Here is a 57,671-nt window from a genome sequence, read left to right as displayed (position 1 = left end):
CTGGAACTGCGTCCGGAGGTGCCGGCCGGCTCACCGGAGTCGCCGCGCGTCTACGACAACTCCGACCGTCGCCCGCTCTCGGCCGTCGGCGGCGGCAAGGACTCGATCGTGAGCTTGGAGGCGCTGCGCCGCGCCGAACTGGACCCGGTGCCGTTCTCGGTGAACCCGAACCACGTGATCGTCGCGGTGAACGAGGCGTCCGGGCTGACCGCGCTCGCCGCCCGTCGGCGGATCGACCCGGTGCTGTTCGACCTCAATGCCAGCGGGGCGTTGAACGGCCACATCCCGGTCACCGCCATCAACTCCCTGATCGCGGTGGCGACCGCTGTGCTGCACGGGCTGGGCCCGGTGGTGATGTCCAACGAGCGCTCGGCGTCCGACCCGAACCTGATCTGGAACGGTCACGAGATCAACCACCAGTGGTCCAAGGGCGTGGAGGCCGAGGGGTTGCTGCGGGGGGCGCTGGCGGAGCACGCCGGGCTCACCGAGCCGTACTTCTCCCTACTGCGGTCGCTGTCGGAGCTGCACATCGCCCGGCTGTTCGCCGAGTTCACCCGGTACGACGACGTGGTGACCAGCTGCAACGCCGCCTTCAAGCTGCGTGACGCGTCCGAGCGCTGGTGCCGCAACTGCCCGAAGTGCCGGTTCGTCTTCCTGGCCATGGCGCCGTTCATGCCCCGGGAGCGGGTCACCCACATCTTCGGCGGGGACCTGCTCGCCGACCCGGACCAGATTCCCGGCTACCGGGAGCTGCTGGGCGTGGACGGGCACAAGCCGTTCGAGTGCGTGGGCGAGGTCGAGGAGTCGGTGGTGGCCCTCGGCCTGCTCGCCGAGCAGGACCAGTGGCGCGACGCCCCGGTGATCAAGGCCCTGGTGGAGGCGGTCCCCGCCACAGCCTGGTCCGCAGTGGCGCACACGGACGTCTTCACCCCCGGCGGCCCCAACCACATCCCCCCAACCTACGCAAAAGCCCTAACCGCCCTCTCCTAACCCACCCCCCCAACCCACCCCCCCACCCACCCCCACCCGGCCTCCGCGCGGGCGCTCCGCCCCACTCCGCCTGCTCCCGGTGATCAAGAGGTTTGCGTCAGGAAAGACGGCTTTCCTGACGCGAACCTCTTGATCAACAGGGCTGAGAGGGGGTGGGGGTGGGGTGGGGGGTGGGGTGGGGGTCTGGGTTAGGGGGCGCGGACTGCTTCTAGGGCTAGGAGGGCCACGTGGAGGGAGAGGCTGGCCTCTACCGAGTCGAGGTCCACGTCGAGGATGCGGGCTATCCGGGCGAGGCGTTCGTAGAAGGCCGGTCGGGACAGGTGCGCGGCCGCCGCGCCGGCGGATTTGTTGCGCCCCTGCTCCAGGTACGCGCGCAGGGTGTCGAGGAGCCGCTCCCGGGGGTGCTGGGCGTCGTACTCCAGGAGCGGGCCGAGTTCCCGCTCGACGAAGGTCTGGAGTCGGGGCTCGTCACGCAGCAGGTGCAGCAGGCCGGCCAGACCCACGTGCGGCAGCCGGAAGACGGGCAGGTCACGCCGGTCCCGGCGGGCGGCCTCGGCGATCTGCCGCGCCTCCACCAGCGACCGCCGGGCCTCGCGCAGGCTGCTCACCCCGGACCCGGCGGCCACGAAGACCCCGACCGGGGCGTTGGACACGGCCCGGCCTGTGGCGCCCTCGAGGCGTACCCGACGAAGGGCCTCGGCGAACGCGGACAGCGCGCGGTCCTCGGCGGCCGGGTCGGTCAGGGCCAGCAGCGCGCCCACCGAGTTGTCGTCGACGGCGCTGGTCAGTGCCGTCAATTTGGCCTCCCGCAGCGCCTGGCCGACGGCCTCGGAGAGGTCGCGTAGCCGGGCCTGGCCGGCTTCGGGGCCGCCGTCCGCGGCAGAATCGTCGGTTCGGTGGCGGACCAGCACGCCGACGAGGTGCCGACGGTCCAGCGTCACACCGAGCGCCTTGGCGCGCAGCGCCACCTCGTCGACCGGCCGGGAGTGGTCGAGCAGGGCGGTGAGCAGGGTGCGGTGCAGCTGTCGTTCCAGCCCTTCGGCGTCGCGGCGGATCAACCGGCCCAGCGCGAGGGTGGACGCGGCCCGCTCGACGAGGATGCTCAGCCGATTGGGGGGAGCGTCGGTGGGCGCGTCGCCGCTCGCCGGCCAGCGCAGCAGCAGCCGTCCCCAATCCTGGCCCCGCGCGCCGACGACGGTCACCAGCCAGCCACTGTCCGGGTCGTACGCGGTCCGGCCGGCGGGCCGGATGCGCCGGGAGTGCTGCTCCCAGCCGTCCAGCAGCAGCTCCGCGCTCTCCCCCGCCGGGTCGTATCCGAGGACCTGCCGGGACAGGTTCTCCAGCACGACCGGGCAGCCGGACAACTCGGCGGCCTGCCGGATCACCTCGGCGGCCTCGGCGCCCTCGACGGAGAGGTCGGTGAACCGCTGGTGGATCTCCTCGGCGGCCCGCAGCTCGGTGAGCTGCGCGTCGACGATCAGCGCGTGCACGGCCTCGGTGATCCGCACGAACGGGGTGGCCCGGCGTAGCTCGACCAGGGGTAGGCCGCGCCGTTCGGCGGCGGCGGTCATCACCCGGGGTACGCCGCTGACGTAGCGGCGGCCCAGTTCGACGACGAGTCCGGAGACGCCCACGTCGGCGAGGTCGCCGATGAACGCGCGCAGTCCCGCGTCGTCGGCCGGCAGGCCGATGCCGGTGGTGAGCACCAGTTCGCCGCCGCCGAGGAGGGTGGCGATGTCGGGGACCTCGGCGACGTGCACCCAGCGGACCGGCCGGTCCAGCCCGGCGTCCCCGGCGACCACCCGCGGGGCGCCGTGGCGGACCGGGTCCAGGGCCAGGACCTCACGCACGGTAGGGAACACGGCCGACACGCTACCGTGCGTGACCCCGGACCTCGGCCTGCCGGTACCGGTCAGTCGACGCCGAACTCCATGGCGGCGCGGTCGAGCGCCTCGTCCGCGGCGGTGGCGACGCCTCGGGAGGCGATGGCTTCCGCGCCGCCCTCCGGCATCGCGCCGATCAGTCCGGTGGAGGCTGCCTGTGCGGCCCCGATCATCCGCTCGCTTCCCGCGCCACCGACCATGCCGAGGGAGGCGTACTGCTCCAGCTTCGCCCGCGAGTCGGCGATGTCGAGGTTGCGCATGGTGAGCTGGCCGATCCGGTCCGACGGGCCGAACGCCGAGTCCTCGGTGCGCTCCATCGACAGCTTGTCCGGGTGGTAGCTGAACGCGGGGCCGGTGGTGTCGAGGATCGAGTAGTCCTCGCCCCGGCGCAGCCGCAGGGTCACCTCACCGGTGACGGCCGTGCCGACCCAGCGCTGCAACGACTCGCGCAGCATCAGCGCCTGCGGGTCCAGCCAGCGACCCTCGTACATGAGGCGGCCGAGGCGGCGACCCTCGCTGTGGTAGTTGGCCAGGGTGTCCTCGTTGTGGATGGCGTTGACCAGCCGCTCGTACGCGGTGTGCAGCAGCGCCATCCCGGGCGCCTCGTAGATGCCCCGGCTCTTGGCCTCGATGATCCGGTTCTCGATCTGGTCGGACATGCCCAGGCCGTGCCGGCCGCCGATGGCGTTGGCCTCCAGCACCAGGTCGACGGCGCTGCCGAACTCCTTGCCGTTGATCGTCACCGGGCGGCCCTGGTCGAAGCCGATCGTGACGTCCTCGGTGGGGATCTCCACCGACGGGTCCCAGAACCGGACGCCCATGATCGGGCTGACCGTCTCGATGCCGGTGTCGAGGTGCTCCAGGGTCTTCGCCTCGTGCGTGGCGCCCCAGATGTTGGCGTCGGTGGAGTACGCCTTCTCGGTGCTGTCCCGGTACGGCAGGCCGCGCTCGATCAGCCACTCGGACATCTCCTTGCGCCCACCCAGCTCGGTGACGAAGTCGGTGTCGAGCCACGGCTTGTAGATGCGCAGCATCGGGTTGGCCAGCAGGCCGTAGCGGTAGAACCGCTCGATGTCGTTGCCCTTGAAGGTCGAGCCGTCGCCCCAGATCTGGACGTCGTCGGCGATCATCGCGCGGACCAGCAGGGTGCCGGTCACCGCCCGACCCAGCGGGGTGGTGTTGAAGTAGGAGCGTCCGCCCGAGCGGATGTGGAAGGCGCCGCAGGTCAGCGCGGCGAGGCCCTCCTCGACCAGGGCGGCGCGGCAGTCGACGAGTCGGGCGACCTCGGCGCCGTAGCTGAGCGCACGGCCGGGGACCGAGCCGATGTCGGGCTCGTCGTACTGGCCGATGTCGGCGGTGTACGCGCAGGGGACGGCGCCCTTGTCGCGCATCCACGCGACCGCGACCGAGGTGTCGAGGCCGCCGGAGAAGGCGATGCCGACACGTTCGCCGATGGGCAGGGAGGTGAGAACCTTAGACACGGGGAAGATTATTCAACAAGACGCATGATCATGCAAGCGGATCGTCGCGTCCCAGTTCCCAGAACGCCACGGCCGCCGCCGCGGCGACGTTCAACGAGTCCACTCCACGCCGCATCGGCAGGACCACCCGCACGTCGCTGGCCGCCTGCGCCGCCGCCGTCAGGCCGGGCCCCTCGGCGCCCAGCAGCAGCGCCGCCCGCTCGCGCTGCGCCGGGGTCAACCGCTGCATGGGTACGGCGTCCGGCGCGGGCGTCATGGCGAGAACGGTGAACCCCGCCTCCCGTACCTCGTCGAGACCGGCCGGCCAGCGGTCGAGCTTGGCGTACGGCAACGCGAAGACCTCCCCCATGCTCACCCGCACGCTGCGCCGGTAGAGCGGGTCGGCGCAGGACGGCGACAGCAGCACCGCGTCGATACCCAACGCGGCGGCCCCCCGGAAGATCGCGCCCAGGTTCGTGTGGTTGTTGACGTCCTCGAGGATCACCACCCGGCGCGCGCCGGCGAGCACCTCGGCCGCCGTCGGCAGCGAGCGGCGGTGGAACGACGCCAGCACCCCCCGGTGTACGTGGAAGCCGGTGGCCCGTTGCAGCACGTCCTGGGTGGCGGCGTAGACGGGCGCGTCGCCGGTGTCCAGGTCGGCGAGCTGGTCGACGCGCTTGGCGTCGACCAGGTACGACCGGGCCGGATAGCCGGCCCGCAGCGCCCGGCGCAGCACCAGCTCGCCTTCGGCGATGAACAGGCCGTGCGGAGGCTCCCAGCGGGTGCGCAGCTCGACGTCGGTGAGCGCGCGGTAGTCGGCGATCCGGTCGTCGTCAGGGTCGGTGATCTGGTGGACGGGCACCCGACGATTCTGCCGGACGGCCGGCGGCCGTCCCGACGTCCGCCCGGCGGGGGTGTTTTGTCCGGTCGAGAAGGGGAACGACCGGTGGGGTACCGGACGCCACGGGAAGGACCAGCCAGGTGAGCGCAGAGCACACGGCAGCGGCCGAAGGGGGCACCCTGCCCCGCCGTCCGACCGTCGCGGACCACATCGTCTCCCGCCTGTTCAGCTGGGGCGTACGCCGGTACTTCGGCTATCCGGGAGACGGCATCAACGGCATCACCTCCGCCCTGCAACGCACCAACGAACGCGCCCAGTTCGTCCAGGTGCGGCACGAGGAGACCGCCGGGTTCGCCGCGTCCGCGCACGTCAAGTACGGCGGCGGCCCACTCGGCTGCGCGCTGGTGACCAGCGGCCCCGGCGCCATCCACCTGCTCAACGGCCTGTACGACGCCAAGCTCGACCACCAACCCGTGGTCGCCCTGCTCGGGCACACGGCGGTCACCGCCGAGGGCGGCGGCTACTACCAGGAGGTCGACCTGCTGGCCCTCTACAAGGACGTGGCGGCGGCCTTCCTGGCCCAGCTCGACCACCCCGCGCAGGTCCGCCACCTCGTCGACCGGGCGTGCCGCACGGCGCTGTCCCGTCGGACGGTGACCGCGCTGGTGCTCCCCTCCGACATCCAGGACGAGCCGGCCGTCGTGGATCCCCCGCACGCGCACGGTTACTACCACACCAGCAACGTGCCGAGCAGTACGCCGACCGTCCCGCCGACGGCCGACCTGCGCCGCGCCGCCGAGGTGCTGCGCGGCGGCGAACGGGTGGCCATGCTGGTCGGTCAGGGCGCGCTCGGGGCCGAGGCCGAGGTACGCGAGATCGCCCACCGGCTCGGCGCCGGGGTCGCCACCGCGCTGCTCGGCTTCACCGTCGTCGACCATCGCGAGCCGTGGGTGACCGGCGCGATCGGGCTGCTCGGGACCCGGCCGAGTTGGCAGCTCATGACCGGCTGCGACCGGCTGCTGATCGTGGGCAGCAACATGCCGTACTCGGAGTTCTACCCGCCGCCCGGCCAGGCCCGCGCGGTGCAGATCGACCTGGACGGCACGCAGCTCGGCCTGCGGTACCCGACCGAGGTGAACCTGACCGGCGACGCCCGCCCCACCCTGCGGGCGCTGCTGGACGAGCTGGGCCCCGGCCCCGGGCCGACCGCCTGGCGGGCGGAGATCGCCGAGGCCACCTCGGCGTGGCGACGCGCCCAGCGCGACCTGGCCGGGCAGCGCGCCGACCCGGTCAACCCGCAACTGCTGTTCAGCACCCTCAGCGATCGGCTCCCCGACGACGCGATGCTCGCCGTGGACTGCGGCACGGCGACCGCCTGGTACGCCCGGCACGTGCAGGTCCGGCCCGGGATGCTGGCCAGTCTCTCCGGCACGCTGCTGTCCATGGGCGGCGCGATGCCGTACGCGCTGAGCGCGAAGTTCGCCCACCCGGACCGGCCGCTGATCGCGATGATCGGCGACGGGGCCATGCAGATGAACGGCGTCAACGAGCTGATCACGGTGGCGAAGTACTGGCGCGGCTGGGCCGACCCACGGTTCGTGGTGCTGGTGCTCAACAACCGGGACCTGGCGTTCGTCAGCTGGGAGCAGCGCTCCTCGGAGGGGACGCCGATGTTCCCGGACAGCCAACAGCTCCCGGACATCGGCTACCACCAGTGGGCCGAGGTGCTCGGGTTGCATGGTGAGCTGGTCGACTCGCCGGATCAGATCCCGGGCGTATGGGACCGGGCGCTCGCCGCCGACCGTCCGGTGGTCATCAACGCGCTGGTCGACCCGGCCGAGCTGATGCTGCCGCCACACTTCACCGCCGAGCAGGCCCGCAAGACCGCCGCGGCGGTGCTACGCGGCGACACCGACTGGGCCGGCATCATCCGCCGCGGCCTGCCCGCGACGATCGCCAGCTACCGCCCCCGCCGCCGGGAACGCTGACCCACCCCCTCCCCCTCCCCCTTCCCCTAGCCCTCCCCCCGCGATCTTGCACTTTCGGTGGGGACAAAGCGCCATAGGGGCGGCGAATCGGCAACCGAAAGTGCAAGATCGCCGGGGATGGTGGGTGGGACGGGGTGCGGGCGAGGCGTCGCTAGTCGCGGTCCCCGTCGCGGCTAGCGCTGACCGGGCCGGACAGGGCTTCCCGCGCGGCTTGGAGGATCTCCGCCGACAGGGGCGTCTGGCCCGTCGCACGGGCCAGCGTGAGCGCACCGACCATCGTCGCGAGATCGACAAGCGCCACCCGACGGGCGTCGGGCCCGTCTCGGCCGGGCGCATCCTCGATGTCAGTCAATCGCCTGATGGTCTCCTGGACACCCTCCGCGTACGACGTCCGGAGCGGGCTGTCGGCGGGTGACCGGGCGGCGTCAGCGGCCAGCGCGGTATTGGCACATCCCGTGCCGGGTGTGTCGCGATGCTCGGGTGACAGGTAGTGCCGCAGCAGCGCGTTCCGCGCTTCCGACCGGTCGGGGAAATCGTCGGAGAGTTGGTCCAGCAGGGCCAGGAGTTCGCCGAAGGCCGTCGCGGCGGCGATGCCCAACAACTCGTCCTTCGAGCTGAAGTGCTTGTAGAACCCGCCGTGGGTCAGCCCGGCGGCACCCATGAGGTCCTGCACGCTCATGCCCGCCGCGCCGCGTTCACGGAGCAGCCTCGACGTGGCGGCCACCACTTCCTCGCGGTGCCTCGCCGCTTCCGCACGGGACGTCCTGCCCATCGCGCCCCCCCTCTCACCAGTCGACCCCCCAACTATAGAGGACGACCCTAATCCAAAACTTGCCGCAGCTGCGCGCCTCGGTTAGATTATGGGCGTCATCCAAAATTCGAGGACTGGAGGTCCCCATGAGCACCTACCTGATCAACCACCTGCGCATCCCTGGCGGCATCCCGAACGAGGCGGGGCTGTCGTACCTGGAGCAGGTCGAGGCCACCGTGCACCCGTACGGCGGCAAGTGGCTCGCCCAGGGCGACGTGGACGTGGTCGAGGGAGCTTGGCCCGGCTCCGTCGTCCTGATGGAGTTCCCCAGCCGCGCCGACGCCGAGAAGTGGTACAACTCGCCCGAGTACCAGGCGATCCTGCCGCTTCGGATGAACAACGCGATCTCGGACATCATCCTGGTCGACAGCCTGGCCTCGGACTTCACCGTCGCCGGTTTCGCCCAGCAGGTGCGCGCAGCGATCTCGGCAGCCGCTACCAACCGCTGAGGCCGCGCCCGGTCACGTCGCCGCCCGAGGTCACCGCCAAGCTCGGCGGTGACCTCGGGCGTGACCGAGGCCAGCCAGCGGGCGTGTGGAAAGAGCACGGCGGCCCGGCCCGAGGTGAGCCAGGCCGCCGCTGGATCCGGGGTCAGCCCCGACGGTCGAGCCAGCGTTGCAGGGCCGAGAGCGGGTCCTGGTCCGGGGTGGGCTGCTGGCGTTCGGGGACGGCCGGGCGCTCCACCGGGCGGCGGGGCTCGCCGGCCAACTCCTTGCTGGGGGCGGTGAACGCCTTCTCCGGCTGGCCCTTCACGGCGGTGGCGATGACCCGCGCGACCGCGTCGATCACCTTGCTCTGCACCGCCGAACCCACCGAGTCGGCCGGGTCGTCAGGGTTGGCCGCGATGCCCGCGACGGCCACCTGCGGGGTGAAGCCGACGAACGTCTCGGTGGCGTTCTCCTCCGAGCTGCCCGTCTTACCGGCCACCGGACGGCCGTCGAGAATGTCGTTCACACCGGTGGCGGTGCCGCCGTTGCACTGCCCGTACGGCGACTGCTGGCCCACGGGGCAGCGGGCCGCGTCGGTCGCGGCGCGCGCCACGTCGGCGTCGAGGACCTTTTTGCAGGACGGCTCACCGACCGGCACCTTCGTGCCCTTCGCGTCGGTCACCGAGACCACCGGCACCGGCGTGCAGTAGGTGCCCTCGGCGGCCACCGTGGCGTACGCGTTGGCCAGGTCGAGGGGGGTGGTGGCAGCCACGCCGAGGGTGAACGATCCCCAGTTCGCCGCGTTGTTCTTGGCGAAGGCGGCGTCGGTGTCGGCGCGGAACGTGATGCCGAGCCGCTGCGCCATCTCGACCACCTTGTCCTGGCCCACCTGCTCGGCCAGCCACACGAAGTACGTGTTCACCGAACGGCCGAAGCCGTCCCACATCATCCGGTACCCGTCCATCCACGCCGGGTTGGCGTTCGCCGGGCACCACTTGCCGTCACAACTGCCCGGCCCCTCGGCCGGGTACCGGGTGGGCAGCTTGGCGGGGGCGTCGAACCCGGTGGAGAGGGTACGGCCCGACTCCAGCGCCGCGAGCATGGTGAACAGCTTGAACGTCGAGCCCGCCTGGTACCCGTCCACGCTGGCCCCACCGGAGATCAGCGGGTTGACGGTGTTGGGGTAGTTGCCCTGCCCGGCCGGGTTGTCGGCGAGGCTGTAGTGCCGGTTGACCGCCATGGCGAGCACCCGCCCCGTGCCCGGCTGGACGGCCGCGATCGGCAGGGCGCGCTTGTTGTCGTACCCGTAGACCTTGGTGGCCTGCTGCTGCGCGGTGGCCTGGATCTTCGGGTCGAGCGACGTGACGACGGTGTAGCCGCCCGCGCGCAGGGCCTGCTCGCGCTCGGCGGGGGTGGCGCCGAACGCCGGCTGGGTCAGCCACCACTGGCGCAGGTAGTCGCAGAAGTAGCCCCAGTCGTCGTGGCCCTGGGCGACGGCGGTGCAGCCGTTGGGCTGGGCGGTGGGGTGCAGAGCCAGCGGCTCGACCTTGGCCTGGGCGGCCTGCGCGGCGGTGATCGCCCCGGTGGCGACCATCGAGTCCAGCACGTACGACCGGCGGGCGAGGGCCTGGTCCTTGTCGCCGCTGATCGGGCTGTACGCGTCCGGGGACTGCACCAGACCGGCGAGCAGGGCCGACTCGGCGAGGGTCAACTGCGCCGGGGGCTTGCCGAAGTAGCGCTGGCTGGCCGCCGCGATCCCGTAGGCGCCGGAGCCGAAGTAGGCGATGTTCAGGTACCGGCCGAGGATCTCGTCCTTGCCGAGGCTCTTGTCCAGCGCGCCCGCGTACCGAATCTCCTGGATCTTCCGACCGACGGTGGGGTCGGTCGCGGCGGCCCGCTCCTCGGCGGTGCGGGTGGGGTCGGTCTTGAGGACGTTACGGACGTACTGCATGGTCAGCGTCGAGCCGCCCTGCTCGGTGCCACCGCCCTTGACGTTTGCGACCAGCGCCCGGGCCAGGCCGCGCAGGTCCGCGCCACCGTGGTCGTAGAACCGCCGGTCCTCGGCCGCCACGATCGCCTGCCGCATCACCGGGGCGACGTCCGCCAACGCGACGTCCGTCCGGTTCACGTCGTAGAACGTGGTGAGCAGCGTCTTGCCGTCGTTGGCGTAGAGGTAGGAGCGCTGCGGCGTCGCCGGGGTGCGCAGCGCGTCGGGCAGCGCGGCGTACGAACTGAGCGCGGCGCGCGCGGTGAACCCGACCAGCAAGTTGCCCGGCAGCGCCGCGGCGGCCAGGACCAACCCGGCCAGCAGGCCGGTGAGCAGCACGGTGAACAGCCGCGACAGCGGCGAGCGGGGGGCGGCCATGCAACCCAGGATTGCCACAAATAACGCCAACCGACCACCCCCTGTAGCCAACCTCACCCCAACTCCCCCACCCCACCCCACCCCACCCCCGCCCACCCCCACTGCCACCCGGTGATCAAGAGGTTTGCGTCAGGTAAGGGCCGATTCTTGACGCGAACCTCTTGATCACCGAGGCGAGGCGAGGTGGGGCGAGGTGGGTGGGCGCGGGTTGGGGGTTGGGGGTTGGGGGGGTTAGGGGGTTGGGGGGGTGGAGAGGCTGGCGTTGGCGGCGTCGTCGGCGGTTTGGCGGGGCATCAGGCGGCCGCTGCGGTAGCCGATGCCGATGCCGGCGATCAGCACGAAGATCGCGCCGAACGTCTGGAGCGACCCGATCAGGGCGCCGCCGAGGCCGAGCAGCGGCGCGGCGATGATCAGCATGACCCCGTCGCCGAGGCTGAAGGTGCCCGAGCGGGCCACCGCCCACCCGGTGAGGAACCACCCCGCGCTGTAGAAGGTCGCGCCGAGCAGCACCAGCGACCGCGCGGTGGTGCCGAAGACCGGCGTCTGCTCCTCGAACCCGGCGAACGGCAGCATCAGCACCGTGCCGGCGATGCTGACCAGCAGCCCGGCGGCGGCCACCCGCCGGCTGCGGGTCGCGGCCAGCAGGCCGGTGAGGGCCAGCAGCGCGAGCAGGCCGAGCCAGACCGCCGCCACCCAGCCGATCAGGTACACCGCCTGGCCGTCCGCCGGATACGGGTCGTTGCCCACCCCGCCGTCGCTGGCCATCGCCACCGCGCCGTAGAGGATGGCGTACGCGGGCAGCAGCCACACCGCGGCCCGCGCGAACCGGCGTACCGACCAGGCCCAACTGGCGTTCGTGGCGGGCGCGAGCGGGCTGGGCTCGCCGACGAATGGCAGTACGCCGAAGCCGCCGCCGCTGCGCCGGGAGCCCAGTGGCGCGACCGGATCGTGCGCGCCGGGTACGGGGGCCGAGGACCACATCCGATTCGCCGGATCCTTCATGCGTCACCTCGCTCGTCCACGAGCGGTGCGGGACGCGCCGGGGCGCCCCGATTGCCTGGTCACCACCCGTCCTAGGACCGATCGTGGCAGGCGTCGGAGCGCCCCATGAGCCTTTCTCGCATTTACCTCCGGCGTCCGGACCCCGGCCCGGCACCGCCCGGCCAGCCGCACCCACTCGACGCCGCCGGACGCGCTTTACCCGGCGCTCGACGCCGCCGGACGCGCTTACCCGGCACTCGACGCCGCCGGACGCGCTTTACCCGGCGCTCGGTGCCGCGCGGCGGCCCGCACCGCGCGGCCCGGGTGCCGGGTCAGCCGCGCTCGCGCTGGTCCGTCGGGTCGTTGACCAGACTGTCCGGGGTGACCGGCTCCGGCGCGGGCAGGCCCTGCGGCTTGTTGCCGCCGGTGGCCTGCGCCTCGGCGACGCGTACCTCGTCGTGGATCTGCTGGGCGGCGGCGGCAGCAGCCTGCGCCGCCGCCGCGGCCTCGCGCTCGACCTGGCTCGCGTGGTCGGCGGCCTCCGGCGCGGGCACGTCACCCACCATCTGGCTCAGCCCACCGAGCGCGCCACCCATGCCCTCCAGCGCCTTGGTCAGCTCGGCCGGCACGATCCAGACCTTGTTGGCGCTGCCCTGTGCGATCTGCGGCAGCGCCTGCAGGTACTGGTAGGCGAGGACCTTCTGGCTCGGGTTCGCCTGGTGGATCGCGTCGAACACCGTCCGGATCGCCTTCGCCTGGCCCTCGGCCTGCAGGATCCGGGCCTGCCGGTCACCGTCAGCCCGCAGCACCGCGGACTGCTTCTCGCCCTCGGCGGTGAGGATCTGCGACTGCTTGTGCCCCTCGGCCGTGAGGATCGCGGCGCGGCGGTCCCGCTCGGCGCGCATCTGCTTCTCCATCGAGTCGCGGATGCTGGCCGGCGGCTCGATCGCCTTGATCTCGACCCGGGTCACCTTGATGCCCCAGCGGCCGGTCGTCTCGTCCAGCACCCCGGAGAGGTGCCGGTTGATCTCGTCGCGGCTGGTCAGCGCCCGCTCCAGATCGAGCGAGCCGATCACGTTGCGCAGCGTGGTCACCGTCAACTGCTCGATCGCCTGGAGGAAGCTGGAGATCTCGTACGTCGCCCGGACCGGGTCGACCACCTTGAAGTAGAGGACCGTGTCGATCGAGACCACCAGGTTGTCCGAGGTGATCACCGGCTGCGGCGGGAAGCTGACCACCTGCTCGCGCATGTCGACCTTGGTACGGACCGCGTCGATGAACGGCACCAGCAGGTTGAGACCGGGGCTGAGGGTGCGCTTGTACTTGCCGAGCCGTTCCACCACGTCATGGCGCTGCTGCGGCACGATCCGCACCGCCTTGGCCAGCGTTATCACGGCGATCAGCGCCACCGCGATCACCAGCACCCCGAATATCGTCATCCCGTTCACCCTCTCGCTTCCGGCAGCTCGCCGGCGGAAGAAACGTCGTCCTGCCACACCAGGGCGGTCGCGCCCCGGACCTTTATCACCCGAACCCGTTGACCGGGCTCGAAAGTCTGCGTCGTGTCGTACGCCCGGGCCGTCCACAACTCACCGTCGATCTTGACGAGCCCGTGGTCGGCGTCCACCCGCTCCAGCACCAGCGCCGTGGAGCCCTCGATGGCCTCCACGCCGAACGGCTGTTCGCCGCTCTCCAGCGCCGACCGGCCGTGCCGCTTGATCACCGGTCGGACCACGACCAGGCTCAGCGCGGACACCACCGCGAAGACCAGCGCCTGCACGGCAACCGGCGCGCCCAGGGCCGCAGCGCCCGCGGCGGCGAACGCCCCGGCCCCGAACATGATCAGAAACAGGGTCGTCGTGAAGATCTCGGCGACCGCCAGCACCACACCCAGAACGATCCACACCACCGCGTCCACACCACGATCGTGACACGCAAATGCTCGCGCGGCTCCCCCGCGAAGATCAGTAGGCTCGGCGAGGCCCATCCAGCGGCGGCCCGACCCGAGGAGATGCGTTGACCCTGCTACCCGAGACCGCCCGACAGATCGACGCGCGGGTCGCCCAGGCGCAGGCCGACGGCCACGTCCCGTCGCTGGTGCTGGGCGTGGTCCGCGACGGCGCGCTGGCGCACCTGGCCGTCGCCGGCGAGCACCCCCGCCCGGACGTCGACCTGCAGTACCGGGTGGGCTCGATCAGCAAGACGATGACCGCCACCCTGATCATGCAGTTGCGCGACGCCGGCCGACTGGGTCTCGACGACCGGCTGGAGCAGCACCTGCCGGGCACCGGCCTCGGCGCGCTCACCCTGCGCCAACTCCTCGGGCACGCCAGCGGGATCCAGCGCGAACCCGAGGGCGACTGGTGGGAGCGCAACGAAGGCGTCGACCTACCGACCCTGCTCGCCGGGGTCACCGCCGACAAGATCGCTTACTCCCCGCACAGCACGTACCACTACTCCAACCTGGCGTACGGGCTGCTCGGCGGGGTGCTCGAACGACTCACCGGGACGCCCTGGGCAGACCTGCTCGACCAGCGGATCCTCACCCCGCTGGGCCTGCGCCGCACCACCTACGCGGCCACCGAGCCGTACGCCCGCGGTTACGTCGTCCACCCCTGGCACCACACGTTGCGCGAGGAGCCGCGCACCGACACCGGCGCGATGGCCCCGGCCGGGCAGCTCTGGTCGACGATCGAGGACCTGGGCCGCTGGGCCGCGTTCCTGGCCGACCCCGACCCGTCGGTGCTGGCCGCCGAGACGCTGACCGAGATGTGCGCCCCCGTGGTGATCAGCGACCTCGACTCCTGGACCGGCGGGCACGGCCTGGGGCTGGAGCTCTACCGCGACGGCGAGCGCGTGTACGTCGGGCACGGCGGCTCGATGCCCGGGTACGTGGCCGCCCTCGTGGTGCACCGGCCCAGCCGTACCGCCGTGATCGGCTTCGCCAACTCGTACGGCTTCCCGATCACCACACTCGGCCGTCGGCTGTTGACCACCGTGCTGGATGCCGAACCGGCGCTCAGCCAGCCATGGCGGCCCGCCACCACCGCGCCCGCTGCCGACGTGGCCGAGCTGACCGGTCGCTGGTGGTGGATGGGCACCTCGCTGGACCTGAGCTGGGATGCGGGTGAGCTGGTGGCTCACGTACGCGGCGAGCGGGTGAGCCGGTTCACCGCCGAGGGGACGGACCGCTGGCGGGGACGCTCCGGTCCGGAGAACGGCGAGATCCTGTCGGTGCTGCGCGACGACGACGGACGGGCGACGGCGATCGACATCGCCACATTCGTCTTCACGCGCAGCCCGGACGAGGCCCCCTGACCCGCCGTCCGACCTTGAGCGCCCGGCCTTGAGCGCCCGGCCTCGAGCGCCCGGTCGGCGGTCACGGCGGACCAGGCGGTCAGGCCGGCTCGGTGACGAAGTCGATCAGGCGCTCCATGGCGTTGATCAACGGAGTCTCGACGTCGGCGAAGCTGTTCACCCGGGACAGGATGTGCCGCCACATGTCGGCCGGCTCCGTCACCCCGAGAGCCGCGCAGACGCCCTCCTTCCACGGCCGCCCCGTGGGCACCACCGGCCAGGCCGCGATGCCCAGCGCCGCCGGCTTCACCGCCTGCCACACGTCGACGTACGGATGCCCGGTCACCAGCACGTACGGCGAGGTCACCCGGGCCACGATGCGGCTCTCCTTGCTGCCCGGCACCAGGTGGTCGACGAGCACGCCCAGTCGTCGGGTCGGACCGGGGGCGAAGTCCCGCACCGCCGCGTCCAGGTCGTCGATACCGTCCAGCGGCTCCACGACCACACCCTCGACGCGCAGGTCGTCGCCCCAGATGCGCTCGACCAGCGCGGCGTCGTGGATGCCCTCGACCCAGATCCGGCTGGCCTTGGCGACCTGGGCGCGGACGTTGTCCACCGCCACCGAACCGGACGCGGTCCGCCGGCGGGCCGCCGGCACCACAGCGCGGGTCGGGCGGCGCAGCGTCACCGGGCGGCCGTCGAGCAGGAACGCCGCCGGCAGCAGCGGGAAGTTACGCCGTTTACCGTGCCGGTCCTCCAACACCACCGCGCCGGCCTCGAAACCCACCACCGCGCCGCAGAAGCCGGAGTCGGCGTCCTCCACCACGAGATCCACTTCGGCGTCCACCTCGGGGGTGACCTTCCGTCGCCGCCAGTCCCCCGCCAGCACGTCCTCGCCGTATCGCCCCGCCATGGAGATCACGCTAACCCGCCCTCCCCCCACCCCCTCCCCGCGACACACCGCCACGCCCCGTTCCCACCCCGCCCCGCCCCAACCCGCCCCGCCCCACCCGCCGCGCCCCCGCCGCGCCGCGCCCCGCCCCGCCCCGCCCCGCCCCGCCGATCATGGAGTTGTGGTGGCGCACGAAGCCCTATCAACCGTCAGCAATCAGGCACCGCAACTCCATGATCGACGAGATCGGGGGTGGGTTGGGGGCGGGGTGGGGGTGGGTTGGGGCAGGGCGGTAGTGGACGGGGCGAAGGGGGCAGTTCGGGGCAGGCAGGGCGGCCGGAGCGGCAGCCGAGACAGGGCCACCGATCACCACGTACCCTTTCGGCATGTCCACCCCCGCAACGGGCGCGGCCACGCTTGCGCCGCGCCGGTCGAGCCGGTTCGTTGCCTGGGTGCGCGCGTGGCGCGCCGGGTTGGTGCCGTACGACGAGGTCGCCGACGCGATCGCCGGTGACGAGGAGCATCTCGTCGCGGACGCCCCGGGCACCTGGACCGACGTGCCGCTGGGTGCCGCGCTGCCCACCCTGGCCAAGCTGTCGCCCGACGAGATCCGGCTGGTGCTGCCCGCGCCGGGCGACCCGAGGGGTCTGCCCGGCCCCGGCGACTTCGCCGGAGCGGCGCTGGTGGCGGGCGAGGCGGTGGTGGCCGGTGGGCTGGGCCTGATCCCGCAGGTACGCAGCCACACCTCCGGCTCCGGGGACTGTTTCGAGACGGTGTTGTGGCGGGTCTACCCGCTGCCGGCCGACGCGCCGGCCGCCTCGCTGTCGCTGCCCGGGGCCGCCGAGGCCGAGGCCGAGTTGGCCGCCGCGCTGGCCGAGACGACCGCCGTGCTGACCCGGCTCGACGTGGCCCAGTGGCGGCCCGAGCTGGCCGGCGCGCTGGCCGCGCTGCGCCGCCCCGACGGCACCACCGACCTGCCACCGGGATTCGACCCGCGGGCCCGTCGGCTGTTCGCCCGGGCTGCGGTGCTCGACCGGGTGCTGGCGTTGGCCGGGCACGCCGCCCCGGGCGGCGCGATCAACAACTACGAGGCCCAGCAGCGCGACGCCGCGCTCCGCCCGCTCACCGCAGCCTGCCGCCAAGCCCTGGTGGCCGCCTGCAACGCCCCCCTACGCCCGTAACGCCCCCGCGCGCCACGCCCCCGCGCCGCGCCGCGCCGCGCCGACTCACCACGTCGATCTTGCACTTTCTGCTGCGACCTAAAGGGCGTCACGCCCCATATCGGCGACAGTAAGTGCAAGATCGACGAGAGCGGGGCGCGCGGGCGGGGTCACACCTCGTCGATCAGGTCCGCGACCGAGTTGACGATGCGGGACGGGCGGTACGGGTAGCGCTCGGCCTCGGTACGGCTGCTGATGCCGGTGAGCACCAGGATGGTCTCCAGCCCGGCCTCCAGGCCGCAGAGGACGTCGGTGTCCATCCGGTCGCCGATCATCGCGGTGGTCTCCGAGTGCGCGTTGATCGTGTTCAGCGCCGATCGCATCATCATCGGGTTGGGCTTGCCGACGAAGTACGGCTCCACCCCCGTCGCCTTGGAGATCATGGCGGCGACCGAGCCGGCGGCCGGCAACGCCCCCTCGACGGACGGGCCGGTCACGTCCGGGTTGGTGCAGATGAACCGGGCCCCGTCGTTGATCAGCCGGATCGCCTTGGTGATCGCCTCGAAGCTGTAGGTGCGGGTCTCACCGAGCACCACGTAGTCCGGGGCGAAGTCGGTGAGCACGTACCCGACGGCGTGCAGCGCGGTGGTCAACCCGGCCTCGCCGATGACGTACGCGGTGCCGCCCGGCCGCTGGTCGGCGAGGAACTGGCCGGTGGCCAGCGCTGAGGACCAGATCGACTCCTCCGGCACGTCCAGCCCCATCCGGCTCAACCGGGCCGTCAGGTCCCGCGGCGTGTAGATCGAGTTGTTGGTCAGCACCAGGAACGGCTTGCCGGAGGCGCGCAGCCGGTTGACGAACTCCGGCGCTCCGGGCACCGGCTGGCCCTCGTGCACCAGCACGCCGTCCATGTCGGTGAGCCAGCTCTGCACGGGCTTGCGGTCATGCATCGGTGCCCCCAGCAGGCGTCGGTCGGCGGGTCGGTACACAGCAGACGGTGGGACAGGTGTCCCACCTGGGCAGGTCCCCGAGGTGGCGGCGCAGCTGCGCGCCGTCCGGATCGGTGCGCTCGGTGACCAACTCCCGGACCATGGTCACGAAGCGCGGGTCGGTGCCCGGGGTGCCGGCCCGGACGAAGTCGAGGCCGAGCTGCTTGGCGGTCTCCAGGGCCTCGGTGTCCAGGTCCCACACGACTTCCAGATGGTCCGAGACGAACCCGATCGGGCTGACCACCACGCCGGTGACACCGCCCTCGGCAAGCGCGTTGAGGTGGTCGTTGATGTCGGGTTCCAGCCACGGCACGTGCGGTGGGCCGGACCGGCTCTGCCACACCAGGTCGTACGCCAGGTCGGGGGCGGCGGCCGCGGCCACCAGGCGGGCGGTCTCGCGTAGCTGCGCCTCGTAGCGGCCGCCGTGCGGGCCGGCGTTGGCCGCCATCGAGGTGGGGATGGAGTGGGCGGTGAACACCAGTCGGGTGGTGACCCGCTTCGCGGGGTCGAGCTGGGCGAGGGCGGCCCGGACCGCGTCGACGTGGGGCTCGACGAACCCGGGGTGGTCCCAGAACTGCCGCAGCTTCTCGATCACCGGTGCGTCGGGCCCGACGGCGGCGCGGGCGGCGGCGATGTCCTCCTGGTACTGCCGGCAGGACGAGTAGCCGCCGTACGCGCTGGTGACGAAGGCCAGCGCGCGGGTCACGCCGTCGTCGCGCATCTGGCTGACGGTGTCGGCGAGCATCGGGTCCCAGTTGCGGTTGCCCCAGTAGACGGGCAGGTCGACACCGTGCGCGGCGAAGTCGGCGCGGACGGCGGCGAGCAGGTCACGGCACTGCTGGTTGATCGGGGACACCCCGCCGAAGTGCTGGTAGTGCTCAGCGACCTCGGCCAGCCGCTCGGGTGGCACCCCCCGGCCACGGGTCACGTTCTGCAGGAACGGCATCACGTCCTCGGGCCGTTCGGGCCCGCCGAAGGACACCAGCACCACCGCGTCGTACGCCATGGGGGTCATTCTTGTCCCTCGCCCAGGACGGCCCGGCGACGCCCCCTGCCGGCGGGTGCGGGCGCCGTGTTAGGAAGGGCCCCCTGCTCTACGGCAAGCGTTAACAGGGTGCCCTTCCTTACAACGTCAGGAACCCATGGCGTGGTAGCCGCCGTCGACGTGCACGATCTCGCCCGTGGTGGCCGGGAACCAGTCGGAGAGCAGCGCCAGGCAGGCCCGCGCGGCGGGCTCCTGGTCGTTGAGGTCCCAGCCGAGCGGGGCACGCTCGACCCAGGCGTCCTCGAACTGGTCGAAGCCGGGGATCGACTTGGCGGCGATGGTACGCAGCGGCCCGGCGGCGACCAGGTTGCTGCGGATGCCCTGCTTGCCCAGGTGCAGGGCCAGGTAGCGGGAGGCGGACTCCAGGCCGGCCTTGGCGACGCCCATCCAGTCGTAGACCGGCCACGCCTTGGTGGCGTCGAAGGTCAGACCGACCACCGCGCCGCCGGCCGACATCAGCGGCAGCGCCGCCATCGCGAGGGACTTGTACGAGTAGGTCGACACGTGCAGGGCGGTCGCCACGTCCTCCCACGGCGCGTCGAGGAAGCCACCGCCGAGGCAGCTCTGCGGGGCGAAGCCGATCGAGTGCACCACGCCGTCGAGCCCGTCGACGTGCTCGCGGACCCGGTCGGCGAGGCTGGCCAGGTGCTCGGCGTTGGTCACGTCGACCTCGATCACCGGCGCGGGCTCGGGCAGCCGCTTGGCGATCCGCTCGACCAGGGAGAGCCGGCCGAAGCCGGTGAGCACGACCTGAGCGCCGTTCTCCTGGGCGAGTTTCGCCACCGAGAAGGCGATCGAGGCGTCGGTGATGACACCGGTGACGAGCAGCCGCTTACCGGCGAGCAGTCCGGACATGCAGGGTTTCCTCCGTAGTCAGAGAAGGTCAGTGGCCCATGCCGAGGCCGCCGTCGACCGGGATCACGGCCCCGGAGACGTACCCGGCGCCGTCCGATGCCAGCCAGGTGACCACGGCGGCCACCTCGTCCGGGCTGGCCATCCGGCCGGCCGGGATGGACTTGCGGATCTCCGCCTTGCGGTCGTCGGACAGGCCGGCGGTCATGTCGGTGTCGATGAAGCCGGGCGCCACCACGTTCGCGGTGATGTTGCGGCTACCCAGCTCGCGGGTGACCGAGCGGGCGACGCCGACCAGGCCGGCCTTGCTGGCGGCGTAGTTGACCTGTCCGGCGCCGCCGGAGAGGCCCACCACCGAGGAGATGAAGATCATGCGGCCCCACTTGGCCCGCAGCATCTTGCCCGAGGCGCGCTTGGCGACCCGGAACGCGCCGGTGAGGTTGGTGTCCACCACGTTGGTGAACTGCTCCTCGGACATCCGCAGCAGCAGCGTGTCGTCGGTCATGCCGGCGTTGGCGACCACCACCTCGACCGGGCCCAGCTCGGCCTCGACAGCGGTGAACGCGGCATCGATCGAGGCCGCGTCGGTGACGTCGGCGCGTACGCCGAACAGCCCCTCGGGGGCCTCGCCACTGCGGTGGGTGACCGCCACCCGGTCGCCCTGCTTGGCGAAGGCCTGCGCGATGGCCAGGCCGATTCCCCGGTTGCCGCCGGTCACCAGCACGGTACGGGCCACGGTTCCTCCTTGCGACTGCTCAGCATGGACGCGTCGGAGCCTAGGCGTTACCCGCAAGTAAGCGCTAACGGGTGTGGTGTCCCACCCAGGTACGACCTGGGGATCAACCTGCGGGGGCACGCCCGGTGGCACCCTCGGCCCGTAGCCTCCGGGTGGTGAACCGGCAACCTGTCGTCGTGGCTCTGGGAGCGCTGGGGCAGACCCTGTGGGGCCCGGACGCCCCACCCGAACGGTCGTTGCTGGCCCGTTGGCCCCGGCTCGCCCGCTACGCCACTCCGGTGGGGCTGCTCGCCGCGCTCGGCCTCTTCCTGATCACGCTGACCGTGGAGAGCGAGTGGGGCCTGCCGCTGCCGGTCGCGCTGCTGTTCGCGGCGATGACCGTGGCGCCGCTGCTGGCGCTGCCCCGGCGTCCGCTGCTGGCGTGGCGGCTGACGGTGTTGGCCCTGCTGATCTGCACGTTCAACGCGCCGGCCGACCGGTCCTGGCCGTGGACCCCGCCGCTGGCGCTCGGGTCGGTCGCGGTGCTGGCGGTGGTCGTCGCGCGGGTCGACCGGCCGGTGCTGGCCTGGGTGGTGACGATCAGCACGGTGCCGGTGTTCACTCTGGTCCACCCCGACAACCGGGTGCCTGTCCTGCTGCTGCTCGGTGCGCTGGCGATCGTCGGCGACCTGTTCCGTCACAACCGGCTGTCGCGGCGCGCCCTGGCCGCGCAGACCGAACTGAGCGAGCGCGAGCAGGAGCGCCGCGCGGTGCTGGAGGAGCGCACCCGGATCGCCCGTGAGCTGCACGACGTGGTCGCGCACCACATGTCGCTGATCGCCGTGCAGGCCGAGACCGCGCCGTACCGCCTCGACGACGTGCCCGCCCCGGCCGCCGCCGAGTTCGTCGCCATCGCCGGCTCGGCCCGCGACGCGCTGACCGACATGCGGCGGCTGTTGGGGGTGCTGCGCAGCGAGGCCAGCGGGCCGCAGACCACTCCGCAGCCCGACCTGGCCGACCTGGGCGCGATGGTGGACGCGGCCCGTCGCGCCGGGCTGGCCGTGACCCTGGACGCCGAGCCGCCGGGTCCGGTGCCCGCGCCGGTCGGGCTGGCCGCGTACCGCATCGTCCAGGAGGGCCTGGCGAACGCGGCCCGGCACGCGCCCGGCGCCGCGGTGCGCGTCACCGTCCGCTCCGGTCCGTCCGCTCTGGGAGTACGCGTCGACAACTCCCCGCCCGACGCCCCACCGACCGCCTTTCCGCGCGGCGCCCCACCGACCGCCGACGGCGGGGCGGGGCACGGGTTGACCGGCATGCGGGAGCGCGCCACCTCGCTCGGCGGTACGTTCACCGCCGGGCCGCTACCCGACGGCGGGTACGCGGTGGCGGCCGAACTGCCGTACGAGGTGGGGAGCCTGGACACATGATCAAGGTGCTGATCGTCGACGACCAGGCGATGGTCCGGCAGGGCTTCGGCGCGCTGCTCGCCGCCCAGCCCGACCTGCTGGTGGTGGGCGACGCCGCCGACGGCGCGCAGGGGGTGGCCGCCGCGCGTCGGCTCGACCCGGACGTGGTGCTGATGGACGTGCGGATGCCGGTCCTGGACGGGCTGGCCGCCACCCGTCAACTGTTGGGCGACCGCTCGGCGCAGCGCCCCCGGGTGCTCATCCTCACGACGTTCGACCTGGACGACTACGTGTACGAGGCGCTGCGGGCCGGCGCGAGCGGCTTCCTGCTCAAGGACGCGCCCGCGGCCGACCTGGTGCAGGCGGTGCGGGTGGTGGCCGCCGGGGACGCGCTGCTCGCCCCGGCGGTGACCCGTCGACTGATCGCCGAGTTCGCGGCCCGCCCGGACCGTCGCCGGCCCCGCCCCACCGACCTGGCCGGGCTGACTCCGCGCGAGACCGAGGTGCTGCGGTTGATCGCCCGGGGCCGCAACAACGCGGAGATCGCCGCTGACCTGGTGGTGGCGGAGCAGACCGTGAAGACCCACGTCGGGCGCATCCTGGCCAAACTCGGCCTGCGCGACCGCGCCCAGGCCGTGGTGCTGGCGTACGAGACGGGTCTGGTCGCCGCCGGCGAGTAGCGCCTCGGGGCCACCCGGGAGACAGCTCCCCGGTACGACGACCGCGACCCGTTCGCCCCCGCACTCTCCCCTTCCGGACGTCATTCGGGAGGGAGAACGTGATGCGACGACGAGGTGTCACACGTGTCGCTCTGAGCGCGTTGCTCGGGGGGAGCCTGGTCCTGCCCGGCCCACCGGAGCCGGTCATGGAGGTGGGGTTCGTCGAGGCGTACCCCGGCACGGCGGCGGCGATGCGCGCGGCCGGCCCCCCGTACGCGGACTGGGCGGCGCACGGACGCCGTTTCCTGGCCTTCGACCCGCGCGGCGACGGGCGGGCGGTGGAGGTCCTCGGCGACCTGGCGGGCGCGGACCGGATCGCGGTGCTCGTGCCGGGCGTGGGCAGCACACTCGCCGACTTCGACCGTGGACTGGGCGGGGTGCCGCGGCGGGCGCCGTCGGTGCAGGCGGCGCAGCTCTACCGGCAGATCCGGTCGAGCGACCCCACGGCGCGGGTGGCCGTGCTGGCCTGGCTCGGCTACGACCCGCCGGACGGGTTGGTGGGCGCCGCCAGCGACGCCGACGCGCGGCGTGGGGCGACCGGACTGGCCCGGCTGCTGCGGGATCTGGTCGCGCGCCGTCCGGCCGCGACGATCACGCTGATCGGGCACAGCTACGGGGCCCTGGTGGCGGCGCTGGCGGCGGCGCACGCCCCGGCGCAGGTCACCGACGTGGTCAGCCTCGGTGGCGTCGGCGCAGGTGTGCCGCGCGCCGGCGATCTGCGCGCCGGACTGCGGTTCTGGGCGGCCGAGGCGCCGTCCGACTGGATTCGCCGGGTGCCGCCCGTGCGGCTCGCCGGCCTCGGGTACGGGCGTCGCCCCGGCGATCCGGCGTTCGGGGCCCGTCCGCTGCCGGTGGACGGGGTGTCCGGGCACGACGACTACCTGGACACGGGCACCGCCAGCCTGATCGCGGTCGCGGCGGTCGTGCGGGGCGCCGGTCCGGTCGAGGACGCCCGATGAGCCGCGACCGCACCGTCGACGCGTTGCGGGCGTACGCGATCGGTGGGGTGGTGCTCGGGCACTGGCTGGTCACCGGGCTGGTGCTGACCGGTGACGGCGGGCTGCGTCAGGCCAGTCCGCTGACCGCGCTGCCCGCCCTGGCACCGGTCACCTGGGTGTTGCAGACGCTCGGCCTGTTCTTCTTCGCCGCCGGCTTCGGTTCGGCCCGGTCGTTGGCCCGTCACCGGGGCACCTCGGCCGGCTGGCTGGCCCGCCGTTCACGTCGGTTGCTGCTGCCCACGGTGGCGCTGCTGGGCACCGGGGCCGCCGTGCTGCTGGCCGCCACCGTGGCGGGCGCGTCGGACGACACGCTCGCCGTCGGGCTCCATCTCGCGGCCAGTCCGCTCTGGTTCCTGGCGCCGCTGCTGCTCCTGGTCGCCTTGATTGGCCCGCTGCGCGCCGCCGTACGCCGATGGGGTGTGACGCGCTGCGCGCTGCCGGCGGTGGCCGTGGTGGCGGCGAGCGACCTCGCGGTCCGCCTGCTGGCCGACGGCGTTGCCGTGCCACCGGTCGGCGTGCTGGCGGCCTGGTCGGTGCCGTACCTGCTCGGCGTCGCGTACGCCGACGGACGGCTGGCCGGCCGGCGGGCGGCGGGACTGCTCGCCGGTGGCGGGGCCGTGGCGCTGGCCGTGCTGGTGGCGGTGGGCTACCCGATCAGCGCGGTCGGCGTGCCCGGGGCCGGCGTGTCCAACCTGAACCCGCCGTCGCTGCTGGCCGTGGCGCTGGCGGTCACCCAGGTCGGGCTGGGTCTGCTGGCCCGGACCGGGTGGGAACGGCTGCTGGACCGGCCGCTCGCGGGCCGGGTGGTGACCGCGGTGAACAGCGACGCCGTGCGGATCTACCTGTGGCACCAGCCGGTGCTGGTCGCGGTGACCGCGCTCACCGCCCGGGGTGGCCTGGCCCTGCCCGGACTGCACACGACGCCGGACGGCCCGGGGTGGGTGCTGGCCCGGTTCTGCTGGTTGCCGCTGCTCGCCACGGTGCTGGTCACGGTGGTACGCGGCGGGCGCGGGAGCGGCTCGACGCCGCGTCCGGCCGGGCCGGGCCGGCCGCGCGGTGGAGCGCTCGCGGACCGGTCGGCCGAGTGCGTGCCGAGAGCGGCTCAGGTGTACGATCATCGACGTTCGGACCGGGCCGACCTGCAGGAGGTGATCGCTGTGCGAGATAGCGATCCTCCTAGTCGTGGCCGGGCCGATGGTCAGCCCCGCTGAGCCACGACTCAGTCTGGCGAGCTGACCCCGCTCCGCTCCCGCACCACCGCGGCCACCGCCGCGGTGCGTGCCGCCCCGTCCGGTCACCGGACGGTCGCCGGGAGCCGCCCGGTCACGACTTCGTGTGCGCGTCCCCACCCCCTGCGGTCCGCCCCCGCTCGCGGACCGTCCAGCCGCCACTCGGAGCCGTCCATGAGCCGCTACGTCGCCCCGCTGGGCTTCACCCTCGCCGCCGTCTGGGTGGCCGTCGTCTTCGTCCTGGCCGGCGGCGGTCACTGACCACCACCGGCCGTTCGTCGGCCGCTCGCCTCGCTGTCCCGACCGTCGGCCGCTCCGGCCTCGCACGGGCCGTCGGGCGTCCCGGCTGGCGGTCAGATCATCCGTGACGACCAGAGCAGGCTGAGCGCGCCGGCGCAGAGCGCCAGCAGCAGCGCCAACCCGGCGTACCACTGGGTCACCTCACGCGGCTCGGTCCGGAAACCAATCGAACTGCCCATGTCCTGGTAGACCTGCTTCAGCTCGCTCACCGAGGCCGCCTCGTAGAAGTAACCCTCGGTCGTCTCGGCCAGCTCGGCGAGGGCCAGCCGGTCCACCGGCACCCGTTGGAGCTGCCCGCCGATGTCGACCTGACCCGTGTCGGTGCCGAACGCGATGGTGGAGACCGGCACGTTGGCCGCCTGCGCGGCGGCCGCCGCCTCCTCCACCGACCGACCCGAGGTGCGGAACCCGTCCGACAACAGCACGATGCGCGCCGGCGGGATACCCGCCGCGCCGTCGGCCGGCACCGACCGGATCGCCTCCAGGCAGGTGAACACCGCCTCACCCGTCGCGGTCGCCTCGGCCAGCACCAGCCCGTCGATCGCGGCGGTCACCGCGTCCCGGTCCTTGCCCGGCGGCACCAGCACGTTCGCCGCCTTGGCGAACGAGACGAGGCCCAGGTTGTAGCTCGCCGGCAACTCGCCCACGAACTGCTTGGCCGCCTCCTGCGCGGCCTCCAACCGGTTCGGCGCCACGTCGTCGGCCTGCATCGACAGCGACACGTCGATGGCGAGCATCACGGTCGCCCGCTCCAACGGCTCCTTCGTGTCGATCGCGGGGCGGGCCAGGGCCGTGGCGAGCACCAGCAGACACAGCAGGAACGCGGTCGCCGGCACGTGCCGCCGCCAACCCAGGCCCTTGGGCGCGACGGTACGCAGCAGGTCCACGTTGGTGAACCGCATCGCGTACGCCCGGCGGTGCAGTTGCCGCCAGACGTAGAACGCGGCGAGCGCGAGCACCGGCAGCACGGCCAGCAACCACCACGGTTGCAGAAAACGGATCATCGTGTCGTCCCCCGGGTACGCGCGTGCCGCTGCGCGGCCACGAAACGCACCATGTCCAGCAGCCAGTCTCGGTCCGTACGCAGACGCAGGTGGGCCGCGCCGGCGCCGCGCAGCGCGGCGGCGATCGTGGCCCGTTGGGCGGCGGCGGCCTCGGCGTAGCGCTGCCGCAGCCGGGGGTCGGCGGTCTGCACCTCGTGCAGCTCACCGCTCTCCGGGTCGACCACCGGCAACACGCCCACATCGGGCAGCTCCAGCTCACGTGGGTCGACCACCTCGATCGCCAGCACGTCGTGCCGGACGCGCAGCTTGCGCATGGGCCGGGCCCACTGCTCGACCGGCGCCAGGAAGTCCGAGACCACCACGGCCACCCCGCGCCGCCGGGGCGGGCGGTTGAGCATGTCGACAAGCGCGCCCAGGTCACCCCGGCCGGGCTGGATCGCCGTGCCGGCGACGGCGCGCAGCAGACCCTGCGCCTCCTTGCGGCCGGAGCGGGCCGGCAGCCGGGTCAGCACGCCCGGACCGGCCGGAGGCGGGCCAGCCCGCCAGCGCCGCGCGGGCGTGGACGCGCCACCGCCGGTGCCGATCACCGCGCCGATCCGGTTGCCGCCGCGCACGGTCAGGTGGGTGATGGCGGCGGCGGCGGCCACCACCACCTCCCGCTTGAGCCACTGCCCGGTGCCGAAGTCCAGGCTCGCCGACAGGTCCAGCGCCAACCAGGTCTCCAACTCCCGGTCCGCGACCGTGCGCCGCACGTGCGCGGTCGTGGTCCGAGCGGTCACCGGCCAGTCCATCCGGCGTACGTCGTCACCGGGGCGGTACTCCCGCGACTCCCCCGCCTCGCTGCCCGGCCCGGGGAGCAGACCGGCGTAGTCGCCCTGGAGCAGACCGTCGAGCTTGCGGGTGACCAGCAACTGGAGTCGGGAGAGCACGGCCTCGCTGCGGTCACCCAGAGGGGCGGGACGAGGGGTGGGTGAGGTCACGGCCGCTGCCCGGGCCAGCCCGCGCCGGGTGGTGGGGCGCTCGACGGCGGGGTGGCCTGCTGCCGGGGCGCGACCGACGGAAGCGGAATCGTCGACATCACCCGCTGCACGATGTGGTCGGCCGGCACGTCGTCGGCGAGCGCGTCGTAGCTGAGCACCAGCCGGTGACGCAGGATGTCCGGGGCGATGTCCTGCACGTCCTGCGGCAGGGCGTAGTCGCGTCCCCGCAGCAGCGCCAGCGCGCGGGTGGCCCGGACCAGACCGAGCGAGGCGCGCGGGCTGGCCCCGTACTGGATCAGTTGAGCGACGTCCGGCATGCCGTGCTCGGCGGGCGTACGGGTGGCCAGCACCAGACGAACCGCGTAGTCGACGAGCGCGTTGTGCACGAAGACCTGGTCGGCCTTGCGCTGCAGAGCGATCAACTCGGGGGTGTCGAAGACCGCCGTCGGTTCCGGCGCGGCCACGCCCATCCGGTAGACGATCTCCCGCTCCTCGGCGTCGGTCGGATAACCCACGACGATCTTCATGAGGAAGCGGTCCCGCTGGGCCTCCGGCAGCGGGTAAACGCCCTCCTGCTCGATCGGGTTCTGGGTGGCCATCACCAGGAACGGATCGGGCACCCGGTGGCTCTCCCCGCCGATCGACACCTGCCGCTCGCTCATCACCTCCAGCAGCGCCGACTGCACCTTGGCCGGAGCACGGTTGATCTCATCGGCGAGCAGGAAGTTGACGAAGACCGGGCCCAACTCCACGTCGAACTTCTCGCTCGACTGCCGGTAGATCCGGGTGCCCATGATGTCGGCCGGCACCAGGTCGGGGGTGAACTGCACCCGGGCGAAGGACCCGCCGACGACCTTCGCGAGGGTCTCCACGGCAAGGGTCTTGGCCACGCCGGGCACACCCTCGAGTAGGCAGTGGCCGCGCGCCAGCAGCGCGACGAACATCCGCTCGACCATCCGGTCCTGGCCGACGATCACCCGTTTGATCTCGAACAACGCCTTCTCCAACAGGGTGGCGTCCTGTGCGGGCGTGGTCACCGGGGCGGGCGCCTGGGGTGCCGCCCCGTTGGGCGTCGGGGCGTCGGGCGTGGTCGGCTGGGCCACCGGTCCTCCACAGCGTTGGTCGGTCGTCGCGGCTGGTGCGGTATCAAGACTCGCATGCCTTCCTGAGTGTCGAGGCGGGGAGAAGCCGATTTTCGCCACGCGGTCCCGAGCATCGAATCGCGCGTCACGGGTGGACAGGTACCGGGCCGCCGCGTGTACGATTCATCCCGTCGCCGGGCGGCTCCCCCCGTGGCCGCCCGGCGCTCAAACTTTCGCCCCCGGCCGCCCTAGACTGGCCCGGATGAACGTCCCCACCCCCGCCGACGAGGCCCTGGTCTGTTCGGCACGAGGCTGCCGCGCCCCCGCCGTCTGGGCGCTGGAGTGGAACAATCCCCGCCTGCACACCGCCGACCGGCGCAAGACCTGGCTGGCCTGCGCCGAGCACCGGGACACTCTCGGAGCGTTCCTGGACGCCCGTGGCTTTCTCCGTACCGTCACTCCGGTGTCCGGATCGCCTACCCTCGACGTGTGAGCGAGCGATGAGGCACAGCAGCGCGGCGGCGCGGGGCGCGTGGAACGGATCTGGTCGATGAGCCCGGAGGACCGCGCCGACCCACCGGCCTCCCCTGGCCCCACCGTCCCGTCCCCACCGACCTCCCCGGCGGCGGCACCGCCCGACATCGCGCCGCCGCCCGGCGCGTTCCCGGCGCCCGGCACGCTCGGCCCGGACCCGTCCCCGCCGGACGCCTCGTCGCCGGCCCCGCTGCCGCCGAACGCCGTACCGCCGTCGGCCGGTCACGCCGCCCTCTCACCCCCGCCCGACCTGCCGGCCCCTGGCCCCCTGCCACCTCCCGGCCCCGCGCCGGCTCCCGGCCTTCCGGCGGCTCCCGGCCCCGCGCCGGCTCCCGGCTCCCTGCCGGCTCCCGGCCTTCCGGCGGCTCCCGGCTCCGTGCCGGCTCCCGGCCTTTCGGCGGTGGGGCACGCCTCCGCGACGTCGGACCGTGGACCGTTGGAGCCGTGGCCCGACACCGTACGGTGGCAGCGGATCTCGACCGACCTGATCTGGGTGGAGTTGATCCGACTCGCGATCGTGGTGGCCATCGGCCTGGCCGTGACGGCGGTCGGCTGGGCACTGAGCGGTCACTGGCTGTTCGGACTCGCCCTCGCCATCGTGCTGGTGCTCGGCGGGTGGCGGGCCACGGCCATCGTCCGGGCGGTACGCGCCTGGGGCTACGCCGAGCGCGACGAGGACCTGCTCGTGCGGCACGGACTGCTGGTCCGCCGGTTGTCCATCGTCCCGTACTCCCGCATGCAGTTCGTCGACGTGAGCGCCGGCCCGCTGGAACGCGCCTTCGACCTGGCCACCGTGCAGTTGCACACGGCGGCGGCCGCCAGTGACGCGCGGGTGCCCGGCCTGCGTCCGGCGGAGGCATCCCGACTGCGCGACCGGCTCACCGCGCTCGGTGAGGACCGGGCGGAGGGGCTGTGACCAGCCACGCCGACCGCCGACGCCACCGGGCGCTGGCCCGATGAGCGAGAGCCCCGTCGAGCCCGGCACCGTGCCGCCACCGCCCGACCGCGACGCGCCCCCTGCCGGCCCGCCGCACGTTGGTATGCCGCCGCACGTTGGTGTGCCGCCGCACGCCGGTGTGCCGCCGCACCCTGCGGGGTCCCCGGATGGCGGCGGGACGCCGTATCCCGCTACGCCGCCGTACTCGGCCGGGCCGCCCGGGGCGGTCCAGCCCTGGCCCGCCCCGGCAAGCGGTGGTGGCGGGGAGCCTCGACAGCGGCTGCACCCGCTCAGCCCGCTGCTGCACGGTGCCAAGTCACTGGTCGTGGTCATCGCCGGCCTGTCCTGGTCGACACTGTCGCGGGTCGGCTTCGGTTGGTTCGCCGCCATGGTCGTGGTGCTGGCGCTCGGCGCGACCGTGCTGTCGGTGATCAGTTGGTACAACACCGGCTACCACGTGGTGGGCCGCGAGTTGCGGGTGCACGAGGGGCTGCTCTGGAGGCGTACCCGGGCCATCCCGTTGGAGCGGTTGCAGGCCGTGGAGGTGGTGCGGCCCCTGCTCGCCCAGCTCACCGGCCTGGCCGAGCTGCGCCTGGAGGTCGTCGGAGGAGGCAAGACCGAAGCGCCGCTGGCGTACCTCGGGGTGGCCGACGCGACCCGCCTGCGGGAGCGGCTGCTGGCGCTCGCCGGGCGCGTGGCGCCGCCCGGCGACACCGCGCCCGCCACGCGGGTCGAGACGCCGACGGCCGTGCGGGCTCGGCCACTGCACGCGGTACGCAACCGGGACCTCCTGGTCAGCCAGTTGCTCACCCCGCAGGCGTTCCTGCTCCCGTTCGGCGTTGCCTTCGTCGTGGTGCAGTTCGTCACCGCCGGGTCGTGGTCGTTCATCGCGGTGGCGAGCACGTTGACCGCGATGGCCGGTGTGCTCCTGCAACCGATCCGTCGGGTCCTCGACGACTGGAACTTCCGGCTGGCCCGCGACGGTGGCACCCTGCGGGTGCACAACGGCCTACTGGAGACCCGGGCGCAGACCGTGCCGCTGGACCGGGTCCAGACCGTACGGGCCACCTGGCCGCTGCTGTGGCGGGTCAACGACTGGCTGCGACTGCGGTTGGAGGTGGCCGGCTACTCGATCGCGGAGGCCGACGACCGCAACCGACCGGACCGGCTGCTGCCGGTGGGTGACCTGCCGACCGCCACGATGATCGTTGGCGAGGTGCTGCCCGGCGTACGCCTGGACACGCTGACGCTGAGCCCGCCACCGCCCCGGACGCGCTGGCTGCACCCGCTCGGACGTGGCGCGCTCGGCGCGGGCCTGTTCGATCGGGTCTTCGCCACCCGGTCCGGGCTGCTCACCCGGCAGTTGGCGATCGTGCCGTACGCCCGGATCCAGAGTGTGCGCGTCGTGCAGGGACCGGTGCAGCGCCGGCTGCGGCTCGCGACCGTGTACGCGGACACGGCCGGCGGCTCGGGCGCGGCGGCCCAGGACCGCGACCTCGCCGAAGCCTGGTCCCTGGCAGCCGAACTAACCCGCAGAGCCCACCACCAAGCCCACCCCCCAACCCCCTAACCTCACTCCCACCCCCTGACTCCTGTTGATCAAGAGGTTGGCGTCAAGAATCGGGCATTCGGTGACGCGAACCTCTTGATCAACAAGGACAGGGCGGTCAGTGGTCGGCGGGGACCGAGCGGTGGGTGGTGGTGCTGTCTGGTTCGCCGGGGGTCGGGGGGTCGGGCTGGCTGGTCGGGGGCTCGGGCTGGTTGGGGGGCGGTTGCGTTCCGGCCTTCGGGTGGCGGGCGCGGTAGGACCTCCACGCCCGCTCGGCCAGGCCGACGACCAGGTAGGTCAGCCCGACGTACGTCCAGCCCACCAGCACGTCGATCACGTAGTGCTCGCCGGAGTAGACCAGGGTGAAGGTCATCGCCAGGGGGTACGCGAGCAGCAGCGGCCACCACCGGCGGCGGGTGGTGTGCAGGAAGAACAGCACCACGAACAGCGCCCACGCGGTGTGCAGCGACGGCATGGCGGCGACCGGGTTCGAGGCGATCTGGCCGGCGTTGAGCACGTTGCCGGCGCCGTGCATGCCGAACGCCTTCCAGCCCCGGGTGGAGATCCGCGCCACCTCGGTGAGCAGGCCGTTCTGCGCGGCCCACCAGGGCGGCGCGGCCGGGTAGATGAAGTACGTGACCAGGCCGGCGGCGCACAGGAATCCCCACCGCCGCATGTAGGCGGCCCAGCGGTGCCGGTCGCGCATCCAGAGCACGGCGGCGGCGGCCAGCGCCACCACGAAGTGCGAGAAGTACACCCAGCTCGCCGCGATGTCCCACCAGTGCACCTGTGGGCGGTAGAGGTGCTCCTGCAGCCAGACGGTGGGCACCTCCCCGCCGGTGGCCCAGCCGAACATGAACCGGTCGGCGACGATCAGCTCCATGGCGTGCGGGGTGGCGCCGTTGTCGGCGAACCCGCGCGAGAGGTTGTACGCGGCCAGTAGCAGCACCACCGGTACCCAGTCCCGGGCGAAGCGCAGGTGGCTGCGCCACGGGCGGTCGCTGTTCCAGGCGATGGTCCCGAGCCAGATCCACACGAAGGCGTACGCCGGGTCGGTGGGCAGCCCGATGCCGAGCCACGCGCCGACGAAGGCGACCGCCCAGATCGTCATGGCGACTATGCGCCGACGACCCGCGTCCGGGGACGCGGGTGGGTCGGTCCGGGCGGGGGGCTGGGGGTCAGTCACGACGGCCATCGCGGTCAAGGTTAACGACGGCTACGGCATCGACCGACGGGTACCACCCTGCGCGGCGGCGCCGGGATCGCCGGGCGCGTGCTCGGCGGGCGCGGGGAACACCTAGGCTGACGACCATGCAGGAGCAGCCCGAGCCGGCCCTCGCGCCGGGTCTGACCGCCCAGGTCGAGCTGACCGTCACCGACGCGGACACCGCCCAGGCGGTCGGTTCGGGGGACGTACCGGTGCTGGGCACGCCCCGGGCGCTCGCGCTCGCGGAGGCGGCCACCGTCGCGGCCACGGCGACGGCGATGCCGCCCGGCTCCACGACGGTGGGCACCCGGGTCGAGCTGGAGCACCTCGCGCCGACGGTGGTGGGCCGCACGGTACGGGCGCAGGCGCTGCTGACGACGGTCGACGGTCGACGGTTGTCGTTCGAGGTCAGCGTCTCCGACGGCGACCAGACGGTGGCCCGGGGCCGGGTGGACCGGCTCCTGGTGGACCGGCAACGCTTCGTCGACCGGGCCGGGCGGGCGTCGTGAGCGGCGGGTTCGTCGAGGTCGCCGACCGGGTGTACGTGATTGTCGAGCCCCTGCTGCGGGTCAACGTCACGCTCGTCGTCGGCGACGACGGGGCGCTGCTGGTGGACACGCTCTCCGCGGCGGGGCAGGCGACCGAGCTGGCCGCCGCCGTCCGCGCGGTCACCGACCGTCCGCTGACCCTGGTCAACACGCACCACCACTACGACCACTGCTTCGGCAACGCCGTCCTGGCCGGCGACCCACCCCGACCGGTGTACGCGCACGAGCGGGCCGCCGCTGCTCTGCGCGACGACCCGGAGGGGCTGCGCCGGGAGGCGTACGAGGAGGTGCGCGCGGAGCACCCTGAGCTGGCCGCCGACTTGGCGGACACCCCGCTGCTGGCCCCGACGCACGCGGTGCACACGGAGACGACGCTCGACCTGGGCGGCCGGCGGGTGGTGCTGCGGCACCCGGGGCGCGGGCACACCGACGCGGATCTCGTGGCGCACGTGCCCGACGCGGACGTGCTCGTCGCCGGCGATCTGGTGGAGCAGAGTGGTCCGCCCGCCTTCGAGGACTCGTACCCCCTGCAGTGGCCGGACGCGGTCGCGGACCTGCTGCGGCTGACGACCCCGGGCACGGTGGTGGTCCCGGGCCACGGCGACGTGGTGGACGTCGACTTCGTCCGGGCCCAGCACGCCGAGCTGGTGCGGCTGGCCTGGCTGATCCGGGCCGCGCACACCGGCGGCGCGCCGCCGGAGCGGGTGGCCGCCGAGGCGCCCTTCGGGGCACGCGCGGCCCTGATCGCCGCCCGCCGCGGCTACCGCGAGCTGAACGGCGAAGCCTGACCCGGCCCGCGCCCGGCCCCGGCCCCGGCCCCGCGCCCGGCCCACCCCCGGCCCACCCCGTCGATCAAGAGGTTTGCGTCACATTCACGCCGGATCCTGACGCAAACCTCTTGATCACCGAACGACAATCGGACGAGGGGGAGCTAGACCGCTGTGCGGCGCCACTGTTGGTTGGTGGCGGTGGTGCAGGTGGACTGGACCGCGCGGGCGCCGTCGGTGGTGGCGGCGTTGAGGATGGTCAGGCACTTGTTGCTGTGCCTCGCTATCAGCTGGACTACGCCGGTGGTCCCGGAGTCCTGGACGCGCCACTGCTGGTTGGTGCCGCCGTTGCAGGTCCACTGCGTGACCCGGACGCCGTCGGCGGTCGCGGACGCGCCGCCGTACACGTCCAGGCACTTGCCGCTGTGCACGCTGACCACCGTCTGGTAGCCGCCACCGGCGTCCTGGAACCGCCACCGCTGGTTGGCCTGCCCGTTCGCGCTCCACTGCACGATGTCGGCGCCGTCGGTCGTGGCGTTGTTGGAAACGTCCAGCAGCTTCCCGCTGTGCTGGGCGGCGAGGGTGTAGGCGGTCGGGACGGGCACGGTGCTTCCCGGGGTCAGCCGGTACAGCCCGGCGCCGTGGGCCGGGAGCGAACGGGTGAGGGTCCCGGTCACCGTGCCGAGGGCCGCGCCGGACCACAGGTCGGTCACGGTGGCCGAGCCGATTCCGAGGTCGGCCAGGTTGACCGAGACGTTCGCCGCGCCGCTCTCGCGGTTGAACAGGGCAAGGTAGCGGTCGGTGCTGCCCGGCACGTCGGCGGTCCACGCCTGCCGGGTGCCACCGGTGAGCTGACGGTTGTTCGCGCTGTTCTGGTCGACGGCCAGCACGGCGGCGTTGGTCATCAACGCCAGCTCCGAGGCGCGGTTCTCAACCAGGTTGCCGCCCCACATCAGCGGCGCGCGGTTGATCGCCCAGAGGGTCATCAGGGTGCGCTGCTCGTCCGAGGTGAGGTTGGAGTAGCGCGGTGAGCCGACGGGCCCGTACTTGGAGAGCCGGCCGATGGGGATCATGTCCGGGTCGGGCCAGGCGCCGGTGGCGCGGTACGGGGTCCAGTTGCGGAGTTGGTCGAAGAGGGCGTCGACGGACGACCAGTTGTCCCAGAGGTCGTTGACGATCCGCCACATGTGCGCGTTGGCCTGGACGTGGCTTCCGCTGGCCAGCGGGGTCGCACCGGGCGACAGGCTCAGCACCATCGGACGGCCACTGCGCTGGATCGCCAGCTTGTAGCCCTCGATCTCCGCCTGCCGGTAGGTCGGCGCGGCGATGTCGTCCACCTTCACGAAGTCGATCCCCCAGGACGCGAGCAGTTGGAACACCGAGTCCAGGTAGCTCTGCGCGCAGGGGTTGGACATGTTCAGGCCCCACATGAGGTTGAGCCAGGCCGCGGTGGTGCTGTTGTTGATCTGGTTGGCGCGGCAGCTGGTGCCCGAGATCGGGACGTTGTCGGCCACCGCCTGGCGGGGGATGCCCCGCATCAGGTGGACCCCGACCTTCAGGCCCTGGGCGTGGATGTAGTCGGCCAGGGGTTTGAACCCGTTGTCACCGGCGGCGGAGGGGAACCGGGTGGTGTCGGGCAGCAGCCGCCCGTTGGCATCCATCCGGAGCCGGGGTTGCAGGTTGGAGTCCTGGTTGGGGCTGTTGTTGTGCCGTCCGGGGTAGTACCACCCCCAGTCGATGACGATGTACTGCCAGCCGGACTGCCGCAGGTTGGTGGCCATGTAGTCGGCGTTCGCCCGTACGTCGGCCTCGGTGACGCTCCAGTTGAACGAGTCGTAGCTGTTCCAGCCCATCGGCGGGGTGCTGGCCACCGCGTTGTCCCAGGCGCGCGCCGGCTCCGGAGCGCTGACGGCGACGCCGCCGACGGCAACCAGGGCGACGACCAGTACGGCGGCGAGGCGGCGGAATGTCGGTGGTACCAGGACGAGTCTCATCGGAGTCTCCCGGATAACACGCAGGAAATAGGCAGACGCCGATGTTAACGTTCACATAACAGGGACGTCAACCAGCCGTCACCCGCCCTCAACGGCCGAAGCGGCGTTCGACGTCGGCGCGGGTGGGCATGGCGGTGGCCCCGCCCGGCGACTCACAGACCAGACCGGCGACCCGCAGCGCGAACGCCACCGAATCGACCCAGCCCGTCGGATCCGCCGGCTCGCCGTCGCGGAGCAGGTCGGCGATGAGCGCGGCCATGACCGAGTCACCGGCGCCGGTGGCGTCGACGGCGTCCACCTTCGGCGCCGGCACCCGCACCGGGTCGGCCCCGGCGGCGGCCAGCACCGCGCCGGCCGCGCCGAGCGTCACCACCACGGTGGACGCGCCCAACTCCCGCAGGTACGCGGCGACCCCCTCGACCGGCTCACCCGGATACAGCAGCCCGGCGTCGGCGCTGCTCAACTTGACCAGGTGCGCGCCCGCGGCGAACTCCGCCACCACCTGCCGCAACCCGTCCAGCGCGACCGGCCCGTCGAGCAGTCGCGGGCGAACGTTCGGATCGAGGACCCGCAGGCCGGTGGCGAGCGACCAGGCCCGGCGGGCGGCGGCCAGCGTGCCCGGCTCAAGCAGCACGATCGAGCCGCAGTAGAGCACGTCAGCGCCCTCCGTCAGCGCCAGGTCCACGTCGTCCGGGCCGAGCAGGCCGTAGGAGCGCGGCTCGCCGTAGAAGTGGAAGTCCGGCTCCGGGCCGGCGTACGTCACCACCGCCAGCGCGGTCGGCGCGGACACCGTGACCGCACCGGCCAGGCCGACGCCGACGCCGCTCAGGAAGTCGCGGATCCGCTGGCCCAGCACGTCGTCACCGAGCGAGCCGACGAACTGGGCCGCCCCGCCGAGCCTGGTCACCCCGACGGCGACGTTGAGCGGGCCGCCACCGATGGCCTGCCGGTAGACCCGCTCCCCGTCGACGTCGCTGTCGAGCAGGTCGACGAGCGCCTCGCCGAGCACCACCGCGTACCCCATCAGAGCCCCCTCGCCCTCGGCGGCCGCGACGGCCGTCTCGCCCCAGGCTGGCACAGCGGGATCAGTCCGCGTGGTGGATCGGCCCGTCGGTCGCGGCCAGGGGGCGGCCACTGCCGCCCCAGCGGGCCGCGACGATCTGCGCGGCCACGCTGACCGCGGTCTCCTCGGGGGTACGACCACCGAGGTCCAGCCCGATCGGTGAGGCCAGCCGGTCGAGTTGCGCGGTGCCGAGCCCCGCCTCGCGGAGTAGTTTGTGCCGTTCGTCGTGGGTACGTCGCGACCCCATCGCGCCGACGTACGCCAGGGGTTCGCGCAGGGCCAGCGCCAGCAGCGGCACGTCGAACTTCGGATCGTGGGTGAGCACGCAGACGACCGTGCGCCCGTCGACCCGGCCGGCGTCGATCTCGTCCCGCAGGTAGCGGTGCGGCCACCGCACCACCACCTCGTGCGCGTCGGGGAAGCGCCGGCCGGTGGCGAAGACGGGCCGAGCGTCGCAGACGGTCACCCGGTAGCCGAGGAACACGCCGATGTGCGCCACCGCCGCCGCGAAGTCGATCGCCCCGAAGACGATCATCCGGGGCGCGGTGGCGTACGCGGCCACGAAGAGACTGAGGCCGCCGCCCCGACGCTGCCCCTGGTAGCCGTACCCCAGGACGCCGCTGTGCCCGGCCGCGAGCAGCCCGAGCGCGTCGTCGGCCGCGGCGTCGTCCAGCCGGTCGTCGCCGAGCGAGCCCGTCACCCGCCGCCCGGTCAGCACCAGCCGGCGACCCAGCCGCCCCGCCGGGTCGGACGTGTCACCGGCATCGGCGGCCACGCACGTGACGACCGCGGCCGGTTCGCCGGCCTGCCGCGCGGCGGCGACCACGTCGAGTTGCGCCAGGGCATCGCCGTCGAACCGCTCGACGAACACGTCCAGCTGGCCGCCGCAGGTGAGCCCGACGGCGTACGCCTCGTCGTCGCTGACGCCGTAGTGGACCAACTCCGGTACGCCGGTGTCGAGCACGTGGCGGGCCCGCTCGTAGAGGTCCGCCTCGACGCAGCCGCCGGAGACGCTGCCGGTGACCGTGCCGTCCGCGGCGACGAGCATGGCGGCGCCGGGCGGCTGCGGCGCGGACCGCCAGGTGGCGACCACGGTGGCCAGGGCGACCGGCTCGCCGGCCCGGCAGCGGCGGTGCAGTTCGTCGAACACGTCGGGCACGCGCTGCCGCCTCCTTCGTCTGCGCGACGCTACGGGCGGCGTGAGGCGACCCGAGGCGGGCGATCTGCGCGGGAAGACCGTCGGGGCGCAGACCATCACTATAGGAAGCAACCCGCCGGACCGGATAGGAGTCCGCCGAGCCGGCGCCGGCCCGCCGTGTTTGACATATCGAGGACCGACTATTGCGTCGGTGGCGGGCGACGTGGTGGGATGGCCCGTACCGGGTGGTGCGAGGGCTGTCGCGCCGCCGGTTGCCGGGTTGTTGGACGCGAGGGCACCGGTCCAGGACAGGACCGTCGATGGCGCGTGTCCGCCGGCCGATCTTCTGCCGGGGCGCGCCAGGGTGATCGTCGTATCCGCTTGCGGCGGGGCGGCCTCGGGCGGGACGCCTCGCGAGTCAGGAGAACCCGTGAACCGTTCCCGTACGGCCGCAGTGCTCACCGCGGCCCTGACCCTTGCGCTGGGCGCCGTCGCCCTGGCGTCCAGTCCACAACCGGCGGCCGCGCACGGCGCGGCGATGACGCCGGGCGCCCGCACCTACCTCTGCTGGCAGGACGGCATGAGCCAGACCGGCGAGATCAGGCCGAACAACCCGGCGTGTGCCGCCGCCGTGGCGCAGAGCGGCACGAACTCGCTCTACAACTGGTTCAGCGTGCTGCGCTCCGACGCCGGTGGCCGTACCACCGGCTTCATCCCGGACGGGCAGCTGTGCAGCGGTGGCAACACCGGCTACCGGGGCTACGACCTGCCCCGCACCGACTGGCCGCTGACCCACCTGACGTCCGGCGCGCGGTTGGACTTCCGGTACAGCAACTGGGCGCACCACCCGGGCACCTTCTACTTCTACGTGACGAAGGACAGCTGGAGCCCGACCCGTGCGCTGGCCTGGAGTGACCTGGAGGAGCCGTTCCTGACGGTGACCAACCCGCCGCAGCGCGGCGCGGTCGGCACCAACGACGGTCACTACTACTTCAGCGGCAACCTGCCGTCGGGCAAGAGCGGTCGGCACATCATCTACTCCCGCTGGGTGCGTTCGGACTCGCAGGAGAACTTCTTCGGCTGCTCCGACGTGACGTTCGACGGTGGTAGCGGTCAGGTGACCGGTGTGGGTCCGGGCGGGAACAACCCGACCACCCCGCCGCCCACCACGCCCCCGCCGACCACGCCTCCGCCGACCACCCCGCCGCCCACCACGCCCCCGCCCACCACGCCTCCGCCGACCACCCCGCCGCCGACCACGCCGCCGCCGTCCAGCGGTGACTGCATGGCCGTCTACTCGGTGACCAGCACCTGGCAGGGCGGATTCCAGGGACAAGTCACGATCATGAACCACGGCAGTACGCCGTTCTCCGGCTGGACCGCGAGCTGGACCTGGCCCAGCGGACAAGTGATCAACCAGGTCTGGAATGCCACCCAGACGACGTCCGGCGCCTCGGTGACCGCGACGAACGTCCAGTACAACGGCACGGTCGCGCCCGAGGGCACGACATCGTTCGGCTTCCTGGCCAGCAGCACAGGAACCAACACCCTCCCGACAGTCACCTGCGCCCGTCGCTGAGGTCCCCCTGAAATGATCAAGAGGTTTGCGTCATCCGGAGCGCTTCCGGTGACGCAAACCTCTTGATCGACAGGGTGGGTGCGGGGTGCGCGGTTAGCGGACCATGGAACCGACTACCGGCTTTGTCAGCAGGGCCGACTGGTTGCGCTGGATGCCCGGGTCGAGCGTCTTGGCCACGAAGATGGCGTGCCAGATGCAGAAGATCAGCACCGTCCACACCTTGCGGGAGTGGTCGAACTCCTCGCGCTTGTGCTCGTCGAGCAGCCGCAGCGCGTACGACAGGTCGAGCAGGTCACCCGCGCCGGAGGTGCTCAGCACGTGGCGGGCCCACTCGTACATCTCGCCGCGCAGCCACACCCGGGTCGGGGTCGGGAAGCCCAGCTTCTTGCGGTTGACGATCGCCGGCGGGACAACGCCCTGCAACGCCTGACGCATCGCGTACTTGGTGGCGTCGGAGCGCGGCGGCAGCTTCAGGTCCACCGGGATCTTCGCCGCGACGTCGAACACCTCGCGGTCGAGGAACGGCACCCGCACCTCCAGCGAGTGCGACATCGAGATCCGGTCGGCCTTGACCAGGATGTCGCCGCGCAGCCAGGTGTAGAGGTCGACGTACTGCATCTTGGTGACGTCGTCCAGCTCGGTGCACTCGGCGTAGATCGGGGCGGTCACGTCGGTGTAGCGCACCGAGGGGTCGTAGCGACGCATCAGGTGCTGCTTCTCCTCCTCGGTGAACATCCGCGCGTTGCCGTAGTAGCGCTCCTCGATCGGCGTGGTGCCCCGCTCGAGGAAGCTCTTGCCCTTGACCCCCTGCGGGATGGCCTTGGAGACCGCGCGCAGCCCCTTCTGCACGCCACCGGGCAGGCCGTTGACGGTGCCCAGCGACAGCGGCTCCCGGTAGATCGTGTAACCGCCGAAGAACTCGTCGGCCCCCTCACCGGAGAGCACCACCGTGACGTGCTCGGCGGCCTTCTTCGCCACGAAGTAGAGCGGCACCAGCGCCGGGTCGGCCACCGGGTCGTCCAGGTGCCAGACGATCTTCGGCAGCGCGTCGATCATGTCCTGCGGACCGATCTTGGTGGGGATGGTGGTGACGTCCAGGTGCCGCGCCGAGTCCTGGGCGACGTCGATCTCGGAGTAACCCGGGACGTCGTAGCCGACGGTGAAGGTCAGGATGTTCGGGTTGAACTCGCGGGCCAGCGCGACCACGGCGGTCGAGTCGATGCCGCTGGACAGGAACGAGCCGACCGGCACGTCCGAGCGCATGTGCATGCGCACGCTCTCGCGCAGCGTCTCGCGGATCTCGTGGTACAGCTTCTGCTCATCGTCGACCGGCGCGGGCCGGAACACCGGCCGGTACCACCGCCGTACGTCGATCCGCCCGCCCGGGGTCCAGGTCAGGTACTCGCCCGAGCCGATCCGGCTGATGCCCTTGTGCAGCGTGCCGGGCTCCGGCACGTACTGCAGGGTCAGGTAGTGACTCAGGTTCGCCGCGTCCACGCCCGCGTCGCCCTGGTAGTTGCTGTGCGCGAACGGCAGCAGCGCCTTCTTCTCCGACGCCAGGTAGAGGCCGTCGGCGGTCTCCAGGTAGTGCAGCGGCTTGATGCCGAAGTAGTCGCGGGCGCCGAACGCGCGCCGCTCCTGCCGGTCCCAGATGACGAAGGCGAACATGCCGCGCAGCCGGGTGAGCACCTGCTCGCCCCAGTAGTGGTAGCCGGCGACGATCACCTCGCCGTCACCGGCGGTGGCGAACTGCGCGCCGAAGTCCCGGATCAGCTCGTCGCGCAGCTCGATGTAGTTGTAGATCTCACCGTTGAAGGTCAGCAGGTAACGGCCGTTCGCGTAGGGCAGCGGCTCGTGACTCGACGCGACGTCGATGATGGCGAGCCGCTTGTGGGCGAACACTCCGTCCGCGTACCGGCCGGACGCGTCGCCGACCACCTCGACCCCTGTCTCGTCCGGGCCGCGGTGGTGCAGGCATTCCAATGCTCCGGCGATGTGGTCGCGGTGCGCGGCGGCGTTGCCGTTCGCGCTGAAGAAGGCCAGGAGTCCGCACATGGTCGTCATCTTTCCACGCGCTCCGTCGGCCCGTCGCAGCCGTCCGTCGTTCGGGGCGCTCCCGGCCGCCACCACCGCGAACCGGGCGCGCGGTACCGTCGGGACCAGCCACGAGCGGAGGGGAGCGGCGCAATGACCGAGGAACGCAAAAGCACCGAGGGTACGCCGACAGACGGCACGGAATCGCACGATCCGGACTTCCCGGAGGCGTTCCTGTCGTTCATGCGGCAGGGCTGGCGCGACACCGAACTCCCGGTCACGCCGCGTCCAGAGATCCCCAACTACGCCAAGCGGCGGGCTGCGCTCTCCGCGGCCTTCCCGGGCGAGACGCTGGTCATCCCGACCGGCGGCGAGAAGGTCCGTGCCAACGACACCGCGTACCCGTTCCGGCCGGGCAGCGACTTCGCCTACCTGACCGGTGACCACGACCCGGACAGCGTGCTGGTGCTGCGCCCGAACGGCTCGGGCCACGACGCGACGCTGTACATGCGGCCCCGCTCGTCCCGGGAGACCGACGAGTTCTTCCGCAGCCGGCACGGCGAGCTGTGGGTGGGCCGGCGGCACACCCTCGGCGAGAAGTCCACCGAACTGGACCTGCCCACCGCCGACCTGACCGGGCTGGAGGCGGCGCTGGCCGACCTCGCTCCGGGGCGTACCCGGGTGTTGCGCGGTTTCGACGCCCAGGTGGACGCGGCCGTGCGCCCCTACGACGGGCCGCGCGCCGAGGGTCAGCCGGCCCGCGACCGGGAGCTGGCCATCGCCATCTCGGAGCTGAAGCTGGTCAAGGACGAGTGGGAGATCGGCCAGCTCCAGGACGCGATCGACGCCACCGTCCGGGGCTTCGAGGACGTGGCCCGCGTCCTGCCGGCCGACCGCGCCGTCTCGGAGCGCCTGCTGGAGGGCATCTTCGCGCTGCGCGCGCGGCACGACGGCAACGACGTCGGGTACGGCTCGATCGTCGGCGCGGGCGAGCACGCCACGATCCTGCACTGGGTGCACAACCACGGCGCCACCCGCCCGGGTGATCTGCTGCTCATGGACATGGGGGTCGAGGGGCGCAACCTCTACACCGCCGACGTGACCCGGGTGCTGCCGGTCGACGGCCGGTTCACCGCCCTGCAACGCCAGGTCTACGACATCGTGTACGCCTCACAGCAGGCCGGCATGGACGCCATCCGCCCCGGCGTGAAGTTCAAGGACGTCCACCTGACCTGTATGCGGGTGCTCGCCGAGGGCCTGTCCGACCTGGGCCTGCTGCCGGTGAGCGTGGACGAGGCCATGGACGAGAAGTCGTCGGTCTACCGGCGCTGGACGCTGCACGGCTTCGGCCACATGCTCGGCATCGACGTCCACGACTGCTCGAACGCCCGCAAGGAGACGTACCGCGACGGCGCCCTGGGCGAGGGCTACGTGCTCACCGTGGAGCCGGGTCTCTACTTCCAGCCCGAGGACGAGCTGGTCCCCGCCGAGCTGCGCGGCATCGGCATCCGCATCGAGGACGACGTCCTGGTCACCGCGACCGGCGCGGTCAACCTGTCGGCTGGCCTGCCGCGCACCTCCGACGAGGTGGAGACCTGGCTGGCCGAGCAGCGCGAAGCCGGGCCCCGTCTGCCCGGCTGACCCAAGCCCCACCCCTCGACCTCGCCCCCGAGCCCCTGGGGTCGCCGCCTCGGCATAGACCTGGGCCAGTGCCTGGACCTAGTCCGGGCCTGGCCTGGGCCTGGGCCTGGGCCTGGCCGATGTCCGGGCCTGGGCCTGGGCCTGGGCCTGGCCGATGTCCGGGCCTGGGCCTGGGCCTGGCCTCGGGCCTCGGGCCTCGATCTGGACTCGTGGCCGGCGGGTGCCGGACCACCGGCCGTGGCCGGCGCGTTGATCCACTCCAGATCACCGAGCTTGGGGTATCCAGACGCCGGGATACCGCGCCATCGGCGCACTGGAGTGGATCATGCCTGCTACCGGGCTAGATCCACTCGACCTCCTTGATGTCGGGGTTTCCGACCCGCTCGGAGAGCGCGTTTTCCAGGAACCCGAGCCGATCACCACCAGCGGCACCGCCAAGCGCCCCACGCCGGACGGCAAGGGGCGCCTCGTGGCGTTTGGGCTGCTCACACCCCTTCCTGTCGCCCCGGACCGTTACGGGCTCGTGCCCTAACTTGAGGCGTATGCGGGGTTTTCTCGGATACGTCCGCCTCGCGAAGATAGTTCTCATACGGTGGACATCAGAGGCTGCAACCGATTTGTAGCTGGTCGTGGCGCTGCGGGCGGTGCGACCCCGTCTGGTAGCAGGAGAGGCGGAAGGCTCTGATGTCCAACGACGTAACGAGTACCGACGGCGGGGCCTCGACGGCTCCGCCAACACGACGACGACGGGCCCTGTGGGTTGCCGGCGTCGCGGGCCTGACCGGGGTGGTCGGCCTGGCCGCCCTCGGTGGCGTAGCCGCACGGGACGACAAACCCACCTCCGCCCGGGTGTCCGACGCCCAGCCGTCGACCAACCGGCAGAACGTCAGCGACGCCGACGCGAACGCCGACGGCGGCAAGGAGAACGGCGGCAAGGAGAACGGTGGCAACGACGAGTGGAGCGGCGACGACTGGAGCGGCAGCGACGACCGCGCCGGCAAGGACGACAAGCGGGACGAGAAGGATCGCACCAAGCAGGTGCCCTGCGACTCGGACAAGCTGATCCAGGCGATCACCTTCGCCAACGACGGCGACGGCGGTGTGCTGGAGCTGGCCAAGGGCTGCACGTACACCCTGACCCGCAACCAGGACGGCAACGGCCTCCCGGTGATCACCGAACCCATCACGCTCAAGGGCGAGCACACGACCATCGGTCGTGCGGCCACCGCCGACTACTTCCGCATCCTGAACGTCGGACCGGGCGGGCAGCTCACCCTCAAGGGCCTGAGCATCAAGGGTGGGCAGACCATCCAGCGGGCGATGACCGTGGAGCCGGCGACGGTCTGGGGGCCGTACGCGACCTCGGTCCGGACCACGCCGGCCACGGGTAAGCCGGCGGCCACCACCGCAGCGGGCGCCGCAGCCCAGCCGGCCACGACGGCGGCGGCGAAGTCGGCGACGTCCACCGCAGCGGCAGCCAAGCCGACTACAACGACGGCCAAGCCGACGGCGGCCAAGCAGACGGCGGCCAAGCAGACGGCGGCCAAGCAGGCAACGACCAAGCAGGCGGCGGTCAAGGGCGCGGCGGTCAAGGGCGCTGCCGCCAAGCCGGGAGCGAGCAAGGCGGCGGAGCCCACAGCAGCGACCAAGGCGGCAGCCGCAGCGAAGCCGGCAGCGCCAACGGCCAAGGCGATCAAGGCAGCGGCCACCAAGCCGGCAACCGGAACCGCAGCCAAGCCGGCAGCGGCAACCGCCCCGACGACGGCGGCGACCGGAGCTCAGGTTGCGCCGCTGGTGGAGGAGCCCGGGTTCAACGACGGCGCCGGGGTGCTCGTACAGCCTGGGGGTCGGGCCGAGATCCTGGACAGTGAGCTGCTCTACAACCAGTCCGGCGGCAACGGCGGCGGGCTGGCCAACTTCGGCAGCACCAGGCTCAGCAAGACCACGGTCGCACACAACACCGCCTTCTTCTTCGGCGGTGGCATCTTCAACGCCGGCGTGCTCCAGGTCGACGAGTCGAAGATCAAGGACAACACCGGGATCATCGGTGGTGGCGGCATCGCCAACGGCGCGGCCGAGATCTTCACCGAGTCCGTCGACGGCGGTGCGGTCTGGGTCTACAAGAGCGAGATCACCGACAACGAGACGCTCGGCTTCGGCGGCGGCGTCCTGGACGTCGAGGGCACCACGACCCTGCACGACACGAAGGTCACCGACAACACGGCGGTGCTCGACGGGGGCGGCGTTGCCGTGGCCGACAGTCAGCTCACCCTCAAGCACGCCACGGTGGCCAGGAACAGCGCTGGCCGCGACGGTGGCGGTGTGGCGGTCGTCTCCGACAGCACCGCGACGATCGAGGACACCGCCATCAAGGACAACACCGCGGGGTCCGCCGGCGCTGGCCTCTTCAACGACGAGAGCCGCACGACGCTGCGCGACAGCGAGGTCGTCGGCAACCGGGCCATCGGCCCGTTCGCCCGGGGCGGCGGCATCCTCAACACCGAGGGCAGCGAGGTCACGCTCCACCGGACGAAGGTGGCGTACAACTTCTCCACCCTCGAGCCGGGAGGCATCTTCAACAGCCTCGGCGGCACCGTGACGCTGGACGACGAGTCCGCAGTCACCGCCAACCGTCCGACCAACTGCTTCAACGTTCTGGACTGCTTCGCCTGACCGGGTGGGGCTGAACCACATAGAACGCCCCTCCGAGCCGTCACCGGCTCGGAGGGGCGTACCCATTTGGGCAGGTCACGGGCCCACAGGCCGACTTGGGCAGGGGTGTGTCCGTCCGGTCCTCGCTGGGGGCAACGTGAACCTAATGTGGGGTTGTTTCGGATACACCCCCGAGGCGAGGAACATTCTCATACGGTGTTTTTGGGAGCTACAACCGATTTGTAGCAGGGGACGACCGTCTGAGGGCGGCGACCCTGTCTGGTACGAGGAGAGGGCAGAGAGCTCCGATGTCCAACTACCTAACGAACAACGAAGCCTCCGGGCGGGCGACGGCCAAGAGCCGCCGCAAGCTCTGGCTCGCCAGCGGCGTGGCCGGTCTGACGGGCGTGATCAGTCTCGCGGCGGTGGGCGTCGCGGGCAGCGCCGGGGCGGTCGGCCTGAACTGGAACACCGCGCAGGTGAGCAAGGACGGCGACCAGCACGGTGACGAGGGTCGTGACTGGGACAAGGACCAGAACAAGGACAAGGACAAGGACCGGGACAAGGACCACGAGCGTGGGAAGGAGGTGCCCTGCGACACCGACAAGCTGATCCAGGCGATCGTGTTCGCCAACAACAAGCACGGCGGTGTGCTGGAGCTGGCCAAGGGCTGCACCTACAACCTGAGCCGCAACGACTACCAGGGCAACGGTCTGCCGGTCATCACCGAGAACATCACCCTCAAGGGCGAGCACACCACGATCGCCCGTGAGGCCACGGCCGACTACTTCCGGATCCTCAACGTCGGTCCTGGCGGACACCTCACCATCAAGGGCCTGACCGTCAAGGGTGGTCAGACCCTCGAACTGTTGAGCGCCGTCGAGCCGGCGGCCGTCTGGGCGTCCTACTCGGACTCCGAGGCGATCGCGGCGCAGGTGAAGGCCGGCGTTCCGCTGGACCAGGCCCTCACCGCGCGGCAGGCCAACCCGAAGGCCGGCCTGAAGGCCGCGCCGAAGGCGACCGCGAAGGCCGCCACGAAGGCGGCGCCGGGCGCCGTCACGCCGCTCGTCGAGGAGCCGGGTGACACCGACGGCGCGGGCATCCTGGTGCAGCCGGGCGGCTCCGCCGAGATCATCGAGTCCGAGGTCGTCCTCAACCAGTCCGGCGGCAACGGCGGCGGTGTGGCCAACTTCGGCACCACGAAGATCTGGCACAGCACCGTCGCGGGCAACACCGCCTTCTTCTTCGGTGGCGGTGTCTTCAACGCCGGCCTGCTCAAGGTCGAGGAGTCGAAGATCAAGGACAACACCGCGATCATCGGCGGTGGCGGCATCTCCAACGGCGCCGCGGAGATCTTCACCGAGGACGTCGACGGCGGCACGGTCGAGCTCAAGAAGACCGTGATCAGCGACAACGAGACGCTGGGCTTCGGCGGCGGCTACCTCGACATCGAGGGCAACACCACCGCGTACGACACCGAGATCACCTCGAACACGGCGGTCCTCGCCGGTGGTGGTCTGGCGGCGGCGGACAGCCAGCTGAACCTGCACAAGGTGACGGTCGCGAAGAACAGCACCGCCGGGGTCGGTGGCGGTCTCGCCATCGCCTTCGACAGCGCGGTGACCGTCGAGGACAGCTGGATCAAGGAGAACACCGCCGGCTTCTTCGGCGGCGGGGTCTTCAACGCCGGCAGCATCCTCACGCTGCGCAACAGCGAGGTCGTCGGCAACCGGGCCATCGGCCCGATCGGGGTCGGCGGCGGCATCTTCAACATCTTCGGCGAGGTCAACCTGTCGAAGACGAAGGTCGCCAACAACTTCTCGACCTTCGCGCCGGGCGGTGTGTTCACCTTCTTCGGGCCGGTGAACGTGGACGACAAGTCCGCCATCACCGCGAACCGCCCGACGAACTGCCTGGCCATCCCGGGCGGCGCCATCGAGAACTGCTTCGCCTGATCAAGAGCACGACGCACCACACGGACCGGCCCCCTTCCGCGACGCGGGAGGGGGCCGGTCCCCGCTCACTTCTGGACGAAGACCGCCACGCTGCGCGCCGGCACCGTGAAGGTGCCGGACGCCCGGTCGAACGACGACGTCCGCAGCGCCGGGTCGGCCGAGTTGACCAGCACCGGGTGCAGCGACACGTCCGCGCCCCGCAGACCGGTCACCGTCTGCGTCGCCGTCTCCGGAGTGCTGTTGAAGACGACGGTCAGCGCGGTCCACGCCCCGCCGAGACCACGCGCGTCCAGTTTCATGGTCAGCACGCCCGGCGTCTCCGACTCGCCGGACAGGGGGAAGGCCACCCGTCGCTGCACCTGCTCGGAGCTGCCCAGCCCGAACACCGGCGACGACGCCCGGACGCGCAGCAGCTCGGCGTACCGGGCGTCGGTGGTGCCGATCGCCGAACAGTCGGGCACCAGGGCCGGGTCGGCCAGCAGCGGCTTCGCGTACGGCCACTTGTCCTGGTTGTCCTGCGCCGGTGGCAGGCCGACGCCGAACCCGTTGCCGTTGGCGCAGTCCCAGCGGATCTGGTTGAACCAGTCACCGGAGTTGAACGAGTTGCGGTCCAGCGACTTCGACCGCAGCCGTTCCGTGCCGGCGGTGACGAACCCGGCGCCCTGCCCCAGCACCACCGTGCTCAGCGCCAGCACCTGCATCCGGGACCGGTCCGCCGCGCTGGTGCCCTGCGGCAGCTTGTACGCCAACGCGTCGTACAGGATCTCGTTGTCGTGCGCGTCGACGTAGGTGACGGCCTCCCCCGGCGCGGCGGTGTAACCGGCCGGCGAGCCGTTGTAGTCCACCTGGGCCCCGGTGACCGTGCGCCCGGAGGTGTCGGTGAACCGGTAGTCCCGCAGGTTGCCGGTGAGGCCCACCTTGATCAGGTCGTGGGCGTGCAGCAGGCGGGCCTTCTGCTCGGCCGCCGACCCGTTCACCTCATCGCCGTTGGGGTCGGTGTAGAGCCCGGAGGCGAAGCCCTGCACGCGCGGGTTGGCGTCGAACGGTCCACCGCCGCGCACGGCGTCGCGCAGCCGGTCGTTGAACGTGCCGATGCCCGTGCCGGCCATGTTGGCCTGGGTGGCCTGCTCGAACCGGGCGTCGTTGGCGACCTCGCCGAAGTTCCAGCCCTCGCCGTACAGCATGATCGCCTTGCCGTCCACGCCGTCACGGGCGAGGGTGAGCCGGTCCAGGGCCGCCCGGACGGCCAGGATGTTCGCCTTGGGGTGGTGGCCCATCAGGTCGAACCGGAAACCGTCCACCTTGTACTGCCTGGCCCAGGTGACCAGCGAGTCGACCACCAGCTTGCCCATCATCGCGTGCTCGGGCGCGGTGTTGGCGCAGCAGGTGGAGTTGGCGACGGTGCCGTCGTCGAGCAGCCGGTGGTAGTAGCCGGGCACCACCTGGTCGAGCACCGACCTGGGGTCGACGCCGGCCGCCGCCGTGTGGTTGTAGACCACGTCCATGACCACCCGCAGGCCGGCGTCGTTCACTCCGGCCACCATGCGACGGAACTCGGTGGTCCGCGCCGCCCCGCTCGGGTCGAGGGCGTAGCCGCCCTCCGGAACGGTGTAGTGCAGCGGGTCGTACCCCCAGTTGTAGCCGTCGGTGTCGGCGACGGCCGCGACGCACGTCTGCTGCTGGTCCGAGTCCGGTGGCAGCGCCGCCAGGTCGCAGGCCGGCTGGCGCTGGTCGGCCCGCTTCTCGGGGATGGTGGCGAAGTCGAACGCCGGCAGCAGGTGCAGGTGGGTGACGCCGGCGTCGCCGAGCGCCCGCAGGTGTTTCATGCCGGCGGTCCCCGGGTCGGTGAACGCCAGGAACGTGCCCCGCCGCTGCGCCGGCACGGTCTCGTCGGCGATGGAGAAGTCACGCACCGACAGCTCGGAGATCTGCGCCTTCGAGGCCGGCACCGCGGCCGGCTTGCGCAGCGTCCGCCAGCCCGGCGGGGCCAGCGCCGCGTCGTCGAGATCAACGAGCTGGCTGTGCGTCGAGTCCGCCGCGAGGGACACCGAGTACGGGTCGGTGACCGACGCGGTGACCATCCGCTGCGCGGCCGGCTGCCACGCCTGCACCCGGTAGCGGTAGTACTTCCCCGTCCAGGCGTGGCTGCCGCGTACCGACCAGACGCCGGTGCGGTCGTCGCGGCGCATCGCCACCGTCTTCGGCGCGGCCGTGGGCGAGTCGAACAGTTCCAGCTCCACCGTCCGGGCGGTCGGCGCCCAGAGCGCGAGGCTCGGCGTCCGGCCGGCGAAGGTCGGACCGAGCGTGACCTGGGTGGCCCGGGAGTACACGTCGTCGAGCACGCCGGGGATCTGCACGCCGGTCGCGGCGAGCAGCTTGCCCTGGGCGTCGCGCTCGGTGACCAGGAGCTGTCCGCGCAGCGCCGCCGGCACCTTCGCCAGGTCACCGCGGTCGAGGGTGAAGGCCCGGTGGGACCACAGGTGCGGGAACGCCGCGCGCTGGGCCTCGGTGAGCCCGTTGCGCTGCGCGCGCAACGGCAGACTGGTGTACGCCCCGGACAGCTCCCCGTCGACGACGCTCACCCCGCCGGCCGGGGCGGCCACCAGGGCGTACACCCGACCGTCGGTAGGTGGGGTCTGCCAGGCCACCGTGGACCTGTCGATCCAGTGCGCCTTCTGCTTGCCGATGTCCGTGTCCCCGCCGGCGCTGGTCGCGGTCGACGGCAGCAGCCGCCCCGGGGTGGCGGCGAGCAGCCACACCTCCCGTCCGGCGCTGGCGAAGTCGAGCCGCTGGTCGTCGGGCAGGTCCTTGGTGTCGCCCTTGTGCAGGATGTAGTTCAGCCCGGTGGCCCCGGCCGCCAGCGGCACCCGGAACACCGCGCCGAACGCGTCGGTCGACGTGGGCGCGAGCGGGGTGGCCCAGTCGGTCGGGTTGGCCGCGCCGTCCCACAGGTGCAGACCCCAGCCGTCGTAGGTGCCGTCGGCCCGCCGGTAGTGGATCACCGCGGTGCCCTTCTCGACGGGCGGGTCCGACTGGCCGGTGGCCGCCTGCCTGCTCGGGTAGATCGCCGGGTCACCCTGCTTGAGCCAGATCTCACCGGTGGCGCTCACGTCGATACTGCGGTCCTGGGCGACGTCCTTGGTGCCGTTCTTGTCGACCACCACGAAGCCCACCGACTTCGCGCCCGGCTTGAGCTTCACCCAGGCGAACCGGCCGTAGGAGTCCTCCCCGGCGAACGGTTGCCCCGTGGGCCACTCGGTGACGTACGCCGGGTCGATGTCGCCCCAGGCGTACAGCCCCCAGTCGTCGTACCCCCCGGCCGGGCGCTGGTAGTGCACCACCGCCCACTCCCGGGACCCGCCCTGCTCGGGCGTGCCGACGACCGCGACGGACCGGGCGGTGGCGGTGCGGCCCCGGCCGTCCCGGACGACCGCGCGGTACTCGACGCGGGTGCCGCCGGCCAGCCCGTCCAGGTCGTGGTGCACGGTGTACGGCGCGTGGTCCGCGCTGCCCAGCAACGTCCACCGGCCGCCGCCGACCCGGGCCGCCACCGTGACGGTCGACAGCGGGTCGCCGGTCACCTGTGCGGTGACCGCCGCCCGGGTCGCCACCGACGCGTCCGGCGCGGGGGTGGTGATGGTGATGGTCGGCGTGCCGCTCGGCCGGGCGATGGGGCTGCCCGCGCGGTACACGGCCGCCGACAGCGGCGGCACGGTCAGCGTGACCTTCCCGTCGCCGCCGGCCTTCGCGCTGGCGGAAGCGCCGTAGATGCCGGTGAAGGTGGCGCCGGCCGACCAGGTGTCCACGCTGACAGTCTGCGCGGTCGCGGCGTTGTTCACCGCGACGAGGTACTCGGTCCGGTCAGCGGGCGCGACGCGGGAGGCGGCGAACACGCCGGGACCGTCGGCGGCGTACCGGGTGACCTGGATGCCGTCGCGCAGCGCGGGGTGTGCCTGGCGCAGCCGGCCCAGCTCGGCGATCGTCCGGTACAGCGGGTGGGCGGTGTCGAACTGGTCGCTGGCGTGGGTGCGGTCGGTGCCGAGCAGGTCGTCGTCGAGGTAGTCGGGCACCTTCGAGGCGAACATGTCCTGCCGGGCGTCCTTGTCCCCACCGGGGCCGGTGAAGCCCTGCTCGTCGCCGGAGTAGATCACCGGCTGGCCGCGGGTGAGGAACATGAGCTGGTGGGCGAGCTGGTCGCGGCGCAGGTGACTGGCCGGGTCGGTGCCGCCGCCGGCGATGAACGACCCGATCCGGCCCATGTCGTGGTTGCCGAGGAAGGTCGTCAGCCGGCCGGCGTCGGTGTCCCGAGCGGCGTAGAGGTCGTCCCGGGCGTACACGTCGGCGAGGGCCTTCGCCGAGCCGGCACCCGCCGTGTAGCCCCGCGCGGCCTCCTGGAACGCGAAGTCGAGGGTGGCCGGCAGGCCGCCGCGGCGCACGTACGTCGAGGTGACCTCCGGATCGGCGCTGTACACCTCGCCGAAGACGAAGAAGTCGCGTCTGCCGGCCGTCTCGGCGGCCCGCTCGACGCCCCGGGTGAACTGCGGCCAGAAGTCCATGTTGACGTGCTTGACGGTGTCCAGCCGGAACCCGTCGACGCCGGTCGCGCCGATCCAGTCCCCGTACGCCTTGGTCATCCCCTGGACCACCTCGGGCCGTTCGGTCCACAGGTCGTCGAGACCGAAGAAGTCGCCGTACTCGCTGTTCTCGCCGGCGAACGTGGAGTCGCCCCGGTTGTGGTACATGCTGGCGTCGTTGAGCCAGGCCGGCACCTTCACCGTCGCGTCACCCGGCTCGGGAAGGACCGGCGTGTACGGGCCGGCGTTCGCGTCGACGGTCGGGAAGTCCCGGCTGCCGTCGGCGTAGTTGCGGTCCTCGAAGGCCCGCCCCCGCGCGTCCGTGTACGGCGAGGTCGCCTTGTCCACGTAGGCGTAGCGGTCCTCGGCGTACCTGATGACGTCGGCGGTGTGGTTGACCACCACGTCGAGATAGACCTTGATGCCTCGCCGGTGCGCCAGCGAGACCAGCTCCTTGAGCTGGGCGTTCGTGCCGAAGTGCGGGTCGACCTGGGTGAAGTCGGTGATCCAGTAACCGTGGTAGCCGGCGGAGATGTCGTTCCCCTCGCCCTGCACCGGGCGGTTCTTGAAGATCGGGGCGAGCCAGATGGCGGTGGTGCCCAGGCCCTGGATGTAGGCCAGCTTGTCGATCACGCCCTTGAGGTCACCGCCGTGGTAGAAGCCCTTGTCGGCCGGGTCGAGACCGGTGCGCAGCCGGTCGCCGGTGAGCCCGCCGGAGTCGTTGCGGCGGTCGCCGTTGGCGAACCGGTCCGGCAGGACGAAGTAGAACTGCTCGGCACGCGCGGCGTCGGCGCCCGCGGCCAGCAACGCGTCGGCGCTGGGCTCGTCGCGCCATTGGACCGCGCCGGCCGCGGTCAGGGATTCGGCGCTGGACGGCCGGGGGTCGGCGTTGGCGCCGAGTGGACCGGCGGAGGCCGGCGCGCCGACGAGAGTCACGGTGAGCAGGCTGACGAGCGCGAGCAGGGCGGTACGGCGTATCGGCGGGGGTTTCATCGACGGCCTTCCTCTGGTCGTGATTGGCCGCACGCTAACCCTTGCCGCAACGATCTGCAATACCTTGCAAACAAAGTCGTAACAGAGCAGCAAACTTGCGGAAGGCTCGCTCAGAACCCGCTACAACGCGCCCCGTCGACAGTGCACCCGCGCGGCGTCGAGGACGCCCGCTCCAGGTGGAACCGCAGCGCCACCGACCCACCGGCCGGCACGTCCACCCCGCTGACGTACGTGAAGCCGCCGTCGAACTGCCGCAGCGTCCCCTGGGGCACGCCCTCCACCCAGGTGGTCACCAGTCGACCACCGGCGAACTCGAACCGCACCGTCCAACCCCGGTCCACACCGGACCCGTTGACGATCAGCACCTCGCCGATGAAACCACCGTCGAAGCTCTGCACTACCCGGTAGCGTCCGCTCACCGCCGACGGCTGCCGCGACGGCCGGATCGGCGGTCGCGCCGACGTCGACGCCACCGTCGGACCGACCGTCGACGGCCGCGACGTGACCGGCGTGACCGGCGCGCTCGGCGGCAGCCCGCTGGCCCGCGGCGACAACCCGGGCAGCAGCGCCGAGTTCTCCGGCAGCGGCGTCGGCGACAGCCCGGACGGCGACACCGGCGCCTGCGGCAACGGCAGACCCGCCGGTGGCGGCCCGCCGTCCCGCGCCGGACTACGCCCCCGGTACGCGCCCAGAGCCACGAAGAGCAGGACCACCATCACGACGACACCGGCGCCCACCACGATCCACGGCGACGACGCGATGGCCGCCGGACCGTGCGACGGTCGCGGGGCACGACGCATGCCGGACATGTACCTCCCTCAGCGGGCCGTCCGGGCAGCCTAGCGATCGACGGCCCGCCCCGGAAAGCGTCGGCGTCGCGCGCGACGCGCCCGACGCCCGGTCAGCTGAGCCGGCACTCCACCCCGTTGATCACGCACCGCACCGGACGCTGCGCCGATCCATCCCAACTGACCCGCAACCGCAGGGTCTGCGTGTCACCGGCACCCAACGACTCTCCGCCGCTGAGCACGAACGCGCCGTCACCCTGCGCCGCCACCGAGATCCCCGCCGCCCCGCTGACGCGCAGACCCCGCGTGTCATCCGCGAAGGCCAACTCCACCCGCCAGTCCACCGACCGGTCCGACCCGTTCGTCACCGACAGCGTGGCATCGGTCGCGTTCCAGCCATCCGTGCCGACCTTGTACTGCGCCGACACCGCCGGGTCCTTTGTCGCCAGGGCCGCAGCGCTCGTCGCGCCCGGCGACGGCGACTTCGTGGTGACGCGCGGCGACGGCGTCCGGCTGCTGCGCGACGCGCGCGGCGACGCCGACCGCCGCTCCAACCCACCCGGTGTCGGGGCCGACGACGAGGCAGCCGGCGTCGTCGGCAGGAACACCGGCGGCGCGGCCTGCGGCGCGCTTTCCCGCTCCCGGGTACGGAACGACAACAGCGCGACCACCAACAGCACCGCCAGCGCGCAGACGCCCACCAGCACCACGATCCACGGCAGCGACAGCACCACTCGCGCCGTCCGCGGACCTCCCGCGCCGTCCGGCCCCACCGCCATCAGGTCTCCCCTCGTCCCACCGACGCGACAGCGTAGCCAGCGCCGGGCGGACCGGAAACCTGGCGGGTACGGATCAGACCGACCGGCCCCCTCCGTCCGGAAAACGGCTCGGGCGCGTCGACGCTCCGCTGGCGGTCAGCCCGTCCGGACGACCGTGCAGATCAGCGGCCCCTCACCCGAGATTCGCAGCAGGTAGCGGTACCGCTCCCCCGGCACCGCACGCCCCTGGCTGTCCAGGAACTCCCACTCGACCGACACCAGGGTCAGCAGCGCGGACACCGCCTGCACGTCCTCGATCCGGGCGTGCGCGGCGATCAGCTCCCGGTCCTGGTAGTCGGGTGCGGCGCCCACAAAGGACAGCGCGACCGCCGCCAGCGAGGTGAACGAGAAGCTGTACGTGTCCGCCACCACCAACCCGGGTAGGGCGTAACACCCACCGAGGGACGGCAGGTCGCCCGAGGTCAACGCGGCGCCGTACCGGTCGAAGAACCCGGTCAGCGTGTCGAGATCCGTGGAGGCGTTCACGAGGACAGCAATTGCCCCGCGCCGGGTGGGCCAAACCTCGGGCCGAGCCTCAGCGGGGCGGGACCCGCACCTCGATCTCCGTACCCAGTCGGGCGCCCCCGGCCAACCCCAGGTCGTCACCACTCCAGAACCGGCCCGGGTCGTACCAGTTCGGACGCTTGCCGGCGGGCAGCAGGCCCATCGCCTCGTAGGTCACGGCCACCACCTCGGCGCAGTACGCCGTCTCCAACGCCCGATCCCGAGCGGCCGCGCTGGTCGGAGCCGCAGTTGTCCCCCGGTTGGCCGCACCGCCCGCAGCGACCGGGGTGACCCCGTCGGTCGAACCGGTCGGGGTGGCCCCGCTGGTCGAAGCGGTCGGTGTGGCCCCGTTGGTCGAACCGGTCGGGGTGGCCGAAGCAGCGGGATCGATCCAGGCCGCTTGGGCGGCCCGCGATACGGCTCGGAGTGCCGCCCGGCCAGGACCCGGCAACGACGGCACCCGGCCGCGCACCCACCGCCACGCCAACTGGGCGGTCGACGGGAACGGCGTGCCGTCCAGGCGCGCGACGGTCCGCAGCACCGCGCGTTCCATTTCGCCCTCCGCCGGCGGGTCGAGCTGCCGCAGCCAAGCCCGCTGACCGTACCGGTTGGCCCACACGCAGACCGCGTCCCGCAGGTCGTGCAACTGAACACCGCGCTGGTGCGTGCCCGACCACAGGTCCGGCAGGGACTTGCCCAACTCCGCGTGCCACATCAGCGGCGGCATGTCGTCCAGCACGACAGCCATTCCGACGTGGTTGACCGGACTGTTCGTGGTGAACTGGATCGCCCGGTCCGGCACGCTGCGGCCCCGGAACACCCACACGTCACCGGTGCGGGTCAACTCGACGGCCTCATCCAGGCTGATGCTCATGAGGGACTAGCCTAGGCCGATGCGGCAACGAGTGCGGTGGTGGAAGGTCCTCGGCCTGGCCGGCCTCGCCGGGGTGGCAGCGTCCGGTGTGGTCATTGCCCGGGCCGAGCGGCGCCGACGCGCGTACACCCCGGAGGAGATCCGGGAGCGACTGCGGGAACGTCACGCCCAGGCCAACGACGCAGCGGACTCCGCCTAACCACCCGCCGGTCCAACCTCCGGGCAACCGAGGCAGGTCCGTGCGGGCATGATCGTGCTCGATCCTGGTTGTAGTGGCCTCGGCCGCGCGGCGAGGGCCCTCTTTCCTGGTTCGAGCACGATCTTGCGCCGTGTACGCCGTCTCAGACTTCACTCGGGTTGGTGCGCCCTGGTCGGTGAGAGAGCACTTTCGGGGATGTTGCTGCCTCAGAACCCGCTGAGGCAGCAACATCCCCGATACTGCGCGGATTACCGAGCGTCGGATTGTGATTTTGTCCGGTTTCGGTAGTCCAACGCGCTTGGACACTCGCGGACGATCGTGCCCGCCCCTTTGATCGACTCCAGGTCAGCGATATCGGGGTATCCCGCACGCCCGGACACCCCGACATCGCCGACGTCGACTCGATCACGCCCCCACATCTCCCCGGAGACACCGGATCGCCCGGGTGATCCACTCCGGGCGATGATGTGGGGGCGTCCCTCTGCGCGGACGCCCCCAGATCGGCGCTCTGGTGACGATCACGCCGGTGGGGCCCGTGCACGGCGTCACGGATGCGATGTCTGTTCGGGTTTGGGCCGTCGGCATGCTGTGGTCGGTGACACCGAGCGGGCGGAATCGCGGGCCGGGCGGGGTCGTTATACCTGGCACGCCGTCGCGACCCCCGGGTCGCAGCCCCGGCCGCCGGGAACACCCGCCGGGTCGGCGTCGTTACATCCCCGCACGGCCGAGCACCACCGGCCGTACCCGGTTCCCCGGCGGGAATGATCCGCTGGCCCGGACCGTTGCACGACCCTCCGGGACACCCCCGAGCAGGGCCCCGCCGGGTCGCCGGGCCGATCCCCAAGAACTTCCGTCCGGCACACCCCCGTGTGCCGAGTGCGTATCCCCCGATGAAGCAGAGGAGCACG

45 protein-coding genes (1 of these 45 running past the window's edge) are annotated in these 57,671 nt (G+C 72.3%); 19 read left to right on the top strand and 26 right to left on the bottom strand.

The window, feature by feature from the left end:
• Positions 1–990, top strand: partial view of a hypothetical protein gene (locus tag AB0I89_RS19115; RefSeq protein ID WP_357128153.1) — the 3' portion only. The gene continues 360 nt to the left of window position 1, outside the view; only the last 990 of its 1,350 coding nucleotides appear in the window; the start codon falls outside the window, past its left edge; its stop codon occupies positions 988–990.
• Positions 991–1,178: 188 nt separating this feature from the next.
• Here AB0I89_RS19115 and AB0I89_RS19110 read toward each other — a convergent pair whose 3' ends face one another.
• The 3 genes from AB0I89_RS19110 to AB0I89_RS19100 are packed head-to-tail and all read right to left on the bottom strand — an operon-like array spanning position 1,179 to position 5,195.
• A complete protein-coding gene (locus AB0I89_RS19110) occupies positions 1,179–2,861 on the bottom strand; it encodes a PucR family transcriptional regulator ligand-binding domain-containing protein (protein ID WP_357128150.1) in 1,683 nt (560 codons plus the stop codon).
• 41 nt (positions 2,862–2,902) lie between these two features.
• Positions 2,903–4,354, bottom strand: a complete 1,452-nt coding sequence (gene argG, locus AB0I89_RS19105) for an argininosuccinate synthase (protein ID WP_357128147.1) — start codon at positions 4,352–4,354, stop codon at positions 2,903–2,905.
• 28 nt (positions 4,355–4,382) lie between these two features.
• Entirely contained in the window at positions 4,383–5,195 is an 813-nt protein-coding gene (locus AB0I89_RS19100; protein WP_357128144.1) for an RNA methyltransferase, read from the bottom strand.
• A 119-nt stretch (positions 5,196–5,314) separates the two neighbouring features.
• Between AB0I89_RS19100 and AB0I89_RS19095 the strand changes: the two genes are divergently transcribed.
• Positions 5,315–7,162 (top strand): thiamine pyrophosphate-requiring protein, encoded by a 1,848-nt coding sequence (locus AB0I89_RS19095; protein ID WP_357128141.1) that lies wholly within the window; start codon positions 5,315–5,317, stop codon positions 7,160–7,162.
• Positions 7,163–7,313: 151 nt separating this feature from the next.
• Here the strand turns inward: AB0I89_RS19095 and AB0I89_RS19090 are convergent, their stop codons facing one another.
• Positions 7,314–7,886 carry a TetR/AcrR family transcriptional regulator gene (locus AB0I89_RS19090; RefSeq protein ID WP_357128138.1) on the bottom strand — a complete coding sequence of 191 codons (573 nt, stop codon included), beginning with the start codon at positions 7,884–7,886 and terminating at the stop codon, positions 7,314–7,316.
• A gap of 173 nt (positions 7,887–8,059) precedes the next feature.
• Between AB0I89_RS19090 and AB0I89_RS19085 the strand changes: the two genes are divergently transcribed.
• Positions 8,060–8,422: a DUF1330 domain-containing protein gene (locus tag AB0I89_RS19085; protein WP_357128135.1), complete on the top strand. Its 363-nt coding sequence runs from the start codon at positions 8,060–8,062 to the stop codon at positions 8,420–8,422.
• A gap of 142 nt (positions 8,423–8,564) precedes the next feature.
• Here the strand turns inward: AB0I89_RS19085 and AB0I89_RS19080 are convergent, their stop codons facing one another.
• The 4 genes from AB0I89_RS19080 to AB0I89_RS19065 form a co-directional block, all read right to left on the bottom strand.
• On the bottom strand, positions 8,565–10,766 hold the full coding sequence (locus tag AB0I89_RS19080) for a transglycosylase domain-containing protein (RefSeq protein WP_357128132.1): 2,202 nt from the start codon (positions 10,764–10,766) through the stop codon (positions 8,565–8,567).
• Positions 10,767–10,997: 231 nt separating this feature from the next.
• Entirely contained in the window at positions 10,998–11,768 is a 771-nt protein-coding gene (locus tag AB0I89_RS19075) for a hypothetical protein (RefSeq protein ID WP_357128129.1), read from the bottom strand.
• A gap of 311 nt (positions 11,769–12,079) precedes the next feature.
• Positions 12,080–13,186, bottom strand: coding sequence for an SPFH domain-containing protein (locus AB0I89_RS19070; protein WP_357128126.1), 1,107 nt, complete (start codon positions 13,184–13,186; stop codon positions 12,080–12,082).
• A 5-nt stretch (positions 13,187–13,191) separates the two neighbouring features.
• A complete protein-coding gene (locus tag AB0I89_RS19065; protein WP_357128123.1) occupies positions 13,192–13,665 on the bottom strand; it encodes an NfeD family protein in 474 nt (157 codons plus the stop codon).
• A 98-nt stretch (positions 13,666–13,763) separates the two neighbouring features.
• Here AB0I89_RS19065 and AB0I89_RS19060 point away from each other — a divergent pair, with 98 nt between their 5' ends.
• A complete protein-coding gene (locus AB0I89_RS19060) occupies positions 13,764–15,065 on the top strand; it encodes a serine hydrolase domain-containing protein (RefSeq protein ID WP_357128120.1) in 1,302 nt (433 codons plus the stop codon).
• A gap of 79 nt (positions 15,066–15,144) precedes the next feature.
• On the opposite strand, the gene AB0I89_RS19055 is transcribed toward AB0I89_RS19060, so the two are convergent.
• Entirely contained in the window at positions 15,145–15,957 is an 813-nt protein-coding gene (locus AB0I89_RS19055) for a DUF3097 domain-containing protein (protein WP_357128117.1), read from the bottom strand.
• Between the two features lie 365 nt (positions 15,958–16,322).
• On the opposite strand from AB0I89_RS19055, the gene AB0I89_RS19050 reads away from it, so the two are divergent.
• A complete protein-coding gene (locus AB0I89_RS19050) occupies positions 16,323–17,117 on the top strand; it encodes a hypothetical protein (protein ID WP_355052729.1) in 795 nt (264 codons plus the stop codon).
• A 149-nt stretch (positions 17,118–17,266) separates the two neighbouring features.
• On the opposite strand, the gene AB0I89_RS19045 is transcribed toward AB0I89_RS19050, so the two are convergent.
• The 4 genes from AB0I89_RS19045 to fabG all read right to left on the bottom strand — a co-directional run bounded on the left by AB0I89_RS19045 (position 17,267) and on the right by fabG (position 20,718).
• Entirely contained in the window at positions 17,267–18,046 is a 780-nt protein-coding gene (locus tag AB0I89_RS19045) for an HAD-IIA family hydrolase (RefSeq protein ID WP_355052728.1), read from the bottom strand.
• The gene (locus AB0I89_RS19040; protein ID WP_357128113.1) at positions 18,039–19,091 is read right to left on the bottom strand and encodes a ferrochelatase; all 1,053 of its coding nucleotides are present in this window, start codon (positions 19,089–19,091) and stop codon (positions 18,039–18,041) included. The genes AB0I89_RS19045 and AB0I89_RS19040 overlap by 8 nt, the downstream gene beginning before the upstream one ends.
• A gap of 126 nt (positions 19,092–19,217) precedes the next feature.
• A complete protein-coding gene (gene fabI, locus AB0I89_RS19035; protein WP_357128110.1) occupies positions 19,218–19,985 on the bottom strand; it encodes an enoyl-ACP reductase FabI in 768 nt (255 codons plus the stop codon).
• A 28-nt stretch (positions 19,986–20,013) separates the two neighbouring features.
• Entirely contained in the window at positions 20,014–20,718 is a 705-nt protein-coding gene (gene fabG, locus AB0I89_RS19030) for a 3-oxoacyl-ACP reductase FabG (RefSeq protein ID WP_355052725.1), read from the bottom strand.
• A 155-nt stretch (positions 20,719–20,873) separates the two neighbouring features.
• On the opposite strand from fabG, the gene AB0I89_RS19025 reads away from it, so the two are divergent.
• The 4 genes from AB0I89_RS19025 (at position 20,874) to AB0I89_RS19010 (ending at position 25,031) form a co-directional block, all read left to right on the top strand.
• Complete coding sequence (locus AB0I89_RS19025; protein WP_357128107.1) at positions 20,874–22,124, top strand: histidine kinase; 1,251 nt, start codon at positions 20,874–20,876, stop codon at positions 22,122–22,124.
• Positions 22,121–22,783: a response regulator transcription factor gene (locus AB0I89_RS19020; protein ID WP_357128104.1), complete on the top strand. Its 663-nt coding sequence runs from the start codon at positions 22,121–22,123 to the stop codon at positions 22,781–22,783. The genes AB0I89_RS19025 and AB0I89_RS19020 overlap by 4 nt, the downstream gene beginning before the upstream one ends.
• A gap of 101 nt (positions 22,784–22,884) precedes the next feature.
• The gene (locus AB0I89_RS19015) at positions 22,885–23,781 is read left to right on the top strand and encodes an alpha/beta hydrolase (protein WP_357128101.1); all 897 of its coding nucleotides are present in this window, start codon (positions 22,885–22,887) and stop codon (positions 23,779–23,781) included.
• Entirely contained in the window at positions 23,778–25,031 is a 1,254-nt protein-coding gene (locus AB0I89_RS19010) for an acyltransferase family protein (protein WP_357128098.1), read from the top strand. The genes AB0I89_RS19015 and AB0I89_RS19010 overlap by 4 nt, the downstream gene beginning before the upstream one ends.
• A 371-nt stretch (positions 25,032–25,402) precedes the next feature.
• On the opposite strand, the gene AB0I89_RS19005 is transcribed toward AB0I89_RS19010, so the two are convergent.
• The 3 genes from AB0I89_RS19005 to AB0I89_RS18995 are packed head-to-tail and all read right to left on the bottom strand — an operon-like array spanning position 25,403 to position 28,436.
• The gene (locus AB0I89_RS19005; protein ID WP_357128095.1) at positions 25,403–26,353 is read right to left on the bottom strand and encodes a VWA domain-containing protein; all 951 of its coding nucleotides are present in this window, start codon (positions 26,351–26,353) and stop codon (positions 25,403–25,405) included.
• Complete coding sequence (locus AB0I89_RS19000; RefSeq protein ID WP_357128577.1) at positions 26,350–27,351, bottom strand: DUF58 domain-containing protein; 1,002 nt, start codon at positions 27,349–27,351, stop codon at positions 26,350–26,352. Before AB0I89_RS19000 ends, AB0I89_RS19005 begins: the two co-directional genes overlap by 4 nt.
• Complete coding sequence (locus AB0I89_RS18995; RefSeq protein WP_355052719.1) at positions 27,330–28,436, bottom strand: MoxR family ATPase; 1,107 nt, start codon at positions 28,434–28,436, stop codon at positions 27,330–27,332. The genes AB0I89_RS19000 and AB0I89_RS18995 overlap by 22 nt, the downstream gene beginning before the upstream one ends.
• A 241-nt stretch (positions 28,437–28,677) precedes the next feature.
• Here AB0I89_RS18995 and AB0I89_RS18990 point away from each other — a divergent pair, with 241 nt between their 5' ends.
• The 3 genes from AB0I89_RS18990 to AB0I89_RS18980 all read left to right on the top strand — a co-directional run bounded on the left by AB0I89_RS18990 (position 28,678) and on the right by AB0I89_RS18980 (position 31,456).
• A complete protein-coding gene (locus tag AB0I89_RS18990) occupies positions 28,678–28,908 on the top strand; it encodes a hypothetical protein (RefSeq protein ID WP_357128092.1) in 231 nt (76 codons plus the stop codon).
• Positions 28,909–29,325: 417 nt separating this feature from the next.
• Complete coding sequence (locus tag AB0I89_RS18985) at positions 29,326–29,865, top strand: PH domain-containing protein (protein WP_357128574.1); 540 nt, start codon at positions 29,326–29,328, stop codon at positions 29,863–29,865.
• Between the two features lie 40 nt (positions 29,866–29,905).
• The gene (locus AB0I89_RS18980) at positions 29,906–31,456 is read left to right on the top strand and encodes a PH domain-containing protein (protein ID WP_357128089.1); all 1,551 of its coding nucleotides are present in this window, start codon (positions 29,906–29,908) and stop codon (positions 31,454–31,456) included.
• 97 nt (positions 31,457–31,553) lie between these two features.
• On the opposite strand, the gene AB0I89_RS18975 is transcribed toward AB0I89_RS18980, so the two are convergent.
• The gene (locus AB0I89_RS18975) at positions 31,554–32,630 is read right to left on the bottom strand and encodes a phosphatase PAP2 family protein (RefSeq protein WP_357128086.1); all 1,077 of its coding nucleotides are present in this window, start codon (positions 32,628–32,630) and stop codon (positions 31,554–31,556) included.
• A gap of 116 nt (positions 32,631–32,746) precedes the next feature.
• Between AB0I89_RS18975 and AB0I89_RS18970 the strand changes: the two genes are divergently transcribed.
• Together AB0I89_RS18970 and AB0I89_RS18965 are read left to right on the top strand one after the other, a co-directional pair.
• Positions 32,747–33,151 carry a hotdog domain-containing protein gene (locus AB0I89_RS18970; protein ID WP_355052715.1) on the top strand — a complete coding sequence of 135 codons (405 nt, stop codon included), beginning with the start codon at positions 32,747–32,749 and terminating at the stop codon, positions 33,149–33,151.
• Positions 33,148–33,978, top strand: coding sequence for an MBL fold metallo-hydrolase (locus AB0I89_RS18965; protein WP_357128083.1), 831 nt, complete (start codon positions 33,148–33,150; stop codon positions 33,976–33,978). The genes AB0I89_RS18970 and AB0I89_RS18965 overlap by 4 nt, the downstream gene beginning before the upstream one ends.
• Before the next feature lie 143 nt (positions 33,979–34,121).
• Here AB0I89_RS18965 and AB0I89_RS18960 read toward each other — a convergent pair whose 3' ends face one another.
• From AB0I89_RS18960 to AB0I89_RS18950, 3 genes are all read right to left on the bottom strand, one after another.
• Complete coding sequence (locus AB0I89_RS18960) at positions 34,122–35,951, bottom strand: RICIN domain-containing protein (protein ID WP_357128080.1); 1,830 nt, start codon at positions 35,949–35,951, stop codon at positions 34,122–34,124.
• Positions 35,952–36,039: 88 nt separating this feature from the next.
• Positions 36,040–36,975: a PfkB family carbohydrate kinase gene (locus tag AB0I89_RS18955; protein WP_357128571.1), complete on the bottom strand. Its 936-nt coding sequence runs from the start codon at positions 36,973–36,975 to the stop codon at positions 36,040–36,042.
• A gap of 61 nt (positions 36,976–37,036) precedes the next feature.
• The gene (locus AB0I89_RS18950; RefSeq protein WP_357128077.1) at positions 37,037–38,173 is read right to left on the bottom strand and encodes an XdhC family protein; all 1,137 of its coding nucleotides are present in this window, start codon (positions 38,171–38,173) and stop codon (positions 37,037–37,039) included.
• A 409-nt stretch (positions 38,174–38,582) separates the two neighbouring features.
• On the opposite strand from AB0I89_RS18950, the gene AB0I89_RS18945 reads away from it, so the two are divergent.
• A complete protein-coding gene (locus AB0I89_RS18945; RefSeq protein ID WP_357128074.1) occupies positions 38,583–39,731 on the top strand; it encodes a lytic polysaccharide monooxygenase in 1,149 nt (382 codons plus the stop codon).
• A 93-nt stretch (positions 39,732–39,824) separates the two neighbouring features.
• On the opposite strand, the gene asnB is transcribed toward AB0I89_RS18945, so the two are convergent.
• On the bottom strand, positions 39,825–41,786 hold the full coding sequence (gene asnB / locus AB0I89_RS18940; RefSeq protein WP_357128568.1) for an asparagine synthase (glutamine-hydrolyzing): 1,962 nt from the start codon (positions 41,784–41,786) through the stop codon (positions 39,825–39,827).
• 132 nt (positions 41,787–41,918) lie between these two features.
• Here asnB and AB0I89_RS18935 point away from each other — a divergent pair, with 132 nt between their 5' ends.
• The 3 genes from AB0I89_RS18935 (at position 41,919) to AB0I89_RS18925 (ending at position 48,013) form a co-directional block, all read left to right on the top strand.
• Positions 41,919–43,406, top strand: coding sequence for an aminopeptidase P family protein (locus AB0I89_RS18935; RefSeq protein ID WP_357128071.1), 1,488 nt, complete (start codon positions 41,919–41,921; stop codon positions 43,404–43,406).
• Positions 43,407–44,090: 684 nt separating this feature from the next.
• A complete protein-coding gene (locus AB0I89_RS18930; protein WP_357128068.1) occupies positions 44,091–46,079 on the top strand; it encodes a right-handed parallel beta-helix repeat-containing protein in 1,989 nt (662 codons plus the stop codon).
• A 287-nt stretch (positions 46,080–46,366) separates the two neighbouring features.
• Positions 46,367–48,013 (top strand): hypothetical protein, encoded by a 1,647-nt coding sequence (locus tag AB0I89_RS18925; RefSeq protein ID WP_357128065.1) that lies wholly within the window; start codon positions 46,367–46,369, stop codon positions 48,011–48,013.
• 65 nt (positions 48,014–48,078) lie between these two features.
• On the opposite strand, the gene pulA is transcribed toward AB0I89_RS18925, so the two are convergent.
• The 5 genes from pulA to AB0I89_RS18900 form a co-directional block, all read right to left on the bottom strand.
• The gene (pulA, locus tag AB0I89_RS18920; RefSeq protein ID WP_357128062.1) at positions 48,079–53,580 is read right to left on the bottom strand and encodes a pullulanase-type alpha-1,6-glucosidase; all 5,502 of its coding nucleotides are present in this window, start codon (positions 53,578–53,580) and stop codon (positions 48,079–48,081) included.
• Positions 53,581–53,690: 110 nt separating this feature from the next.
• A complete protein-coding gene (locus AB0I89_RS18915; protein WP_357128059.1) occupies positions 53,691–54,389 on the bottom strand; it encodes a cellulose binding domain-containing protein in 699 nt (232 codons plus the stop codon).
• A gap of 92 nt (positions 54,390–54,481) precedes the next feature.
• The gene (locus AB0I89_RS18910; protein WP_357128056.1) at positions 54,482–55,147 is read right to left on the bottom strand and encodes a hypothetical protein; all 666 of its coding nucleotides are present in this window, start codon (positions 55,145–55,147) and stop codon (positions 54,482–54,484) included.
• 135 nt (positions 55,148–55,282) lie between these two features.
• The gene (locus AB0I89_RS18905) at positions 55,283–55,672 is read right to left on the bottom strand and encodes a hypothetical protein (RefSeq protein ID WP_357128053.1); all 390 of its coding nucleotides are present in this window, start codon (positions 55,670–55,672) and stop codon (positions 55,283–55,285) included.
• A 49-nt stretch (positions 55,673–55,721) separates the two neighbouring features.
• The gene (locus tag AB0I89_RS18900) at positions 55,722–56,564 is read right to left on the bottom strand and encodes a hypothetical protein (RefSeq protein ID WP_357128050.1); all 843 of its coding nucleotides are present in this window, start codon (positions 56,562–56,564) and stop codon (positions 55,722–55,724) included.
• A gap of 19 nt (positions 56,565–56,583) precedes the next feature.
• Between AB0I89_RS18900 and AB0I89_RS18895 the strand changes: the two genes are divergently transcribed.
• Entirely contained in the window at positions 56,584–56,763 is a 180-nt protein-coding gene (locus AB0I89_RS18895; protein ID WP_357128614.1) for a hypothetical protein, read from the top strand.
• The last annotated feature ends 908 nt before the right edge of the window (positions 56,764–57,671 follow it).

It is taken from the genome of Micromonospora sp. NPDC049801 (assembly GCF_040656575.1).
In the GTDB taxonomy this organism is placed as follows: domain Bacteria; phylum Actinomycetota; class Actinomycetes; order Mycobacteriales; family Micromonosporaceae; genus Micromonospora.
The sequence above is the reverse complement of the archived record's forward strand: the minus strand, read 5'-3'. Positions and strand labels throughout refer to the sequence as shown.

Bases quoted from the DNA above. Each gene is read 5' to 3' on its own strand.
- AB0I89_RS18955 (WP_357128571.1), bottom strand. From the start codon at position 36,975: ATGGGGTACGCGGTGGTGCTCGGCGAGGCGCTCGTCGACCTGCTCGAC.
- AB0I89_RS19005 (WP_357128095.1), bottom strand. From the start codon at position 26,353: ATGATCCGTTTTCTGCAACCGTGGTGGTTGCTGGCCGTGCTGCCGGTG.
- AB0I89_RS19075 (WP_357128129.1), bottom strand. From the start codon at position 11,768: ATGAAGGATCCGGCGAATCGGATGTGGTCCTCGGCCCCCGTACCCGGC.
- fabI (WP_357128110.1), bottom strand. From the start codon at position 19,985: ATGTCCGGACTGCTCGCCGGTAAGCGGCTGCTCGTCACCGGTGTCATC.
- AB0I89_RS19085 (WP_357128135.1), top strand. From the start codon at position 8,060: ATGAGCACCTACCTGATCAACCACCTGCGCATCCCTGGCGGCATCCCG.
- AB0I89_RS19010 (WP_357128098.1), top strand. From the start codon at position 23,778: ATGAGCCGCGACCGCACCGTCGACGCGTTGCGGGCGTACGCGATCGGT.
- pulA (WP_357128062.1), bottom strand. From the start codon at position 53,580: ATGAAACCCCCGCCGATACGCCGTACCGCCCTGCTCGCGCTCGTCAGC.
- AB0I89_RS19015 (WP_357128101.1), top strand. From the start codon at position 22,885: ATGCGACGACGAGGTGTCACACGTGTCGCTCTGAGCGCGTTGCTCGGG.
- AB0I89_RS18935 (WP_357128071.1), top strand. From the start codon at position 41,919: ATGACCGAGGAACGCAAAAGCACCGAGGGTACGCCGACAGACGGCACG.
- AB0I89_RS19070 (WP_357128126.1), bottom strand. From the start codon at position 13,186: ATGACGATATTCGGGGTGCTGGTGATCGCGGTGGCGCTGATCGCCGTG.
- AB0I89_RS18980 (WP_357128089.1), top strand. From the start codon at position 29,906: ATGAGCGAGAGCCCCGTCGAGCCCGGCACCGTGCCGCCACCGCCCGAC.
- AB0I89_RS18960 (WP_357128080.1), bottom strand. From the start codon at position 35,951: ATGAGACTCGTCCTGGTACCACCGACATTCCGCCGCCTCGCCGCCGTA.
- AB0I89_RS18915 (WP_357128059.1), bottom strand. From the start codon at position 54,389: ATGTCCGGCATGCGTCGTGCCCCGCGACCGTCGCACGGTCCGGCGGCC.
- AB0I89_RS19050 (WP_355052729.1), top strand. From the start codon at position 16,323: ATGTCCACCCCCGCAACGGGCGCGGCCACGCTTGCGCCGCGCCGGTCG.
- AB0I89_RS18970 (WP_355052715.1), top strand. From the start codon at position 32,747: ATGCAGGAGCAGCCCGAGCCGGCCCTCGCGCCGGGTCTGACCGCCCAG.
- AB0I89_RS18930 (WP_357128068.1), top strand. From the start codon at position 44,091: ATGTCCAACGACGTAACGAGTACCGACGGCGGGGCCTCGACGGCTCCG.
- AB0I89_RS19045 (WP_355052728.1), bottom strand. From the start codon at position 18,046: ATGCATGACCGCAAGCCCGTGCAGAGCTGGCTCACCGACATGGACGGC.
- AB0I89_RS18990 (WP_357128092.1), top strand. From the start codon at position 28,678: ATGAACGTCCCCACCCCCGCCGACGAGGCCCTGGTCTGTTCGGCACGA.
- AB0I89_RS18925 (WP_357128065.1), top strand. From the start codon at position 46,367: ATGTCCAACTACCTAACGAACAACGAAGCCTCCGGGCGGGCGACGGCC.
- AB0I89_RS19080 (WP_357128132.1), bottom strand. From the start codon at position 10,766: ATGGCCGCCCCCCGCTCGCCGCTGTCGCGGCTGTTCACCGTGCTGCTC.
- asnB (WP_357128568.1), bottom strand. From the start codon at position 41,786: ATGTGCGGACTCCTGGCCTTCTTCAGCGCGAACGGCAACGCCGCCGCG.
- AB0I89_RS18900 (WP_357128050.1), bottom strand. From the start codon at position 56,564: ATGAGCATCAGCCTGGATGAGGCCGTCGAGTTGACCCGCACCGGTGAC.
- AB0I89_RS19020 (WP_357128104.1), top strand. From the start codon at position 22,121: ATGATCAAGGTGCTGATCGTCGACGACCAGGCGATGGTCCGGCAGGGC.
- AB0I89_RS18895 (WP_357128614.1), top strand. From the start codon at position 56,584: ATGCGGCAACGAGTGCGGTGGTGGAAGGTCCTCGGCCTGGCCGGCCTC.
- AB0I89_RS18975 (WP_357128086.1), bottom strand. From the start codon at position 32,630: ATGGCCGTCGTGACTGACCCCCAGCCCCCCGCCCGGACCGACCCACCC.
- AB0I89_RS19040 (WP_357128113.1), bottom strand. From the start codon at position 19,091: ATGGCGTACGACGCGGTGGTGCTGGTGTCCTTCGGCGGGCCCGAACGG.
- AB0I89_RS18910 (WP_357128056.1), bottom strand. From the start codon at position 55,147: ATGGCGGTGGGGCCGGACGGCGCGGGAGGTCCGCGGACGGCGCGAGTG.
- AB0I89_RS19055 (WP_357128117.1), bottom strand. From the start codon at position 15,957: ATGGCGGGGCGATACGGCGAGGACGTGCTGGCGGGGGACTGGCGGCGA.